Genomic DNA, 56,598 nt, shown 5'->3' on the forward strand with positions numbered 1-56,598 from the left:
GGAATTCACCTCCTTCCGCGGGCGGGTACGAGGGCCGGCCGCCCGCCTAGGCCGCGAGAGGGACCCGGTGGCCTCGTACGGCGGTGATGGTGGCGTCGACGAGGCCTTCCAGCTCCGCCACCACCGAGGGTTCGGTGATGGTCCCGTCGCGTCCGACCAGGCGTTCGGCGTTGCCGATGGCCACCCGCGGATGGTCGATCAGCACGGCGCCGCACCGTTCGAGCACCCTGCGGGTGTCGGACTGCGCATCGACGCCGCCGTACGTCCCGGGGGAAGCGGTGAGGAGCGCGACGGGCTTGCCGGAGAGGGAACTCGCCTTCCACGGCCGGGAGAGCCAGTCGAGGGCGTTCTTCAACGTCCCCGTCATCGCACCGTTGTAGGACGGTGTGCTGATGACCGCGGCGTCGGACGCGATGAGCAGTTCGCGTGCGGCGCTCACCGCTGCCGGCCCGGGACCCACGTCCAGGTCCTCGTTGTAGTGAGGCAGGTCGGCGACCCTTATCTCGGAGGTGTGGAATTCATCGGCACGCCGGTCGAGAATGCTGCGGATGGTGGCGAGAGCAGCACTGTTCACCGAGTGCCGACGCAAACTCCCCGACACCAGAACGATCCTGGCCATACCCCACTCCCTACCGATCGGCGACCCTCCGTCTCCTTGGCGGTTGGCCTTCCTCGTGGGAATGAGATTGCCTCCTGGAGTTCAATATCGAGAACTTCGATTTCAGGCTGAATCAGGTCGGTGCCGAATCAGACAACGGAATCCCGCATTCCCGTCGCGGGCGGCCCGGGCGGGGAACTCCCCCGGGCCGCCCGCGCCACACCCGGCGCGTGGGCACGCGGGTGGCGGCGACCTCACCCGAGTGGACCGCGTCGCAGGCCAGGCGGGTCGTCGAGAGCGGTCCCCCACGGGGAGCCCCGCACGCCGGCGGCTCCGCCCGCGCCGGCCGTCCGGTACCGAGCCCGCGGCGCAGGGGCGTCGGGGGGTGGGCAACCGAGCGAACCGGTCATGATCGGCGGCGGCGAACGGCCGGAAACCACGCACGACCGGCCAGAAGGATCCACCATTCCGCGAGGCGCTGATGTAATAATCCATGGAGCAGTTCACCCGTTACCTGCAAGGGGGAGACTTGCCTTTCGCGCATACGACCGAGGCCGTCCGGGCATGGGTCCACGGCTGGTCCGCCTCGCGCGGCGCAGCCGAACCCGTGCCCTACGGTTGGGGTTTCACGATCGACGTCGGCCTGCACGGACACGTCATGCGCCACGTCCTGCACTCCGCCGACGAGGCGATCGTCCGCGAGCTCACCCGGCGGGCCACCGCACCGGGCGTCTGGTTGAAGGCCTTCGTGGCACCGGAGACGCTCGAACCCTGGCTCGCCCCCGGCTGGCACCTCGCCGGCGGTCCCGGCTTCCTGATGTCCGCCGCTCTGCCCGCCACCCCCGCCCGGGGCCCGGGCCGCGTCCCCGAGGGCTACGAGATGACCACCTGGACACGTGGCGGCGTCACCCGCGCCCTGGTGCGGCGCAGCGCCGACGGAGCCTTCGCCGCGCGCGGCCAGATCGCCGTCACCGGCCACACCGCAGTCGTCGACCAGGTGGAGACCGACGCGGCCCACCAGCGTCGCGGCCTGGGGCGCCTGGTGATGCACGAGCTCATGGAGGCCGGCAGGGAGCAGGGAGCCGCGGCATGCGTGTTGGGCGCGACCCCGGAGGGCCGCGCCCTGTACGAAGCGACGGGATGGCGCGTCCTGGCACCGCTCACCAGCGCGCTGCGGGGCCCGGACCCGGCCGGCGGCTGAAGCGCGGTCAGACGCGCGGCCGTCCGGGCGCGGGTCAGCCGGTGGCCTCGCCGAGGTAGGCGGCGCGGATGCGGGGGTCGTCCAGAAGCTCGTGGGCCGGGGCGTGCAGGGTGATCCGGCCCGTTTCCAGGACGTAGCCGCGGTCGGCGATCCTCAGGGCCTGGGCGGCGTTCTGTTCGACCAGCAGCACCGTGGTGCCCTGGGTGTTGATCTCCTTGATGATCTCGAAGATCTGCGCCACGATCAGCGGCGCCAGGCCCATCGACGGCTCGTCGAGGAGCAGGAGTTCGGGGCGGCCCATCAGGGCGCGTCCCATGGCGAGCATCTGCTGCTCGCCGCCGGAGAGGGTGCCGGCCTGCTGGGTGCGCCGCTCCGCGAGGCGGGGGAAGAGGGCGAAGACCCGGTCCAGGTCCTCCTGCCGCAGCCGCTTGAAGCGGTAGGCGCCCATGTGGAGGTTCTCCAGGACGGTCATGTCGGCGAAGACCCTGCGGCCCTCCGGCGAATGGCCGATGCCGAGGCCCACGACCGCGTGGGAGGCAATGCCGTCGACGCGCTCCCCGCAGAACCGCACCTGTCCCGAAGTGGGCTGGTGCAGGCCCGAGATGGTGCGCAGGGTGGTCGTCTTGCCCGCGCCGTTGGCGCCGAGCAGGGCGACCACCTCGCCCTCGCGGACGACCATGTCGACGCCCCGCAGCGCGCTGATCGCGCCGTACGACACGTGGAGATCGGCGAGTTCCAGGATCGTCGGCGCCGGGGGCCGGGGCGTGGCGGCGGTCCTGTGCGGGAGGTGCGTCGGCGTGGTCATCGGGGCTCTCCTTGCCGGGAGTCGGTCTCGGAGGTTCCGAGGTAGGCCTCCACGACCGCCGGGTCGCGCTGTACCTCGGAGGGAGGACCGGAGGCGATGACCCTGCCGAAGTTGAGCACGGTCACCCGGTCGGCCACCGAGGTCACCAGCGGCATGTCGTGTTCGATCAGCAGCACGCTGATGTCGAGTTCACGGTTGATACGGCGGATCAGCGCGGCCAGTTCCCGCTTCTCGGTCGGGTTGGTGCCCGCCGCAGGCTCGTCCAGGAGGAGCAGCCGGGGGCCGGTGGCCAGTGCCCTGGCGATCTCCAGCCGCCGCTGGTCCCCGTACGAGAGGGAGTCGGCCCGCTCCTCGGACCGCCCGTCGAGGCCCACCAGCGCGAGCAGTTCCTGGGCCCTGGCCTCGGCGGCGCGTTCCTCCGCCTTCGCCCGCGGCAGGCCCAGCACGATGCCCAGCGGTCCGGAGCGGGTGGCGCTCTCCGCGGCGACCTTGACGTTCTCCAGCGCGGTCAGGGCGGCGAAGAGGCGGATGTTCTGGAAGGTGCGGGCCACGCCGAGCCGGTTGATGTGGTGGGGCTTGCGGCCGAGCAGGCTGTGCTCCGTACCGCCGTCGGTGCGCAGGAGTACGCGGCCCTCCTGCGGTGCGTACGCGCCGGTGAGGGAGTTGAACAACGAGGTCTTGCCGGCGCCGTTGGGGCCGATCACGGCGTGGATCTCGCCCCGGCACACCGTGAGGTCCACGTCGCAGAGGGAGACCAGGCCGCCGAAGCGCAGGGTCACTCCCGACACCTGGAGGACGGGGGCCGGGGCGGAGCGGGCCGGGGCGGGTGCCGGGCCCGGGCGCGCCGCGAGTGTGGTGGTCGTCATGATTCCTCCCGCGTACGGACGGTGCGCCTGCGGCGCCTGGCGGGCAGGAGTCCCTGCGGGCGGTAGATCATCATGACCACCAGGAGGGCGCCCAGGTACATGAACCGGTCCTTCTGGTCCACCACGTCCTTGAGGCCGTGCGGCAGATAGGCCAGCAGTGCGGCTCCCAGCAGGACGCCGGGGATGGAGCCCATCCCGCCGAAGATCACGTAGGCGAGGACCAGCACCGAGTACAGCAGCGGGAAGTTCTCGGGGTTGATGAACCCGACCTTGCTGGCGTAGACGGCGCCGGCGACCCCGGAGGTGGAGGCGCCGATGGCGAAGGCCATCAGCTTGTACTTCACCGTGTCCACGCCGTGCGCGGCCGCGGCGACCTCGTCCTCGCGGATTGCCTCCCAGGTGCGTCCGATCTTGGAGCGCACCAGCTTGCGGAAGACCAGCACCAGGCCCGTGATCAGGCCGATGAGCAGCCACAGGTAGTCCAGCGGGTCCAGGCCCCAGCGGTAGTGCACGGGGCCGATGTCCACGGAGAAGTGCGGGATGCCGAAGACTCCGAGCGAGCCGCCCGTCACCGATTCGGCGTTCTTGGCGAAGAGGTAGATGATCTCGTGGAAGCCGAGGGTGACGATGGCGAGGTAGTCGCCGCGCAGGCGCAGGGTGGGGGCGCCGAGCAGGATGCCCGCGAGCAGGCACGTGAGCATCGCGACCGGGATGGACAGGAACGGGTTCAGCTCGAACGGCGGCTTGACGGGCAGTTGTCCGCTCCAGAAGGCGGTGCTGTAGCTGCCGATCGCGAAGAAGGCAACGAAGCCGAGGTCGAGCAGACCGGCCCAGCCGATGACGACGTTGAGTCCGAGGGCGAGCAGGATGTAGATGCCGACCCAGTCGACCAGTACCTGGTTGGTCGACCGGTCGAACAGCAGCGGCAGGAACACGGCCGCGGCGAGCCCGGCCACCACCAACGCCACGCGCAGCCGGGGACGGCCGTCGAGCGCCGGGCGGATCCTGGTCAGCGGAGCGGCGACGGCCCTGGCGCCGCAGGCCACGGCGCGGCGCGGGGCGGCGCCGAACTCGGCTACCGCCCACAGGGCCGCGGCCGCGCCGGTCCAGGCCCACAGCGCGGGTCCGGTGAAGGTCGTACGCAGCGAGAACAGCAGGTCGGCTCCGGATCCCTGCTCCCCCGTCATCACGGCCAGCAGGACGCCGACGGCGGTGAGGGCGCACAGCCTGCGCCAGCGCGGACGCCGGTACCAGGGGGCCCGGCGCAGGGCGGCCAAGGCCTCGGCCGAGGGGCGGGTGGGGCGGAAGGACGCGGTGGACGCGCTGTACGCGGTGGGCTCCGTGGACGCGGTGGGTGCGGCGGGTGCCGTGGACCCGGTGGGTGCCGCCGTCCTGGTATCGCTCAGCATGCTCATGCCGTCCTCCCCAGCTTCGCGCCGAGGATGCCGGTCGGGCGGAACATCAGCACGACGACGAGGACCGCGAAGGCGGCGACGTAGCGCCATTCCTCGCCGAACAGCGGAACGTTGTAGGTCTCGACCAGGCCGAGGAGCATTCCGCCCAGCATGGCACCGCGGATGTTGCCGATGCCGCCGAGAACGGCCGCGGCGAAGGCGGTGATGCCGGGGATGAAGCCCATGGTGAACGAGACCTGGCTGTTGAGTCCGAAGAGGAAGCCGGCGATTCCGCCGAGGACCCCGCCGATCACGAACGTACGGGAGACGATCCGGTCGATGTCGACGCCCATCAGGCCGGCGGCCTCGGGGTCCTGGGCGACGGCCCGGATGGCGGAGCCCAGCTTGGTACGGCGCACCAGCAGGTCGAGGCCGACGATCATCGCCAGCGCGGCGACGATCAGCAGCAGCTTGACGATGTCGACGGGTGCTCCGAGGACATGGAAGAGCACGCCGTTGTCGAAGAGCGCGGGCATGGCCTTGGGATCGCGCCCGAAGAGCTTGCCCGTGAGGTTGTAGAGGAAGAACGAGGCGCCGATGGCGCTGATCAGGAAGATCAGCGCAGGCGCGTTGCGCTTGCGCAGCGGCCGGTAGGCGACCTTCTCCAGGCCGAAGGCGGTGCCCGCCCCGACCAGGCCGGAGACCGCCAGGCCGAGGAGGACGAGCAGGACGGAGACCAGCCCGGAGGGGTGGCCGGGGGCGACCTCGGTGAGCACGATCAGCGCTCCGAAGCCGCCCAGCATGAACACCTCGCTGTGTGCGAAGTTGATCAGCTTGAGCACGCCGTAGACCAGGGTGTAGCCGATGGCGATCACGGAGTACAGCGCGCCGAGCGCGAGGCCCGGGACCAGGTAGTCGCGGAATTCCAGGAGTGTCATCGCCGGTCAGCCCGCGCTCACCAGTGTGTCGACGTCTCCCTTGAGGGTGATCCGGCCGCCCTTGACCTCGCTGAGGTAGATGCCGTTGCCGGCGAACTCGCCGTTCTCCTTGAACGAGAACTGCCGGGTGAGGCCCTTGTAATCGGCCTTCTTCACCTTCTCCAGGACGGCCTCGCGCCGCACGTCGCCGCCATCGCCGCCGCCGAGCGCCTTGATCTGCTCGATGATGAGGTTGGTGGCGTCGTAGGACTCGGCGGCGTAGAGGCCGGGCGCGGCCTTGTACTCCGTCTTGTAGTCCTCGGCGAACTGCTTGGTGCCCGGGTCGACGTTGGCGTCCAGGCACTGGCAGGTCAGCAGCCAGCCCTCGGCCGCGTCGCCGGCCAGCTCGGTGAACTTCTTGTCGTACGTCCCGTCGCTGGCGATCTTCGGCTTGTCGAAGCCGACGTCCTTGAGCTTCTTGGCGAACGGAGCGGCGTCCGAGTAGAGCCCGTTGTAGATCAGCGCGTCGGCGCCGGAGTGCTTCACGGCGGTGGCGGCCGCGGTGTAGTCGGGGGTCTTCGACGGGACGCTGGCCTTGACGACCTCGACGCCGGCTTCCTTGAGCTGCTTCTCGGCGACCTTGGAAAGACCGACGCCGTACTCGCTCTTGTCGTCGACCACGTAGACCTTCTTGGTCTGGAGCCGCTTGGTGAAGTACGTGACCATGGCGCCGCCCTGGGCGTTGTCGTTCGGCACGGAACGCACGAAGGAGCGGAAGCCGAGCTCGGGAAGGCTCGGGTTGCTGGCGTGGGACACGGAGACCAGCCCGGCCTCCGAGTACAGCCGGCCCGAGGCCTTGGCCGCGCCGGAGAAGGCGGGGCCCACGAGACCGAGGACGCTCTCGTCGTCGATGAGCTTCTGCGCCGCGGCCGGGGACTGGTCAGGGGAGCCGGCGTCGTCGGACGCGGCGTACTCGACGTGGAAGGGCAGATCGCCGCGGGCGTTGGCCTGCTTGACGGCCAGTTTGACGCCGTTCTCCATGTTCACGCCGATCGCGGAGCTCTCGCCGGTGAGCGGACCCTGGAAACCGATCTTGTAGACCGCCTTTCCGTCGCTGCCGACGACGGCGGCACCGCCGCCCTTGTTGCAGCCGGTCAGCGCGGTCGCGCCCGTGACGACGAGTGCGGCGAACATGGACAACTTCCTGCGGTTCACGTCTGCTCCCTGTGACTGTCCGTGGACGGGATGGATCGACAGGGGTGGCTTGCTCGACCCCCCGAAACCGCACGTGGATGGCGTGCGACTCGGGCACAGTAGTCAGCGGTGGGCCGGCCGTCCGGGTGCGCCCGCAGACCTGGTCAAGTCCCGGAGAACCGTGTCAGGTCCGGGTCGTGCGAGCGCTGCCGGCAGCGTGAAGCGTGGTGCGTCAGGACGAGGGCCGGTGGAGCCAGGGTGCGCTCGTCGCCCAGAACATCACGTCCGCGCCCAGGCGCCGGCCGCCGAAGTCGACGAACTCCTCCTTGGTGTAGGGCTTGCCGGTCGAGGGGTTGGTGTACGCGAAGTCCGGTTCCTGCACCGCCATCGCGACCATCGGCAGCTGCCCGCGGTACCGCTCGAAGAACGGGTAGGAGTTCTCCATCTGCGCCTGCCGGTTCGGCAGGACGTCGGGGCCTCCGAGGCCCACTCCGTGGGCCTTGGCGAACTCGAAGGTCCGCTCCATGTAGCCGTGGTCGTTGTTCCACTCGCCGGGCCAGAAGTTCACGTACTGGATGAACCGCGTGCGCTTGAACACCCGGGCACCGAAGGCCATGTTGTCGAGTTCGGCCCGGAAGTACGCCTCGTCGGTGTAGCCGGTGCGGTCCTTGCCCTGATCGACCTGGGTGGCGGTCTCCGGAAGGTTCACGCCCGCCAGCCGTCCGTCGAACCGGTCGGCCAGTGCCTTGAGCAGGCTCTGGAAGCGCCGGCGCACCTCGGGTACCCACTGGGCGGCGACGGCCCCGGGTTCGCCGGGGCCCAGGCCGCTCTCGTTCGTGGTCGCCGCGGCGCCACCGGCGTACGCCGGGTCCGTGAGCAGGTAGTTCGGGAGCCGTGTGGGAGCGCTGAAGAAGCGGTCCTGTACCTGGACGAACAGGTTCTTGTGGCGTGCCCGCACGGCGGTGAGGGCCTCCTCGATCGCGGAGAAGTCGTACCGGCCCTTCTGCGGTTCCATCGCCTTCCAGGGCACGACCACTTGCGCCCCGGCGATGTCGGGCCGGTCGAGCAGGGGCTTGACCTCGGTGTCGAAGTCCCCGATCGATGAGTAGAGGTACTGGGCCGGGGCCGGGGCCGCGTGCCCCGGGCCGGCGGGAGCCGCCGCGGCCGCCGGCGCGAGCGTGGTGTGTGCGAGGGCCGTGGCCAGGAGTACGCCGAGCACGGCGGACAGTCGTCGGGTTGTCATGGGCGGGGACTGTACGAAGCACCCCTAAGAAGATCATAAGAGCCCTGGATCCCGGTCCGGGCAGGGCGATGGCCCACTTCGGCCCTTTGCCGATCCTGCGGGCTTCCTTAAGGGAAGTTGAAGAACCCCTCCGGATCGCCCTTTTCGCTGATCACCGGCCTAGGCTCGGACGGACTCCCCTCCTTCCCTGCCTGATGAGGTGTTACCGGCATGAGCCGCAGCCGTACTCCCGGACGTCCGTCCCGCGCCGAAGCACGACGGAGCAGGACGGTGCGCACGCGCATCGTCCTGTCCGTCACGGCAGCCGCCGCGGCGGTGGCGGTCGGCGTCGCGGTGGCCGACTCCGACGGCGCCGCCCGCGGGGGCGGGCACACCGACGGCGCTGCCGGACCCGCGTCCGGGTCGGCGAGCGCCGATGCCGCAGCGGCGGCTCCCGCCCCTGTCTCCCCCACCGGCGAGGCCCCGGCCACGACGAGCCCGAGCCCGTCCGGTACGCCCGGGGCCGACGCCTCCGCTTCCGCCGCTCCCGCGCAGCCCTCGGCGGCGGAGAGCAGCGTCGCGGCCAAGTCGGCGTCCGGCCAGTCCGACAAGCCCGCGCGCAAGCCCACGACCACGGGCAGCGGATCCGGCGGGTCGGGTGGTTCCGGTGGATCGGGCGGGTCGGGCGGCTCCGGCACCGTCGACGCGAACAGCGAGTCCGCCGTCCTCGCCCTGGTCAACAAGGAGCGGGCCGCCGCCGGATGCGGCCCCCTGACCTCGAACGGCAAGCTGAGCGCGGCCGCCCGGGCCTACAGCGACACCATGGCCCGCAGCGGTGTCATGTCGCACACCGGACCCGACGGGTCCACCATGACCAGCCGGGTGGAGGCCGCCGGGTACTCGTGGTCCCGCCTGGGCGAGAACATAGCCCGCGGCCAGGCCGACGCCGACGCGGTGATGGACGCGTGGATGAACAGCTCCGGCCACCGGGCCAACATCCTCAACTGCGCCTTCAAGGAGATCGGCATAGGCGTGCACAAGGGCGACGGCGGCCCGTGGTGGACGCAGGACTTCGGCGCCTCCAAGTAGCCGGCCCGCACAGCCCCGGCCCGGCGCCGGCGCCGCGCCCCCACGTCCTCCGCACCCGCCCCCATGTCCTCCGCACCCGTCCACGGGTCCGGAGGACGTCGGCGTTCGCCGGCCCGGGCCTCCGTACCGGTCCCTGCGGAACCCCCGCTTCCGTGGAAGGGGGGAGCCGGTGACGGGCCGCTCGGCGCGTCCGTCACTATGGGGCCGTGCCCCGACTCCCCCGGTACCTGCTCATATGGCTGTCGTGCACGGCCGCCAGCGTGACCGCCGTGCTCGCCACGGTCCAGTTCGTGGTCGGCTCGACCCGGCACACGCCCCCGGTCGCACGCTCCGCCCCGACGGTCATCGAGACGCCGCCCGCATGGCAGGCGGGCACTCCGGCGCCGAGTACGGCCTCCCCGAGCGCGTCCGCGAGCCCCTCCCCCTCGCCCTCGCAGCGGCCGTCCCCCTCGGCCGCGTCCCCCACCCCCGCCAAGGCCTCGGCGGGAGCCCCCCGCACCAACACCTCGAAGAGTGCCCTGGACTGCGCGGAGGGCGGGGCCGGCCTGTACACGGTCCCCTCCCAGGGCGGCAAGGTCACCGTGCGGTACGGGAGCCGCGGCGTGTGCCTGATCTCCGCGGTCCCGGACCGCGGCTTCAAGACCAGCACGTCGCAGACCGCGGACGACACCCTCACGGTCACGTTCACCAGCGCCGACCACCGGTCGGTCGTGACGGCCACGATCGAGCCCTCGGCGAGGGCCAGTGTCCGCGAATCCTCGCTCTGAGCCCTGACTCCCCGCCTGCGCAACGCACTCCGGCGAAGCGGAAGCTGAGCTGTTCCTTAGGGCATCCTCAAGATCCGGCCGAGCCGGTTCCGGTGGCCCCGAGCGGTCCTATGCTCGCCTCAGCCGAGCGGCCTTCGGCACCGGGGAACCACCCCGGTCATCCGTCGGGCCGCCGGTTTCACCGAACCGGGGGGCGTCCGCCCTTCCCGCATTCCGATCCGTGTCCTGGGGTGTCTTCGCCATGAGTTCTCGCATGCTCCGACCCGTCCGCGCCGACCGCCGTACGCAGCCCCCCGGCGCCGGCGCCCCCCGCGGGATACGGCTGCCGCTGGTCGCCGCGGCCGTGGTCGCGGCGGGGCTGACCGCCGCCTGCGGCCCTTCCACCGAGCCCGTCGGTTCCGCCGCGCCCTCCTCGGCCTCCGCGGCCTCCGCGTCCCCGGAGCCCTCCGCCACCGGGTCCGCCACCGCTTCACCCGAGGCATCCCCGACCGTGACCGCGTCCGCCTCGGCCTCCGCGTCCACCACCCCCCGGTCCGCCTCGTCCCCCGCCGGCGCCGGGTCCGGCGCCGCCGGTACGCCGGCCAAGTCCTCCCGTACGCCTGCCGCTGCCCAGCCGGCCGCCGTACCGGGGCCCGGGTACGACAGTTCGGCCGACGCGCAGAAGCTCGTCGACGCGGCGCTGCGCACGGCCAAGTCCGAGGGCCGGATGGTGCTGCTCGACTTCGGGGCGAACTGGTGCGGCAACTGCAAGGCGGCCGACAAGGTGTTCGGCCAGCCCCAGACGGCCGCCCTCCTCGGGAAGTCCTACCAGCTCGTCAAGATCGACATCGGCGGCAACAGCTCCGCCAACTCCGCGCTCCTGCGCAAGTACAGCCCGTCCGGCGGCACCTACACGATGCCCGTGCTGGTCGTCGTCACCCCGTCGGGCACCGTGCGCACCGACACCCACGTCACCGGCAACCCGTCCCTGACCGCGGAGGGCATCAACTCCTTCCTGCGCCAGTGGGCGTCATGAGACGAAGGGTCCGCAGGTACGCCCTCGTCCCGGCCGGGGCCGGGCTCGCGGTGGCGGCCGCCCTCGTCCTCGCGGGCATCGCCACCCACAGCGGCGGATCCGGGACACCGGACGGGCGGGCGGGCGCCGCCGTGGGAACCGCTGCCGGGGCCGCGGCCGGAACCTCGGTCATGGACCCGGCCTCCCGGCCCGACGCGCCCGTACTGGCCGGTGAGGACCTGGACGGCAACGCGGTCAGCCTCGCCGGGCTCCGGGGCCAGGTCGTCGTCCTCAACGTCTGGGGTTCCTGGTGCGGGCCGTGCCGTGCGGAAGCCGACGACCTGGAGCGGCTCAGCCGCCGCACCCGGAGCGAGGGGGTCCGGTTCCTCGGGATCAACACGCGCGACCGGGACCCGGCCGCCGCCCGGTCCTTCGTACGCGCCCACGCCCTGAGCTTCCCCAGCCTCCCCGACCCCACCGGCGCACTGCTGCTCCGCTTCCCGCCCGCGCTGCTCAACCCGCAGGCGGTCCCCGCGACCCTGGTGATCGACCGCCGCGGACGCATCGCCGCGAGCATCGGGGGCGCCGTCACCGAGGAGCAGCTGCGGCCCGTACTCGCGCACGTGGCGCGGGAGGAGTCATGACGCTCGCGGCCGCGGCGGACGCCACCTCCCTCGTCAACGGAACGCTCCTGATCGCGGCCCCGGTGGCGCTCGTCGCGGGACTCGTCTCCTTCCTCTCTCCGTGCGTGCTGCCGCTCGTTCCGGGCTACCTCAGCTACGTCACCAGCCTGTCGGTCTCCGACCTGGCGGACGCGCGGGAAGGGCACCGCGGTCGCACGGCGACGGGAGCCCTGCTGTTCGTCCTGGGCTTCACGGCGGTCCTGGTGTCCGGAGGCGCCCTGTTCGGCCACTTCGGCCGCGTCCTGCTGGCCCATCAGGAAGTGATCACCCAGGGGATCGGCGGGTTCACCGTACTGATGGGGTTGTCGTTCATGGGGTTCCTGCCGGGCTTCGCGCAGCGGGAGTTCCGCAGCCACCGGCGGCCCGCGCTGGGGCTCGCCGGGGCCCCGGTGCTGGGAGCGGTCTTCGCGGTGGGCTGGACCCCCTGCATCGGCCCGACGCTGGCCGCCGTCCAGGCGCTGGCCTGGACCGAGGCGAGCGCGGGCCGCGGCGCCCTGCTCATGGCCGCCTACTGCCTCGGGCTGGGCCTGCCGTTCGTCGTCGCCGCGCTGGCCTTCCGCCGCGCCCTGGACGCCTTCGGCCTGGTCAAACGCCACTACCCGTGGGTACTGCGGACCGGTGGAGGTCTGCTCGTCCTCGTCGGCGTACTGCTGGCCACCGGGGTGTGGAACGACCTCGTGTACACGCTCCAGTTGTGGAGCGCGGGATCCACCGCGGCCCTCTAGAGCCCGTCCGGCCCGCTCCCCCCTGAAGACGGACAGAAACAAGGAGATACAGGAACACACATGAACGCATCGCAGCACATACGGCGTTCCCGGACGGTCCGGGTCTCGGCCGCCCTCCTGTCCGCCGCCGCCCTCGCCGCGTGCGGCGGTCAGCAGGCCGGGGGCACCCAGCACCCCGCACCCACGACGAGTTTCACCGAGCAGGGGGTCACGGTCACCCTCACGGTGTCCGACTGGCACGCATCGGCGGGCACGCTCTCCGCGGTCTTCACACCCGAGCGCAAGGGTTTCCACCTCTACAGCACCGATCTGCCGCCCGGTGGCGTCGAGGGGGTGGGCCGACCGACGGCCATGGCGGTCAGCGGGGCCGTCAAGGCGGACGGCAGGCTGACCGCCACCGCGGAGGTACGGTCGATCACCGTGCCCGGCGTCGAAACCCCGCTGCCCGTCTACCCGGACGGCCCGGTCACCACCACGCTGCCCGTACGCGCCGACGGGGACGGGGACGCGACGGCCCTGATCGGTTACGCGAGCTGCAGCATGCAGGACGGCTGTACCATTCCGGTCTCCGACCACCCGGTGCACCTGCACGTCACCGGCGCCCGCGTGACGTTCGGCCCCCACTAGGGGGTGTCCCCAGCACCCGACCCTAAGGTGTCCCCCATGCCCAGCGTCCTGGTCGTGGAAGACGACCCCAGCATCCGCCAGTCACTGATCGAGGTCCTGACGGAACACGGGTATGCCGTGCGCAGCTCGGCCGACGGGTTCGGAGCCCTGCGGGAGGTCACCCAGACTCCCCTCGACGCGGTGGTCCTCGACCTGGGCCTGCCCGACCTGGACGGAGGAGACGCGCTGCGCATGATCCGGGGCATCTCCTCCGTACCCGTGCTGGTGGCCACCGCCCGCGACGACGAGCGGGAAATCATCAGCCTCCTCAACGCGGGCGCCGACGACTACCTGGTCAAACCGTTCTCCGGCGGTCAGCTCGTCGCGCGCCTCTCCGCCGTCCTGCGGCGCACCACCCACGTGCCCGCCACCGGACCCGCTCCGGGAACGCGCGGAGCGCCGGCGGCACGCGCCGCCCCGACGGCCGACGCACTGCACCCCACCACCGTGGGTGAACTCGCGGTGGACCCGGGCGCGCGCACCGCGTACCTGGCCGGCGTGGAGCTGCGCCTCACCCGGCGGGAGTTCGACCTGCTCGCCTTCCTCGCCCGCCACCCCGGCCAGGTCGTCTCCAAACGCCGTCTGCTGACCGAGGTCTGGCGCGAGCCGTACGTCGACGACCAGACCGTTGACGTCCACCTGTCGTCCCTGCGCCGCAAGCTGGGCGAGCGGGCGGCGGCCCCGCGCTACCTGCTGACCGTGCGCGGGGTCGGCATCAAACTGGTGGCACCCCGTTGAGGCGTTCGCTGGCCGGGGTCGCGCTGGCCGTGACCTCCATGGTCGCCCTCTCCTTCCTCATACCGCTGGGCGCACTGGTGATGTCGCTGGTCAAGGCACAGGCCGTCACCGCGGCCGAACAGCGCGCCGCCGCCCTGGCCCCCATCCTCACCCTGACCACGGACCCCTCCGCCCTGCGCGAGTCCGCCGCGAGTCTGGACCCGGCCCAGCAGCTGGTGATCCACCTGCCGGCGGACGCCGCCCCGCTCGGCAGCTCCAAGGCCCCCGCCGAGCTGCTCGAACGGGCCCAGCAGGGGCGGGAGTCCATCTCCCAGGAGATACCGGGCGGCTGGATCTGCCTGCAGCCGGTGGTGCTCCCCGGCGACCGCGTCGCCGTCATCGAGAACTTCGTTCCCGAGGAGGAACTGACCCACGGGGTCAAGGAGTCGTGGGCGGTCATGGCCTTCCTCGCGGTGGCGCTGATCGGCGGTTCCGTCCTGGTGGCCGACCGGCTGGGCTCGAAGGTCGTCAGGTCTTCGAAGAAGCTCGCCCAGGCCTCGCGCGCACTCGGCCAGGGCGATCTGGACACCCGGGTGGACCCCGTGGGCCCCAGGGAACTGCGGGACGCGGGCGTCGCCTTCAACGCGATGGCGCACCGGATGACCGAGCTGCTCGCCGTCGAGCGCGAGCTCGTCGCCGACCTCTCGCACCGGCTGCGGACGCCGCTCACCGCACTGCACCTGGCGTCCGAGCGCATGGCGGGCACCCCCGAATCGGCCAGGGTCGAGGCGGCCGTCGGTGAACTGGAGGCGGAACTGCGGGCCATCATCGCCGCGGCCCGCACCCCGCTCGCCGTGGGTCCGATGGGCCTGGGCATGCTGGGTACGGAACCCTCCACGGGCCACGACTCCGCCGGGGCGGCCGGAGCCGGCGCTGCGGCCGGCCCGCGCTGCGAGGCGGCCGACGTGGTCCGTCGGCGCACCGCCTTCTGGTCGGTCCTGGCCGAGCAGCAGAACCGGTGCTGCACCGTGGACGTGACCCAGGAACCCACGGCCGTGGCGCTCTCGGACGACGACGTCGCCGCCGTGGTGGACGCGCTCATCGGCAACATCTTCCGCCACACCGCTCCCGGGACGCCGTTCGGCGTCCAGGTGGTGCGGACGGCCCAGGCCGTGGAGCTGGTCGTGGAGGACGGCGGGCCGGGGATCCCGGAACCGGAGCTGGCCCTCTCCCGCGGGAGCAGCACCGGTTCCACCGGGCTGGGCCTCGACATCGCGGGACGGGCCGCGTCCGCGACGGGCGGCTCGGTGCACATCGGCCGCGGCCCCCTGGGCGGGGCACGCATCACGGTGTCGTTCACTCTGGCCCCGCCGGCTCCGGCCGAACGCGGACGTCGCCTCTCGCGCCGCAGGCCGACGTGGCCGGCATGGCCTGCGTCTGCGAGGTGGCCGAGGCGGCCGAGGCGGCTGCGCGGACGATAGGGCGGTCCTGTTTGTGGCCGACCGCCCACTGTTTGCCCGATCGGAACTGCCGTACATGTTGAAGCCGCGGTTCGACCGATCACTTTGGGGGGCATCATGCGCAGACCCTTACGTGCCTGGATCCTGGTGGGCGCGAGCCTGCTCGCGGCGGGCGCCGGTCCGGCGTACGCGGCTGACACGCCGCCGGCCGGGTCGGCGGCGGGGGCAGGGGCGGCGCCCGCCGTGCGGTACACCGTGCACGACCTCGGCACCCTGGGCGGTACCCGCAGCAAAGCGACCGCGATCGAGGGCGACACGGTCGTCGGGAGCTCGTGGACGAGCGGCGACGCCGCCGAGCACGCCTTCGCCTACGACCTGCGCGGGCGCACCATGACCGATCTCGGCACCCTGGGGGGCTCCAGCGAGGCCACCGATACGGAGGGGGACTACGTCGTCGGGCAGTCTGAGCTCTCCGCCGGGGGCCCGACCCACGGATTCGCCTACGATCTCCGGACCCGACGCCTCGTGGACATCGGCACGCTCGGCGGCAGCGGCAGCCACGTCACCGGTCTCAGCGGCGACACCGTCGTGGGTACGTCCTCACTGCCCGGCGACGCGGTCACCCACGCGTTCGCGTACAGCCTGCGCACCCGGACGATGACCGATCTCGGCAGCCTCGCCGGCCCGTCGGGCGTCAGCGCCGCCGCGGCCGTCAGCGGTGCGACCGTCGTGGGCAGCTCCTCCCTGCCGGGCTCGCCCGCCACCCTCACGCACGGGTTCGCGTACAGCCTGCGCACCGGGAGGATGACCGACCTCGGAACCCTCGGCGGGAACTCCAGCACGGCCAACGCGGTCAGCGGTTCCACCGTGGTCGGTCAGTCCCGGACCACCGGGAACGGCCTCGCCGGATATGCCTACGACCTGCGCACCGGCGTCCGCACGGACCTGGGGTCCCGCTTCCTGACCCGGCAACTGATCAGCGGGAGCACCGTGGTCGGCGGTGACGGCCTGCTCGCCAGCTCGTTCGACCTCACGACGCACACGAGTGCCGTGATCGGCTCCGGGCGCGGTGTCACGGAGGTCAGGCAGATCTCCGGGAACCTCATGGTCGGCGACAATTTCGCTCCCAACTCCTTCGCGTTCGTCGCCCGCGCCGACAACGGCGCGTTCGCCTACCTGCCGTCCCTCGGTGGCCTCAACTCACACGCGGCGCAGGTCAACGGCCGCGGCGTCGTCGCAGGCAGCGCGGCGCCGGCGGCCTCCGACCCGTCCAGCGCCAACGGCCCGTTCCACGCCACGGTGTGGGTGCCGCACCCCGTGGCGTAGGAGCCGTGCGCTAGCGCCCGCGCGCGCCGAAGGCTCCGGGCAGGGGTCCGTCCGCCCCCAGCCCGGAACCCTCCCGGGTGCGCGGGCGGTAGCGGGATACGGCCACCCCGGTCAGGCACAGCAGGCCGCCCAGCAGGGTCAGCCAGGCCGGGACCTCGCCCAGGAGGATCCAGCTCAGCAGGACGACGATGGCGGGCACGGCGTACGTCGTCGCGCCGAGCTTCCCCGCCGGCATCCGTGCCAGGGCGTAGGTCCAGGTGGTGAAGGCGAGGGCGGTCGGGACCACGCCCAGGTAGACCATGTTCAGGGTCGCGGAGAGCGGGGCCTTCGGGACCTCGGCCACCAGCTGACCGGCGAACGGCAGGCAGGCCACGGTCCCCGCGAAACAGCTGTACGCGGTGATCTGCAGCGGCGTCCCGAAGGCGAGCGCGGGCTTCTGCGCGACGACGCCCGTCGCGTACGCCACCGCCGCGAGCAGGCACAGCACCACGCCGAGCACCGAGGTCGAGCCGTCACCGCCGGAGGACATCGACAGGCCGACGACCACGGCGCCGGCGAAGGAGACGGCCATGCCCGTCAGCAGCCTCGGCGGCAGGGCCTCGCCGAGCAGGCGGGCCGCGAGGAGCGCCATCAGGATCGGACCGGTGTTCACCAGCAGGGACGCGGTGCCCGCGTCGACGAGACGTTCGCCCCAGTTCAGCGCGACCGTGTAGCCGCCGAACCAGACGAGACCGGACAGCAGGATGCCGCGGCGGGCGCCCCGCGGGGGCAGTCCTTCGCGGCGCACGAGGAGGATCACCCCCAGCACCAGCGAGGCGGCGAGCAGCCTGCCGAGGGCGAGGGCCCCCGGCGAGTAGGCGGCTCCGGCGCTGCGGATCGAGACGAAGGCCGATGCCCAGGCGAACACCGTGCAGCAGACGGCGGCGCCGATGAGGAGGCCGGGCGGAAGGGCACGCGAGTGGGTCTTCATGGCTCCGACTCTACCCCTAATCCTTCGGTGTCCGCCGAAGTATTTCTGCTGCAACTTTCCGGAAGGGGCCCCGAGCCCTGGAAAGCCCTTCAGCTCCACGCCCGCGGGTCGAGGCCGAGCAGGTCCCCGAAGGCCCGCTCGCCCGCAGCCGTCACCAGCAGGCCCCGTCCGCCGCCCTCGGGGCGCACCACCCACCCCTCGTCCAGGGCCCGCGCGCACAGCCGCGCCCCGACCAGACCGCCCAGATGGCGCCGGCGTTCGGTCCAGTCCAGGCATGAGCTGGCCGGCGGCCTGCGACCCGCGCCCGTCACATCGACCTCCGCCCGGCGGCACCAGTCGAGCCCGCTCTCGGTCAGCGTGAAGACGGCCTCCGTGCGCAGCAGGCCCAGGCGTTCCATCGCGTCGGTCACCGCCATGCCGAGCCGCCCCGCGAAATGGTCGTAGCAGGTGCGGGCCCGCGCCAGCGGATCGGGCGCGGAGACCACCGGCACGGCGTGCGCCGCGTCCCGGCCCGGGACGGCGTACGAGGCCAGCTCGTCCACCAGCCGGGCGGTGGCGGCGTCGGCGATGCGCACGTAGCTGTGCCGCCCCTGCCGCTCCGTCACGCAGATCCCCGCGTCCAGGAGCCGGGTGAGGTGCCCGCTGACGGTGGAGGGGGCGACCCCGGTGGTCCGGGCCAGTTCCCCCGCGGTCCAGGCCCGCCCCTCCAGCAGGGTCATGCAGATGGCGGCCCGGGTCTCGTCCGCCAGTGCGGCGGCGAGGGCGGCGAGCCGCGCGGCGGGGGCCGGCGCGTCGGCGGGCCCGGAAGCAGGTACGTGATCCATGTTTCCAGGGTGCCTCATCGTTTCGGCATATGGCGAATGATGGAGCGGGTTCCCTCAAGAGCTGCGCTCCGTGCATCGGCCGAACCACCCGGGGCCTTCCGCTCCGACCGTGTGTGACCATCCCATGATCCTTTCGTTGTCCGCATCGTGGGACAACGTCAGAGACCCGGAACCGGGCTGCGCCAGGCTGAAGCGGTCATCGTCGAGCGCTACCCCCAACTCCTGCGGCTGGCATATCTCGTGCTGCCGTCCGACCTCGACCGGCACACGCGGCTGCTGCGCGCCCACCGCGCCGTCCAGCACTCCCTGCGCGCCGCGGGCCGTCGGGCGGACCGGGGCGGGGATCCGCTGGCGGCCGTACGGGCCGAGGTGGTGCGGCACGCGGCCGGACGGCCGCGCGGACCGCTGCCGCCGTGGGTGTGGGGGCTGCGCATGTGGCCCAGCGCCGAGGGGCTCGACGAGGAGGCCCGCAGGCTCACGGGGCTGACCCCGTACGCCCGCGCCGCTTTCGTGCTGGGCCGCTTCGACGGGCTCGACGAGGAGGCCGCGGCGGCGGTGCTGGCGCGGGCCGGGGCCGGTGATCCGGCGGGCGAGGTGCGGGCGGCGGGCGCGGCCGGAGCCGGAGCCCCGGCCGGGGCCGGAGCCGCCCCTGCGGCGCCGGGAACCTCGGGCGCGGGGCCGGATCCGGGGCCCGACAGGGAATCGGTCCTGCACCCGGCGGACGTCCACACCCGTCCCACCGATCTGTTGCTGCGGCGCACCCGGGTCCGCGCCGCCTGGGGCCTCGCCGCCGTCCTGCTGCTGGCCGCCGGGCTGACCCGGGCCGGCGTCGCCGGGACGGACGCCGGGCTCCCCGCCCCCTACGCCGGAGCGCCCGTCGCCCGCGCCGCCCTCGATCCCGCGCGCCTGGTCCGAGTGCCCGCCCAGGCCTGGTCCGACACCGGCCGGGTGGACTTCACCGCCTGGCCCGCCCGCGGTCCGCGCACCGGGGACCGGGCGCTGCTCGCCCGGGCGCTGGGCGCCTGGGCCGCGCCGACCTCCGCCACGGCCGTCACCACCGCCCCCTCGACCTCGGCGGAGCCACCGGAGCACCCGCCGCAGCTGCTGTTCGCGGGGGATCCCCGGCCGGGGACGGCCGTCGTCGTGTTCCTCGACGCCGACCGGATCGTCCGCTACACCGAGCAGGGCGGCCGCCGGAGCCTCGACATCGCCCGGACCGACGACGCCGACGTCACCACGGCCGCCGCCGTCACCCTGAACCGCGAGGGGAACACCGCCCACTGGCTCCTCGCGCCGTGGATCGCCACCGCGGGGGTCCGGGACCTCACCGCACCCGCCACCGCCGTCCGGCCCCTGGCGATCGGCCCCGACGGGACGGTCACCACGGAACTCCCGCCCGGGACCGGGCGCGAGGCCGACTCCGCCGCGGGCCCGTCCCGGGAGCGCTGCGGGCCGCGCCCGGTCCTGGAGGTCGCCTCCTCGCCCCGGATCGTGGAGAAGCACTCCTTCCTCCTCGCCGACCTCGGCGGGCTGCTTCCCGTCCACCTCACCTACACCCCGCCCGTGGAGGGCGCCGACGTACCACCGGCCCGCCAGCCGCGCGAGGCGACGGGGCCCGCCGCCCTGGCCCGCTGGGCCCAGGAGGCCTGCGCGCTGGCTGCGACGGACGGGCGGGCGGTCCGGTCGCTCAACCTGTGGGACTTCGCCGTCACGGAGCTCCCGGAGACCCCGGGGCGGGCCGTCTGGTCCTGTACGCGGGCCACCTGGTGGACCGGCCGGGGCGACGTCCGGATCCGGCTGCGGCCCCCTGCGGGAGACGCGTTGACCGTGGCCCAGGTCGGGTCCACCGCGGCCTGCGGCCGGTTCGGCCAGCACGTCCTCGCGGCGACGGTCTGGCGGGCGCCGTCCGGCCGGAGCTACCAACTGGCCGCGGGCAGCCGTGAGGTCGTGGAGATCAAAGCCACCGGGTCGCTCAACAGCCGTACGCCCGGCCGGAGCCTCGCGGTCGCGGCCCCCGCGGCACCCGCTCCCCCGGCCACCTTGACGGCGACCCTGCACAGCGGCGCGGTGATCACCGCTCTCGACGCCCGGGGCGGCGGCCGGGACTGACGGCCGTGCCGCCGTTCCCCGCTGCCGCCGCGGGCCCCGCAGGTCCTGGGCCCCGCCACCGGCTCGGTCGGCTCACGCGGTCATGACGCGCCGGCGTCGGCGGGCCAGGACGTAGCGCGGGCAGGGGTGTTGCCGGGCTGTACGTACAGGATCTGGTCCAAGTGGCCGGGCCCCGAGGCCGGGACGACCTCGGGTGCGGTGCGGTAGCGCAGCGTGTCCCTCTGCCAGGCGTGGTAGCCGGACATCCACGCGGTCATGATCCCGACGTACGTGCCCACCGCGGCCCGTTCCGGGCGGCGCAGGCCCAGCTGCGCGCAGAGCGCGGGTACGTGCGCCGCGAGCTCCCGGAACCGCCCGACGAGCCGGTTCACGCGGTGGACGGCCGCCGTGACGGCTTCGTCGCGGTCGAGGTGGCGGGTGTGTTCGAGGACGAGGACCAGGTTGTCGACGTCGCCGCGGGCCTCCTCCTTCTCCAGCGAGTACACGTCGTTGCACATGAGGGTCACGTCGATGGCCGCCTGGCGCATGATGCGCAGCTGGGGTGCGTGGAAGGCGGCCGCCGGGACGGTGATGCCTGCGGCGCGTTCGCCGAGGGAGAGGGGCAGATCGGTGGCGGCGATGCCGCGGCGGACCTGGAGGTAGGTCGTCATGTCGGCGGGGGTTCCGCGCAGGCGCCCTATCGCTTCGTGCGCGTGCGCGGCGAAGTAGTACTCCCATTCGTGTGCGGTCCGGGCGGTCCAGGCGGGGTGGGCACCGCGCGTGCCGCGGGCCCGCAGGTCGGCGAACGCCTCCGTGCACGGGTCGCTCCCGGCGGGCGGGGCGGCGCCGTGCGCGACGTCGATCAACTGCTGGCAGACGCGGGCGGTCCGGGCCGGGTCCAGGCCGAGGGGCCCGTCGAACTGGTCGTCGAAGACGAAGAAGAAGCCCATCGCGTCGGCACACAGGTCCAGGGCCGGGCCGCGGGCGTGGGGGAAGCCGAGGGCGGCCAGGCGCGGCATGTCCCAGGAGGCGTACCAGGCGACGGCACGGTCGTCCGACACCAGGCCGTGCCCGCGAACCCACTCCAGGTTGTGCCGGCGGGCCTCGTCCAGCCCCGGGCCGACCGGCGCGGCGGCGGGGAGGTCGAAGTCGATGTCCTGTGGCACGGGTCCTCCCGTGGTCGTGGGGAGCGGCACGGTCCGGCTGGTTCCGCGCCATTCGAAGGGAAAGGATTCTGCAGATGACCGCTCACGGCCTCAGACCCCGGCGGCGGCCGATGGCTCCTCGTTCCCGGGGGCCGGGGCGGCTGCCGGGGTCGTGAGGTCCAGCGCGAGTGGCCGCGTGCCGCCGATGCCCAGCCGGGCGAGGGAGAACGCCATGGACGCGCCGACGCTGTCCGGCGTGTGGAACGCGTCGGTACTGCGGACCGCGGCCAGGTGGTCGCGGACCGATTCGGGGGTGTGGTCCTCCTTCCACAGCACGCCTTCGGTGGCGCCCAGGAAGATCCGCCCGACGCGGCGGCCCGCCGCGTGCAGGAGCTGGCCCGTGCACGGCACGGACTCGTGCGCCAGCAGCGCCACCACGGAGGCCGCGTGCCGTGCGGGGAAGGCATCGGTGAGCAGGGCGGTCATCGGAGCATCGCCCTGGAGGGCCTCCAGGGACATGCGGGTGGCGGCGATCGGCACGACCGCGTTGACCCTGATCCCGTGCGGGGCCCCCTCGGCGGCGAGCGACGTGGTCAGCCCCAGGACGGCGCCCTTGCCCGCGGCGTAGACGCTGAGGCCGGTGGAGCCGAACAGGGCGTCGGAGCAGGTGTTGACGATCCGTCCGTACCCGGACGCGACCATGTGCGGCCATGCGGCGCGCAGCATGTTGAGGGTCCCGCCCACGTGGGTGTCCAATACGCGCCGGCACTCCTCGTCGGTGAGTTCCCCGAGCGGGCGCAGGATCGATATGCCGGCGTTGTTGACCAGGACGTCCAACCGACCTGCGGCACCCAGCGCCGCCGCGGTCAGGGCCCGGGCGCCGTCCGCGGTCGTGACGTCGTGGACGTCCGCGACCGCCTCCCCGCCGAGCGAGCGGATCTCCTCGGCCACCGCCCGGGCGGGCGAGGACGAGGCCCCGCGCCCGTCGATCCCCGTCCCGACGTCGTTGACGACCACCGTCGCGCCCCGGGCCGCGAGGAAGAGTGCGTACTCCCGGCCCAGCCCGCGGCCGCCGCCGGTCACCACCGCCACGCGCCCCTCGAAACGGATCTCGTCCATCCCGTCCACCACCCCATCCGAAGACGTGCGATTCCCGCACACCCTGCCCGCGCGGCAGGGATCCGGACAGGGAGCGCGACGGGCGGTCCGACGCATTCGCACACGCCTCGGCCACCGCCGAACGCTTCAGTTCGTGGCGGCCGGGGAGGAGGCCCCGGCAATCCGGAGCCGGGGTTCGCCCGTGCCGTCCGCCGGGACCGACCAGATGTCGCCGGCGCGTCCTTCGCGTCCCGGGAGGGCGTAGGCCACGGTGTCGTCGTCCAGCCAGGCCGCCTGGTCGTCGACGCTGCGCGTCTCCGCCAGCGGGTGTTCGCGCAGGTCGGCCAGGTCCAGGACGTACAGCCGCCAGGGTGCGGAGGGGTCCTCGGAGACCTTCTTCTTGAACGCGATGCGGGTGTTGTCCGGTGACAGGGAGGGGCATTCGACGTTCTCGCGCAGGGCCTTGGCCGACCAGTCGTGCAGGTCCCCCTCGACGAGGTGGGTCCGGCCCTTCGTCGACACCGTGGCGTAGAAGCGGTTGTCGTCGCGGGCGAAGGTCACTCCCCAGTAGTTGACGTCGGGGGCGTGGTAGCGGGTCCCGTCGATGGTCAGCGGGATCTCCTCCATCGATTTGATCAGGTAGCCGGTGCGCAGGTCGAGGAGGGAGGTGCGGGTGGAGAAGCCGGTCGTGGCGTACGAGTCGCCGATCGCGAAGGCCGTCCAGGACAGGACGTTCCCCGAGGCCGAGACGCGGGCCCGGTTGGGGATGCCGGGCACGGTCACGCGCTTGACCTCGCGCAGGTGGCGGTCCAGTACGAGGGCCTGGGTGCGGGCCGGGATGCCGGGGAGCCCGCGCAGGCACAGGGCGTGCTCTCCCGCGGCGTAGAAGCGCTCGCAGGCGGGGCCTCCCGTGGCGGGCGGCCCGCCGGTGGCGCTGTGGCGGGCGACCCGGCCGGTGGCGGAGTCCCGGTAGTAGAGCCCTGGTTCGTCCAGGGTGAACGATCCGTCCGCGGCGCCGGCCGGCCGATCACGGTGCCTGGCGTGCAGTACGTAGCCCAGGGAGCCGCCCCCGAGCAGCAGGACGGCGAGCACGACGAGGGCGAGCCGGCGCAGCTGTGGCGCTCGGGGGTTCACGGGGCCTCCGGGGTGGTGTCGAGGTCGGGTGCGTGGGCGGGGGCGGCGGCGGTAACGGTGACGGCGGGGGTGGCGAGGGTGGGCAGGATGCGCCAGGCCGCGGCGAGCGCCGCCGCCAGCGCGAGGGCCGCCGCCCACAGGGCGGGCCCTTGGCCCCAGAAGGTCCAGGCCGCTCCGAAACCGGCGGCGCCGAGCAGCCGGGCGAGTGCCTGGCCGGTCTGGAGCACCGCGAGCCCGCCGGCCCGGCGGTGCGCGGGAAGTACGGGCCCGGCCAGAGCCATCAGCACCCCGTCGGTGGAGGCGTAGAAGACGGCGAGCAGGCCCAGCACCACGGCCACGGTCGGCCGGGTCACGGGAAGCAGCAAGGCGGCGTACGCGCCGAGCAGCGCGGCGTGCCCGGCGAGGAACGGCAGCCTGCGCCCGAAACGGTCGGCGACGCGGCCGGCCGGGACGGCGAGCAGCAGGTACCCGGCGGCGGCGCCGAGCGGCAGCAGCGGGAACAGGGCGGCCGGCAGGTCGAGGGCGCGCTGGATGAGCAGGTAGAGGAAGGAGTCGCCGATGGTGGCGGCTCCGAGCAGGCAGGCGGCGTACAGGATGCGGCGGAAGGCGGGGTCGCGAAGTGCCGTGTGCTGGAGGGGTGTTGGCCGGACCGGCGGCGTTCGGGCCCCGGAGGGGACGTACAGGACGAGCAGGAGCACGCCGAGCAGGCCCGTGCAGAAGCTGACGGCGAACACCGCGTCGTAGGCGTCGGCGGTCGCCCACAGTACGGCGAAGGCCGCGAGCGGGCCGAGCAGTGCGCCGGTGGTGTCCATGGCCCGGTGCACGCCGAACGCCCGGCCCAGGGTCTCCGGCGGGCCGCTGAGCGAGATCAGCGCGTCGCGCGGGGCGGTGCGCACGCCCTTGCCGAGACGGTCGGCGGCGAGCGAGCCGGCGATCCCCGCCGTGGCGCCGTCGGCGAGGAGCAGCCCGAGCCGGGAGAGGGCGGAGAGCAGGTAGCCGGCGCCGGCGACCCTCTTGTGGCGGCCCCCGCGGTCGGCGAGCCGGCCGCCGAGGAGCCGCACGAGGGCGGTGGCTCCGTTGAACATGCCGTCGAGGAAACCGAACTGGAGGGGCGAGAGCCCAAGGCCCAGGACGAGGTAGAGCGGCAGGACGGCCGTGACCATCTCGGAGGAGACGTCGGTGACGAGGCTGACCGCGCCGAGCGCGATGACGGTGGCGGGGACGCGCCGCCGGATCCCGAGGGGGCGGGGCGGCGCGTCCGGGCGGCCGGTGTGGGCCAGGTACATCAGTGGCAGCTGTACTTCGGGCCGGTGTCCTTGACCCCGTCGGTGGCGACGTAGGTCCAGCTGTAGCCCGAGTCCGTGAAGTCGAGCTTCAGGACCCCGTACTGGCCGCTGATCCGCTTCTGGCTGTTGGGCTGCACCTGCTCGATCGGGTAGGGCTCGGCGCCGCCCATGCCGCCGACGATCTCCACGATCCCGTCGGCGGCCGCCTTGCCGTCGGGGTTCTGCGGGGCGAACCGCTCGTAGTGGTGGTCGTGTCCGTTCAGGACCAGGTCGGCCTTGGCGGCGTAGAGGATCTTCCAGACGGGTTTGGAGACGGGGTCGTTGCCGTGTCCGCCCGAGGAGTACAGCGGGTGGTGCCAGTAGGCGGCGATGCACTGCTTGGCGTTGGCGGCGAGGTCGGCCTTGAGCCAGTCGATCTGGGCTGCCTGGTCGAAGGCGTTGGAATCGAGCGCGATGAAGTGCCAGTTGCCCTCGTCGAAGCTGTAGTAGCTCTTGCCCTGCGGGTAGGCCACGCTCCCGAAGTACGCCTTGTATCCGGCGAGGGAGCCGGCCGGGTCGTAGGTCTCGTGGTTGCCGGGTACGGGACGGGTCTTGGCCTTGAAGGCGCCCCAGCTCTTGTCGTAGTAGGCGCGGAAGTCGGCGATCCGGGCGTCGTCGTACTGGTTGTCGCCCATCGTCAGGTAGAACTTGGGGTCGATCTGCCGGGCCAGCGCGGCCGTCTTCGGGTGCGCGCAGCCGCTGTCCGAGGCCGTGCACTGCGCGGCGATGTCACCGGCCGCGACCACCGTGAAGGCTCCGCCGCCGGGGGGCGGGCCGCCGTCCACGGTGCCGTACACCTCGGCCTCGAAGAGGGAGTAGCCGTACGCCGTGCCGCGCGCGGTGCCGTACACGCGCAGGTACCTGCCCTTGCCGGAAAGGCCGGTGAACTCGTCGGTGCCGCCGTTGCCGGCCTTCTCCTCGGCGATCTTCGTCCAGGTCGTTCCGTCGGCGGAGACCTCGATGCGGTAGGCCTTGGCGTACGCGGACTCCCAGGTCAGCTTGGTCCGGGAGATGGTGGCGGCGGCTCCGAGGTCGACGCGGATCCACTGCGGGTCCTGGCCCTCGGCGCTGGCCCAGCGGGTCGAGGCCGAGCCGTCGAAGGCGTTGGCCGCGCCGAGGGAGGAGCTCTCCGCGGAGGAGGCGGTGGCGGGCTTGCCCCGTGAGATGAGCGGGTCCGCGGCGGCTCCGGCCCGGCCGGGCCAGGCGAGGAGGAGCCCGGCGACGAGCGCGAGCACGGCGGCCAGGGTCGCGAGGAGGAGCGCGGGCCGAAGTCGGCCGCTTGCTGCGGGGGGTGGGGTGGAGGCGTACAGGTGCATGCCTGGACTCCTATGCCTGGGAACGGCGAGAGCTGGACACCGGTGCGGAGAGCGCCGTCCCCGGGCCGTGGGAGCGAGCAGGGGGCAGCGTCACGGCGGCCGGGTCAGAGCTCTCGCTGAGCGCGTCATGCCCATGACACTGGACACCGCGCCGAGCCGCCGTCGGGGAGCGTAGCGGATAGGAAAGTTTCCTACCAGTGGCTCGACGCGACGGCCCCGCGACGGTCCACAGCGGCGGTCCGCCCGTGGGGGGCCGTCAGGCCAGCCCGGCTCCGATGGCGAGGCGTACGGCATCGGCCCGGCTGCGGAGGTCCGCTTTGGCGAACAGGTTGTTGATGTGGGTCTTGACGGTGGCCTCGCTGACGAAGAGCCGTTCGGCGATGGCCCTGTTCGGAAGGCCCTCGCCGATGAGGGCGAGGACCTCCCGTTCGCGGACCGTCAGGTCCCGCGGAAGCGGCACCGCCTCGGGCCGGTGCATGTGGACGGCGGCGAGGAGGCGGGCCTGGACCTCGCGGTCGAGCACCGACTGCCCGGCGGCCGCGGCCCGGATCGCCCGGGCGATGTCCTCGCGGCCCGCGTTCTTCGTCAGGTAGCCGCGGGCTCCCGCGCCCAGGGCTCCCAGGATCGAATCGTCGTCGGCGAAGGTGGTCAGGACGACCACCGCCACGCCCGGATGCTCCGCCGACAGGCGCCGGGTCGCCTCGGTTCCGTCCATGCCGGGCATCCGCAGGTCCATGAGCACGACGTCCACCGGGCCCGCGGCGACCGCCGCCAGGACCTCGTACCCGTCCGTCGCGGTGGCGACGACGTCGATGTCCGGGAGCAGAGAGAGCACGGTGGCGAGCGGTTCCCGCACCGCGGCCTGGTCGTCGGCGACGACCACCCGGACGGGCCGGACGGCGTCCGTGGCTCCGTTCATCGCGGGATCACCGCTTCCACCTGCCAGCCTCCCGAGTCCGGCCCCGTGGTGACGGGCCCGGTGGTGAGGGCGCCGCCGATCAGGGCGATGCGTTCGCGCATACCGATCAGCCCCATCCCGCTTCCGGCCGCCGCGGTCACCGGTGACGTCGCCGACCGGTTGCGGACGTTCAGTACGGTCGCCTCCTCGGTGAAGGTCACTGTGATGGCGACTTCGCCGCCGGGGGCGTGCCGGGTGGCATTGGTCAGCGCCTCCTGGGCGATCCGCAGCAGGCACCGGGTCGACTGCGCCGAGAGCTCGCGGACGTCTCCGACCACGGTGAGGGCGCCGTGGTGGCCCGAGGATTCGAGCATCGCCGTCAGGCTCTCGCGCAGCGGCAGATGGTCTTCGCGCAGCGCGTGTACGGTCCACTGCGCCTGCCGCAGGCTCTCCTTGACCAGGCTGTGCGCGCGGCCGTTGGCCTCGCGGATCCTGTCCAGGTCGCCGGTGTCGATCAGCGCGTCGACCAGTTCCAGCTGCATGTTGAGCCCGGCGAGCGAGTGGGCGAGCACGTCATGGACGTCCCGGGCGATCCGGGTGCGCTCCGCCAGTACGGCCGTCCGGGCTTCGGCCCTCGCGGCCTTCTCCGCGGATTCGGCCGCCGCGATCGCGGCCCGCGTGGCCTGCGCCCGGCTTCGCCCGGCCATGCCGCCCAGCACGGCGGCTCCGGTCGCGAGGCCCAGGACGGTGGTCGCGTACCGGCCGGGCTCGGCCTGGACGTACAGCACGCCGCCGCACAGGAGGCTGCACGAAACGGCGAGGGCCAGGGCCGCTCTGGTGTCCAGGCGGGACCCGGCGAAGGCGGTGAGCAGGAACGCGAAGACGTACACGGTCCCCGAGCGGCCGGCGCCGATCAGTCCCGCCGCCGCCAGTACGCCGAAGGCCAGCCAGACGGTGAGGAGGCGATCGGAGAGGGCGGACTCGGGCACGAGCCGCAGCGCCAGCACCGCGCAGTTGACCACGAAGAGGAGCACGACGGCCAGGCCCCGGCCGCCGAGCCCCATCGGCCGGATCGTCACGATCCCCGCGGCGGCGACGGCCACGACCAGCAGGAGCTGGGAGCGGGCGCTGCGCCCCCCGCGGTCGAGCGAAGTCCAGCGGGCCGGGCCGACGGGCCGGTCCGTCTCTCGTGCTGGCATTCCGTGACCATAACCCACGGTCAGGCCCGGCGACCGGCAGCGACGGTGGGCTCCGGGTCGGCCGCGGGCCGCCGGTCACGCGTCAGCGGCCGGCTCCGGAGGAAGATCGTCGCCAGCCGGGTGACCACCTCGGTCAGGGCCATCAGCACCAGCGCCGCCACCCACGCCTGCGCGCCGGTGATCCGGTGGTCCGTGCTGAACCGCGCGACGTCGGCGGCGCCGCCGTGGTCCACCCAGACCTGGAACCCCAGCCGGGCTCCCATGCCGATCACCCACAGGACCGCCGAGACCGCACCGGCCCTGATCAGGACCTGCGCGTCCACGCGCCGTATCCGGGTGAAGACACCGCCGGCGATGCCGAGGGCCGCGCCGACCGCCATGAGGGCGCCGATCAGGACGAGGTCGTTGCCGCCCGTCGGGACGGTGTCGAGGTAGCTGAAGCCCACGAAGGCCACGATCCCGAGCGGGAGCAGGTAGGACCTCGGGGTCAGCGGACCTTCCCTAAGCTGCCGGAAGACGATCAGGACGAGGGCGATGTCGGTGATCCATGTGGTCGCGTTCATGCCCTCAAGCCTGCGGTGAGCGGGTACGCGGCGCCTGGACCCACGGGTGGAGATGGGGGTGGAGATGGGGTTGGAGATCCGCGTCCCGGTCCGGTCGGGCGCTCAGGGGCGGTCCAGGCCCCACGTCTGCAGGCTGTAGGGCCGGCCCTTCTCCTCCCCTTCGATCAGCGGGACGTCGAGCAGGCGGAAGCCCGCCTTCACGGCGACCGCGACGCTGGCGGCGTTCTCCGCCTCCAGTTCGAGGATCACCCGGTCCACGCCCAGCTGCTCGAAGGCGTACGCGGCCATCACGCGCACGGCCCGAGCGGCCAGTCCCCGGCCGCGGTGTGCCGGTCCGACCGCGTAGCCGAGCTCCGTGCCTTCGGGAGCGCGCCGCAGCATCACCTCGCCGAGGGGTTCGTGGCCGTCGACGGTGATGGCGAGCAGCACGACCGTGCCCTCGGCCCGCATCCGCCGGTCCCGTTCCAGCCGGGCGCGGCCGGCCGCCTCGTCGAAGGGGGAGACGATCGGCGTCCAGTACGCGACGTCGGGGTCGTCGAAGAGTGCGGGCATGGCGGCCAGGTCGGCCTCCCTCCAGTCGCGCAGGACGAGGCCCTCCCCGGTCAGTTCCATGTGCTCGGGAAAGGACGACGTGGTGCTGCTCATGGTGGGGTGGCCTCCCTGGTCGGTTGTCAGCTGAGCAGGATATCCGCGCAGTGATCTGCTCCGCCCACTCGCCCGCCCGGCCGGGCCCGGAGCGATCGTGAGAGCACGGCGAGCCGGTCACCAGCAGCCGCACCCTGCGCCCGGTGTCCCCCGGTGGCAGCCGCACCGAGGCGCTCCAGCAGGGCGGCGAAGGCGTCGAACGCCGGGCCGCCGTCGAGCTGGAACACGGCGTCGTGGACCGCCGGGTTGCGTTCGGCGAAGTCGAGGTCGGCGCGGGCGAGGGCGGTGACCCGGGCGCGCGGATGCTCTTCCACGGCGGAGGCCGCCCTCGGAACCGCGGCCATCTCGGTGGCACCCTCCAGCGCGACGGCGCCGATGATCTCGCGCTTGCCGCGGAAGTGGCTGTGGAGAACGGGCTGGCTGTACTCGGTGCGCTCGGCGAGCCGGCGGGTGGTGACCGCGTCCGCACCCACGGGGCCCGGCTGCTCGGCGCCGTGATGCCGTTCCGGTACATCGGCTCGCTCGGGCTCGCCGCGGTCTGGGCCCTCGCCGGACGGCACCACGACGGCGCCGGGCTCGTCATCGTCGCCGCACTGCTGATCTCAGCGTGGTCAGGTCGGCCCTGCTGCTCGTCCCGATCAACAACCGGTCACGAGTCAAGAGGTGGACCGCCGAGGGCCTGCCGGCCGGCTGGAAGCAGCAGATGGACCGCTGGGACCGCTTCCACTACGTCCGCGTCGCCGCGATCGTCGCGGCCTTCACCCTGCTGGTCACCGCCCCCGTCTGAGGGCCTGCGCCGGCCGGTCAGGCGCCGCTGCGGTCGAGCGCCCTTCGACGGAGCAGCTTCTTGTCCGGCTTTCCCGCGTCGGTCAGGGGCAGCGCGTCGGTGAAGGTGATGCCCGCGGGCTCGTACATGGCGCCCTTCCTCTCCCGGACCACGGCGCGCAGTTCCTCCTCGCCGACGACGCCGCCCGGCGCGCGGACGACGACCGCGTGGACCCGCTCCGTGCGGTTGGCGTCGAGGACTCCGAACACCGCGCTCTGCAGGACCTGCGGATGGGAGTTCAGCACGTCCTCCAGCTCCGTCGTGTACACGTGGCCCCCCACCACCACGATCATGTCCTTCAGCCGGTCGACGATCGTGAGGTAGCCCTGCGCGTCGATGAACCCGATGTCACCCGTGTGCAGCCACCCGTCCCGCAGCACCTCCGCCGTGAGCTCGGGCTGCTTCCAGTACCCCTTCATCACCTGCGGCGAACGTACGCAGATCTCCCCGCGCTCGCCGGCGGGCAGGCTCCGCCCCTCGGCGTCGCGCACGACGACCTCGACGCCTTCCATGATCTTCCCGGCGGTCCGCAGCAGCTCCGGGCGGCGCGGGTCGTGGTCCTCGGGCGGGAGCACGCTGATCCCGCCCGCTTCGTTCTGCCCGTAGAACTGGTTCAGTACGGGGCCGAAGCGCCGGACCGCCGCCGCGAGCCGGGTCGGGGAGGAGGCGCAGCCCCCGTACGTGAGCACGCGCAGGCTGGAGGTGTCGGTGCGGTCGATCTCGGGGTGGTCCATCAACTGGTAGAGGAGCGGCGGCAGGAGGAACATGTGGGTGATCCGCTCGCGCTCGACGGCGGCGAGGACGGCGCCCGCTTCGAACCCGTCCAGCAGGACGACGGTTCCGCCGTGGCGCAGCGTGGCGTCCGCCATGAAACCCGCCGCGTGCGCGAGGGTGGTGCACACCAGGGCCCTGACCCGGTCCTCCTCGGGCCGGCCGGATCCGAGCGACGCCCACTGCTCGAAGCTCGTACAGATGGCCTTGGGATGACCGGTGGTCCCACCGGTGTGGCGAATGGTGCAGATGTCCTGCGGGCGCGCCGAACCCGGCAGCACCTCGGCGGACTCCTCGGCGGCGAGCCGCACCAGGTCCGGGCCCGGGCCCGCGCCGCCTTCGCCGAGGACCAGCACCCGTTCCAGCGGTACCCGCCGGGCCAGGTCCGCGGCGCGCTCGCGGTGGGCGGGGTCGACGATCAGCGCCCGGGTCTCGACGTCCCGGAGGATGTCGGCGTGCACATCGGCCGAAAGGCCGGCGTAGAGGTGGTTCACGGCGCAGCCGAGCAGCCCGGCGGCGTAGCGGGCCGCGATCGTCTCCGGAAGGTTGCCGGCGAGCAGGGTGACCGTCTGGCCGCGCCCCACCCCCTGGGAGCGCAGCGCGCGGGCCATGCCGTAGACGAGACCGCGCAGTTCACCGGCGCTCACGCGCCGCTCCCCGTACACCAGGGCCTCGCGGTCCGCCTCCTTCCCCAGGGCGTCGAGAATCTCCTCCACGTGGCTGTGGAAGTGTTCGGTGGTCTCGTCCATACCGGTCCCCACTGGTTGACTTGAGCAACTAGCTGGAGGCTAACGGCCGATGATCCACAAGCCCAACCCGGACGCCGATATCCGGCCATAGGGGCCATTCGACTCAGGTCGTGGCCGTGGACCGGGCCCTCTCCCCCTCGAACCACGCCCGCTCGGCGGGACGTTGGCGCTGCGCCCAGCGGACGACGAAGGGGGCGGCCAGGCCGGTGAGGGCGAACAGGACCCCCATGACGTACCAGCCGGGCCGGCCCCACGTGATGCACAGGAAGATGACCAGGGCCGGCCCGGCCGCCTCGGCCAGGCCGGCTCCGAGCCCGAAGACGCCGAGGTACTGGCCGGTGGCCCGCTCGGGCGCGAGGGCGAAGGAGACCTCGAACCCCGCTGCCGCGTGCCAGAGTTCGCCGATGGTGTGTACGGCGACCCCGGCCAGCAGGAGGGTCGCCGCGGCCCAGCCGGGGATGTCCTGGGTCAGCGAGACCAGTACGCAGGCCAGGAGGAAGGCGAAGCCGGAGCGGCGGTAGGCGAGGGCCCCGGCCGCGGGTGAGTCGATGCTGCGACTGGCCCTCATCTGACACGTGACCACGACGACGGTGTTCAGCAGCATGGCCCCCGAGATCAGCCAGTGAGGAGCCTCGGTGGCCGCGATGAGCCAGAGCGGGACGGCGACCGTGAGCACCTTGAACTGGATGGCCATGACACCGTCCAGAGCGGTGAGCGCGAGGTAGGGCCGGTCCCGCAGGGCGATCCAGCGCGGGCCGCCCGCGGCCGGCTCGGGCACGACCGGCGGCAGGCGGAGCACGATGAGGGCGGAGGCCGCGAAGGCGAGCGCGTTGCCGACGACCATCAACTGGTAGGCACCGTGGGTACCGACCTGTACGACCCAGCCCGCCAGCACGGCGCCGATCGAGATGCCGATGTTGGTCACCGCGCGCAGGTAGGCGCGGAACTCCTGCGGCCGTTCCCCGCCGTGGTGGCGGATGAGCGGGCTGCGCGCCGCCAGGCCCGCCCCCTTCGCCCCGGTGGCCGCGCACACCGCGACGACGAACGGCCAGAAGCCGTCGGCCAGCATGAACCCGGCCGTCGCGAGGGCCTGTACGGCGAGGGTGGCGGCGTAGACCCCGCGCGCCCCGCGCCTGTCCGCCAGGTGGCCGACCGCGATCCCCACCGCCAGCGAGAGCAGGCCGGCGATCCCGAGCCCGAGACCCACATGGGGCGCCGGAAGGTGGACGGCCTGGGTGAAGTAGAGGACTCCGGCGGTCAGATAGAGACCGCTGCCGACGGTGTAGACGAAGTTCGAGGCGGCGATGGTGCGCTGCGGTCCGGGCGCCGGCAGCAGGTGGGGCATGGCGTGCTCCGCATCCTGGAGGAGGCGATCAGGGTAGGGCTTATTGCGAACTACTTGCAATAAGCGGGAGCGGTGTTCGCGGCGGCGGCGTGTCGGCCGTCCGGCGCGCGTATCGGTGGCGCGTCGGCGATGTGTCGGTGGCCGCTGGGACCGTGGTGTCGAGTGCCCAAAGGGGCGGCTGCGGCCGCCTGCGACCACGAGGGAGCCCCATCACCATGTCCTCCACCCCGCCCTGGAACGTCCGACGACTGCCGGCCGCCGATGGCCGCGTCTTCCTGGTCACCGGCGGCAACGCCGGCATCGGGTACTTCGTCGCGGAGCAGCTGTCGGCGACCGGAGCCACCGTCGTACTCGGCAGCCGCAGCCCCGCCAAGGCCGAGGCCGCCACGGTTTCGATCCGCGCGCGCGTGCCCGGCGCACGGGTACGGGCCGTACGGATGGACCTCGCCGACCTCCCGTCGCTCGAAACGGCGGTGGAGTCCATGGGGGTGGATCGCCTCGACGCGGTGGTCCACAACGCCGGTGTCGCGCTCGACGACCCGCCGCGCAGGGAGACCGCGGACGGGCACGAGCTCATGTTCGGCACGAACCACCTCGGGCACTTCGCGCTGACCCGGTGGCTGATGCCCCTGCTGTCGGCCGCGCCGGCGGCCCGCGTCGTGACCATGGGCAGCTTCGCCGCGAAGTCCGAGCGGCTCGACCTGGACGACCCGCAATCCCGGAGGGACTACGAGCCCAAGCGCACCTACGGTCGCTCGAAGCTGGCACAGATGTACTTCGGCATCGAACTCGATCGGCGCCTGCGCGCAGCCGGCAGTCCGGTCGTGAGCGTGGTCGCCCATCCCGGCGGCGCGCTGGACTCGCTGACCCCGTCGCGCCCACCGCTGCACGTGCGGACCACCGGCGCACGGCTGGGCGCGGCGCCCGCGGCCCTCCTCGTCCAGGGCAAGCACGCCGGAGCGTGGCCCGCGGTCCGGGCGGTCCTCGATCCGGCCGTACGCGGAGGCGAGCTGTGGGGACCGCGCGTCTTCGGCCTGCGCGGAGAGCCCCGACGCGAACCGGTGTGGAACCACCTGAGCGACCCCCGCGTCGCCGCGCGGCTGTGGGAGGCGAGCTGCGACCTGACCGGAGTCGATTTCCGGACCGTCCTCCACGTCTGACGGACGGGCGCACGCCCCCTGCGCGCAACTGCTCCTCCCCCGCCCGCACTTGTCGGACGCTCCGGGCGGGAGGACAGTGAGGGCGGCGCGAACGGGGGCGGCACCGCCGGCTCCCGCGCGTCACGGACGGCGCACCGGATCCGAGGAACAGGAGCCCAGGGGCATGCCCATCCAGCAGACGATCGACCACCCCACCAACTGGATCATCGAGGTGGACATCAAGGACGTGAGCGCGCTCGCCCTGCACGGCGCACCCGCCGGCGAGCGGCTCGTGGTCTTCGTGGCGGAGACCCACCACAACACTCGGTACGACAGCGACCGGCGCGACGCGCTCATCCGGCAGCTGTCCTCGCACCCCAAGGTCACCCTCGTGGTCGAGCGGGACCTCAGCCCCATTCAGGCGGCGCCCAACATGGTGGTGGAGAGCACCCCGGACCTCTCCTCCGGCGACCCCGAGCGCGACGACACCGTGATCGCACAGCTCGTCGACCACCTGAACCGGCTGCCTCCCGGGCAGAAGGGCCGGTCGATCGTGTTCCTCTTCGGGGACGACCACTTCGCCAAGCTCCGCAGCCGGCTCGACGCCGCCCTCCCGGAACCGGTGACGCTGCGTCATTTCCCCTCCATCCGGGACCAGATGGACGCCCTGAGCCTGGCCGCCCCGGCGCCCGGCCCGGGCGACCGGCCGATCGGCTGGGTGCGTACCGGTCAGTTCGCGGCGAACGAAGGGCAGGAGGCCCTCAACTGCGACCTCCTGCGCCGCGGCCTCGTCCCGGTCCCCTATCAGGTCCACGTCCACGCGCCGGAGGTCTTCGCCTGGGGGAAACTGGGTTTCCTCCTCCACTCCTCGAACCAGTCGATCATCGACCGCGGCGCCGAGCTCGCCAACGAGGGCACGCTTCCCCTGATGATTCGCGACCCGCAGGAGATCAGGGGCCGCGAAGGCCGTGTCGGCTAGGACACGCCCTCGGTCGCGGTCCCGGCCGCCGGCGCGGCCGGGACCGTGGCGCGTCGGCGCCTCTCCCGAAGAGTTCTCCGCCTCGGTCTCGGCCGTCGACGAGGACCTCAAGGGGCAGGTCGGGGAGTTGCAACGGCGCCGTGGCCGCATCGCCGAACTGGCCGTGGGGGAAGCCCTGTTCCTGGCGCCGGACGTCGTGACCCTGCCGGAGCGGCTCCGCGAGATCGGACACGGCTCCTGACCGGTCGGGCATCGAGGCCGCGTCTCATTTCGCCATCCGAATGGTGAACAGGACTCGCCGCTGGGCGATCCGGCGCCCTAGGGTGGCCGGTGCAGCTGGTTCGCCCCGTCAGCCAGGCGGGATGCGTCGCAAGAGGGAACCCGGTGGGAATCCGGGACTGCCCCGCAGCGGTGAGCGGGAACGACCGCCGTCATACGCACTGGGACCGGACGACGGTCCTGGGAAGCGACGGCCACTAGGTGCCCGCCGGGAAACCGGCAGGCGTGCCCGCGAGTCCGAAGACCTGCCCGTTGCCCGCGCGCGGACGATTCCCCGTGCGGCCATTCCGGTGACCTCGTGGGCGGGTCGGCGCACATATCGAGCGGCACGCGCGGCGGTGTTCTCCCGCCCCGGCGGCGCGCCCGGTCTGTCGTTCCCTTCGCGTCCGCGTCCCGTCCCCGGGATGTTCCTGGACACATCTCGCGAAGGAGAGATCCGTGACAGCCAAGCCCGCAGCCGCGGCAGCCCGAGCCACCGTCCACGGCTACCCCCGCCAAGGACAGCACCGCGAACTGAAGAAGGCCGTCGAGGGCTACTGGAAGGGCCGCGTCACCGCCGACGCCCTGCGGCGGACCGCGGCAGATCTGCGCCGGTCCCACTGGCAGCAGCTGGCCGACGCCGGCATCACCGAGGTGCCGACCGGTGACTTCTCGTACTACGACCACGTCCTGGACACCAGCGTCATGGTCGGCGCCGTCCCCGAGCGCCACCGCGCGGCCGTCGCGGCCGACCGCCTGGACGGCTACTTCGCGATGGCCCGCGGCACCCAGGACGTGGCCCCGCTGGAGATGACCAAGTGGTTCGACACGAACTACCACTACCTGGTCCCCGAGCTCGGTCCGGACACGGTCTTCACCGCCGACCCCGGCAAGCAGGTCGCCGAGCTGGAGGAGGCCCTCGCGCTCGGGCACACCGCCCGCCCGGTCCTCGTCGGCCCCCTCACCTACCTGCTGCTGGCCAAGCCCGCGCCCGGCGTGGCCGCCGACTTCCAGCCGATCACGCTGCTCGACCGGCTCCTGCCCGTGTACGCCCGGGTCCTGGCCGAGCTGCGCGCCGCGGGCGCCGAGTGGGTCCAGCTGGACGAGCCCGCGCTGGTCCAGGACCGCACCCCGGCCGACCTGAACGCCGCCGCCCGCGCCTACCGCGAGCTCGGTGCGCTGACCGAGCGGCCCAAGCTGCTCGTCGCCTCCTACTTCGGCCGGCTCGGCGAGGCCCTCCAGGTGCTGGCCGCGGCCCCGGTCGAAGGCCTGGCCCTCGATTTCACGGCGGGCGGCGCCGCGAACCTCGCCGACCTCGCCGCCGTCGGCGGGCTCCCCGGCAAGCGCCTGGTCGCCGGTGTGGTCGACGGCCGCAACGTCTGGATCAACGACTACCAGAAGTCCCTGACCACCCTCGGTACCCTCCTGGGCCTCGCCGGCCAGGTGGACGTGGCCGCGTCCTGCTCCCTCCTGCACGTGCCGCTCGACGCGAGCGCCGAGCGGGACATCGATCCGCAGATCCGGCGCTGGCTCGCCTTCGCCCGCCAGAAGACCACCGAGATCGCCACGCTCGCCCGCGGCCTCGCCCGGGGCACGGACTCCATCGCGGCCCAACTGGCCGCCAACCGCGCCGACCTGGCGTCCCGGGCATCCTCCTCGATCACCCGTGACCCCGCCGTCCGCGCCCGTACCGCCGCGATCACCGATGCCGACGGGCGGCGCTCGCAGCCCTACGCGCAGCGCACCGCGGCCCAGCGCGCCCTCCTCGGGCTGCCGTTGCTGCCCACCACGACCATCGGCTCCTTCCCCCAGACGAACGAGCTGCGCACCGCGCGCGCCGACCTGCGGGCCGGCCGCATCGGCACCGCCGGCTACGAGGAGCGGATCAAGGACGAGATCCGCGAGGTGCTCTCCTTCCAGGAGAAGGCCGGTCTGGACGTCCTGGTGCACGGCGAGCCCGAACGCAACGACATGGTGCAGTACTTCGCCGAGCAGCTCACCGGCTACCTCGCCACGCAGCACGGCTGGGTGCAGTCGTACGGCACCCGCTACGTCCGGCCGCCGGTCCTGGCCGGGGACATCTCCCGCCCGGAGCCGATGACCGTCCGCTGGACCACGTACGCCCAGTCCCAGACGTCCAGGCCGGTCAAGGCCATGCTGACCGGCCCGGTCACGATGCTCGCCTGGTCCTTCGTACGCGACGACCAGCCGCTCGGCGAGACCGCGCGGCAGGTCGCCCTCGCCCTGCGCGACGAGGTCGACGACCTCGAAGCCGCCGGGACCTCGGTGATCCAGGTCGACGAACCCGCCCTGCGGGAGACCCTGCCGCTGCGCGCGGCCGACCACGCCGAGTACCTCGCGTGGGCCACCGAGTCCTTCCGCCTCACCACCGGCGGCGTCCGGCCGGACACCCAGATCCACACGCACATGTGCTACGCGGAGTTCGGCGATATCGTCCAGGCCATCGACGACCTCGACGCCGACGTGATCAGCCTGGAGGCCGCCCGCTCCCACATGCAGGTCGCCGGCGAACTGGCCGCGCACGGCTACCCCCGCGAGGCCGGCCCCGGTGTCTGGGACATCCACTCCCCGCGCGTTCCGAGCACCGAGGAGGCGGCCGCGCTGCTGCGGAGGGGGCTCCGGGCCATCCCCGCCGAACGGCTCTGGGTCAACCCGGACTGCGGCCTCAAGACCCGCGGCTGGACCGAGACCCGCGCCTCCCTGGAACATCTCGTCGCGGCCGCGCATGAGGTCCGCGCGGAACTCACGGCCGGCGACTGACCCCCTGACGCGCGGGCGGTGCGTGCCGAAGTACGCTTCCACGCACTGCTCTTCGGCCCGTACGATGCGTTCTGCTCCGGCCCACCGCGGCCGGAGCACACAACCGAATGCATGCACAACTGGGGGAAGCCGGTGGGAATCCGGCGCTGACCTGCAACCGTGAACGGCGCCCGGTGCGCCGTGAGTCGGAGAACCCGGGGTGGGATGTGCACCGCTTCCCACTGTCACGGTCTGCAGTCCGAAGCCCCAGCCTGACCCGGCACCCGGGTGCGCTCCCCTCCAGGGCGTGCGCACGGGGTGTGCGCGGGTGGGGGTCGAAGGGTTCGCGCCGGCAGACCCGAAGATCCCACCAGGAAGGCTCTCCATGCGCCAGATCCTCGTCCGCCGCTCCGTGATCACCACGGCCGCCCTCGGTCTCGCCCTCGCCACCGCTCCGGCCGCGGCCGAGGCGAAGTCCAAGCCGGACACGAACGCGGCGGTCAAGGTGGACGTGACCGTCCAGGGCCCCGACGGGCTGCTGTTCAAGGGCAAGGTCAAGACCAAGGGCCACGACGTCACCACCGTGACCGGCGGCACCCACCAGTGCGACGGCACCAACGGCGGCGCCCACCCGTCCAAGGTCCCCACCCCGACCGCGGCCCTCGACGACGCCGCCCACAAGAAGGGCTTCACCTGGGACGGCACCTGGTACGCGTCCTTCGACGACTACTCCGTCGACACCATAAAGAACGTCAGCGGCGGCGGCTCCGCCTACTGGAGCATCGCCGTCAACGGCACCCCCACCCCGGTCGGCGGCTGCCAGTTCAAGCTGAGCGCCGGCGATCAGGTGTCCTTCACCTGGACGTCCTTCTAGAGCCTGTCGTCAAAGTGATCTTGGGTTGTGGATCATGGAGTGATGATATGCCGCCATGAACTGTCCGATGCCGAGTGGGAGCTCATACGTCCCTTGCTGCCCCGGCCTGCGCTGGGGCGGCCCCGGCAGGACGACCGGATGGTCCTCAACGGGATCGTATGGAAGTTCCGCACCGGTGTCCCCTGGCGGGACGTGCCCGAGCGGTACGGCCCGTGGGCCAGCCTCCACACCCGCTTCCGGCGCTGGGCGGCGGACGGCACGTTCGACCGGATGCTGCGGGCCGCGCAGGCGAACGCGGACGCGGCGGGTGACATCGACTGGCTGGTGTCGGTCGATTCCACCATCGTCCGCGCCCACCAGCACGCCGCCGGGGCCCGAAAAGGGGGCACCAAAACCCGGCCCTCGGCCGGTCCCGGGGCGGCCTGACCAGCAAGGTCCACCTCGCCTGCGACGCGACCGGCCGCCCGCTCGCATTCGTCCTGACGGGCGGGAACACCAACGACTGCACCCGGTTCACCGCGGTGATGGACGCCATCCAGGTGCCCCGCCTCGGACCGGGCCGGCCCCGGAGCAGACCCGATCGCGTCATCGGCGACAGGGGCTATAGCTCCAAGGCGATCCGCACCTGGCTGCGGCGCCGCGGCATCAGGCACACCATCCCTGAGCGTGCCGACCAGGTGCGCAACCGGGCCCGGAAAGGAAGCCTCGGCGGCCCACCTCCGGCCTTCGACAAGGAGGTCTACAAGCACCGCAAGGTCGTGGAACGGTGCTTCAACCGCTTGAAGCAATGGCGCGGGATAGCCACCCGATACGACAAGACCGCCGAGTCCCACCAAGCAGCCGTCTCCCTCGCCTCGCTCCTGATGTGGGCGTGACACGTTGAAGTCACTTCTTACAGGGGCTCTCCGGCGCGACGGTCAGTCCGAGAAAGGACTCCGGTAACGGACGCTGAGAACGGCTCTCGTTCGGTGCGCGGCAGCGGCACTTCGACCAGTTTGCCGTCATAGATCATCCATAGGCCGAAGCAGTCGTCCTCCTCGTCACGAACGAGGACTTGAACGGAGTGCGGATCCGGCCATGCCAGAGACTCCAGGTGGCTCAGCAACCCACGCCAGTTGTGGCGGATGAACTGAACAACCCACGCGTAACACTCTTCGGACGGCGTGCGCAGCCCGGCGAACATATGGTCATCCACCGGTGTGAAGCACTGGTGCCAATCCCGGCTGTCGCTGGGGCGAGTGAGGGGTTCCATGACCTCTTCGGCCCGTCGCGCCAGGACGATGACCTCTGTGTATCGACTCATCAGCCCATCATGACCGTGCCCCGTCAGAATGGGACCGAGAGGCGATCACACTTTGACGACAGGTCCTAGTCCGGTACTCGGGGGCCGCGGACCCGAAGGTCCGCGGCCCCCGAGGGTGTTGGGTGATCAGGCGCCCCATCGCAGGGCGATGGTGTCGCCCACGTTGACGACCTGGCCCCGGGCGGCGGCGGCGAAGGCCGAGCCGTCGATGCTCACCTTCCAGGTGCCGGAGCCGCTGTTGGCCTTGCCGTTGATGTCGGTGACGGTGCCGGACCCCGAGGCGGGGGTGACGCTCGTGACGCAGCCGGACGGGGTGGCCGCCGTGGTCGCCGCGTTCAGGACGTCGCCGAGGGTGGTGGTCGTACCGGTCGGGGTGAAGGCCACGGAGCAGACCTTGAGGTTGCCCGCGCCGTCGTCGACGGTGAGGGCCAGCTTGGTCGCGGTACCGGCGGTGAAGGCCGTCTGGGCGACCCACTGCGGGGCGCCGGGGGTGACAGGGACCGGCGGGGCCGCGGTGAATCCGCCGCCCGCGACGGCGCGCAGGGCGTCGATGGAGGCGTACGCGGACGGGGTGGTGTCGGTCGGCTTGTACTTGAAGCCGCCGGCCGGGTTGTACTGGTTGGCTATCAGGAAGTCGATCGGGGTCTTGCCCGCGACGGTGAGGAAGTCTCCGGTCTGTGGGTTGAAGCCACAGGCGTTGAGGCCCGCGACGCCCCAGCCGTTGGAGCTGGTGTTGACCCCGTACAGGGAGTTGAAGGCACCGGTCGCGGTGACGAGCTTGCTCTTCAGGAAGTTCTTCGCCTGGACGACGTCCGTGTCCGTGTTGGGGACGCCGGAGACGCAGAGGGCCGCCATGGCCGCGCCGGTCATGTCCACATCGCCCGCCGAGTTGAGGACGGTCGGGTTGCCCTCGGCCTTGTTGTAGGTCCAGCCGCCGTCGACGTGCTGGTTGGCGCGGATCCGGGTGACCATCGAGTCCGTGAGCGCCTGCGGAACGCGCGCGCCGCCGGCCTGGGTCTTGGCGCCGCCCAGCGAAAGCGCGGCGAATACGGTGCCGTTGAAGTTCCCGGAGGGGCCGAAGTAGCCCGCCTCCGCCGTCTGCCAGTACGCGTAGATGTTCGCGACCAGGTTGCGGGAGGCCGAGACGCGGGCCGGGTCGATGCCGGCGGCGTACGCGTTCAGCGCGCCGCGCTCGTAGTCGGTGACGACCGGGGAGGCCGACGGCCAGCCGGACGTGGAGAGCAGGTTGCGGTAGACGGACCGGGCGTTCTTCGTGGTGTCGCCACCGGGGTAGACGTCGACGACGGCCGTACCGGCGGCGGCGAAGGCGCTGAACGCCCACTCGTTGGACAGCCCGGAGCCGGCGTACGAACCGTCCGCCGCCTGCAGCGACTTGAGGTAGGCGACCCCATTGGTCTTGGACGCGGCGATCTGCGCGGGCGAGGAGGTCGCGAAGGCGGGCAGCGCGGTGAGGGCCAAGGCGCCGAGCGCGGCGGGCACCGCGAGCGCGAGGCGGCGGGAGGTACGGGGACGGGACATGGCCTGCTCCTGGAATCGGCGGACGCCGACCGCGTCCGGCACGCGCTCCGCCACCGCGCGGGGCGCACGGCGGGGCAAGCCGGAGGGCCGCCGTCCGGAACGCGTGGTACGGCTTCCTGTACTGCATCGCCGTATGGGCATTCGGGCTCGGAGACGGCCCCCGCCGTCCCACACCGCTGCGCGTCAGCTCCGGCTTCTCACCGGATTCCCCCATCTGGCAGCCCAGGACGCTACCTGAGTGATCAAGGCTCCGCCAGCCGCCGCGAGCCGCGCTGCCGGAGGGACGCTGGAGCGTTCGCCGGTGAGACGCATCCCACCTTGACGCTGTCTTTATCGGCGTGTTCCACTCCGACTGATAAGCACTCAGTTCCAGGGGAAGCCGGTCGGAATCCGGCGCTGACCCGCAACCGTAGGCCCGGCACCGCCGGGCGAGCCGGACTGCCTGGAGCCAGGTTTTGCAGCGAGAAACGCCGTCGCGGACTACGGCGTGGTTCGAACGGCTTCCCTTGCGCTCCTCGTGCGACCGAAGCCCTTTGCCACGCACACGTCCGCCCGGCCGACACGAGGGGCCGTGGTGGGGACCGCAGAGCTGGCAGAGCGACGCACGGGGAAAAAGAGGCTGGTGTCGCTGATATCGGCGGTACTGCTGGCCTTCGGCGCGAGCGTCTCCTTGGTCACCGGGAGCCCGTCCGCCGCGGCCGACCCCATCGAGGGCTGCACGGCCACGACCGGCGCGATCGTCGCCGTCGACTTCGGCCCGTTCGGGGGCAAGGTCGAGCGGGGCTGTGACACCACGCCCACCACGGGCTACGACCTGCTCCACGAGGCCGGTTTCACCACCGAGGGCACCGTCCACGACGGCCCGGCCTTCATCTGCCGCATCGGCAAGGGGTCCTTCAACTCCGGTACGCAATACCCCACCGCGGAGAAGGAACCCTGTGTCCTGACCCCGCAGGCCACCGCCTACTGGTCGTACTGGACCGCCTCGCCCGGCCAGCAGAACTGGACCTACAGCCCGCTCGGTGCGATGGCCCGCACCCCGGGGCCCGGCGACGTCGACGCCTGGGTGTTCGGCGGTACGGACGTCGGCGGCACCTCGGGCAAGCCCGCCTTCTCGCCCGCCGACGTCCGCGCGGGGGGCGGCGGCCCCGGCCCGGACCCGTCCGGCCCGACGACCCCGCCCACCGTGGCGCCGGGCACCGTCGACCTGCCCGCCGCCGCCCGCTGGCTCACCGGGAAGCTGACGGACGGCGAGCGCGTCGTCGACGAGGGGGCCACCTCTCCGAACCACCTCCTCACCGCCGAAGCCGTCTACGCCCTCGCGGCCGCCGACCCGAAGAGCCCGGCGGCCCGCAAGGCCGCCGACTTCCTGGCCAGGCCCGCCGAGACGGACGCCTACGCCTACCCGGCCGGAAAGGACGGCATCCCCGACGCGACCGCCGCCGCGCGTCTCGCGCTCGTCGCCGAGTCCACCGGAAAGGATCCCCGCGCGTTCGGCGGACACGACCTGCTCGGGGACCTGGTCAGGTACGTCTGTCCGCGCGACATCGGCGACGGCGACACGATCGACGGCTGCCTCACCAAGGGCGACTTCCGCACCACCGGCCAGTCCGACGCCCAGGCCATGGCCGTCATCGCCCTGCTCAACGGCGGGGTGACGCCCCCGGCCGACGCCGTGAACCGGCTGACCGCCCTCCAGTGCGAGGACGGAGGTTTCACCGGCATCCTCATCCGCCCCGGCGGATGGTGCGACAGCGACGCGAGCTCCACGGCACTGATCGCGCTCGCCCTCAAGCGGGCGGGCGGCCACGACGCCGTCGTCGAGAAGGCCCGCGCGAGCCTGCGGAAGTCGCAGTTGCCGAGTGGCGCGTGGCCCGCCGCCGCGGGCATGACCACCGGCAGCCCGAGCGCCACCGGCTGGGCGGCCCAGGCCCTGCGCGCCCTCGGCGACACCCCGTACGCCGACGCGGGTCTGTTCTGGCTCTCCAAGCAGCAACTCCCCGGAGGCGGCTTCGCCTTCGAGGAAGGGCTCACCGACCCGCAGGTGTTCCCCACCGCGCCGGCCGTCCTCGCGGCCGCCCACAGCGACCTGGTGGCGCTGACCGCCAAGAAGACGGAACCGAGCCCCGAGCCGAGCGACCCCGGGCCGTCGCCCTCCCCGAGCGGCTCCCGTCCGCCGCTCCCGCCCGGTGACGGACCCGACCTCAAGAAGGCCACGGCGTACCTGACCCACCCCGGCCGACTGGTCCAGGGCCGCTACTACGAGAGCTCCCCGGGCTTCGCCACGTACGGCCTGACCATCGACGGCGCCTACGCGCTCGCCGCCGCCGGCACCGACGACGCCACCCTGCGCAACATCGTCGACTTCCTCGACAAGGGCGGCAAGGACGGCCAGGGGCGGACGGTCCACGCCTGGACCCTGATCGGTACGAAGTACGCCGTCGGCGGCGCCATCGGCAAGACCGCGCTCCTCGCCGAAGCGGTCGGCCGAAACCCCCGCGCCTTCGGCGGACAGGACCTGATCGGGGCCCTCGCGAAGGACACCTGCCGGGCCAGGAACCTCGACGCCGTTCCCTTCTGCGGCGGAAAGGGCGCCTACGGGAACGCCAAGTCCGTCTTCGACCAGTCCCTCGGCGTCATCGCGCAGGTCCGCGCGGGCGAGAACGCGGCCGCCGCCGAACCCATCGCCTATCTCAAGAGCCTCCAGCGGCCCAACGGGTCCTTCGGAAGCATCCTCGTCGACAAGAGCGACGACGAGGTGGACTCCACGGCCATGGCCGCCATGGCCCTGGACCTGCTGCCCGACGCGGACGCGCAGGCGGCCGTGGACAAGGCCGTCGCATGGCTGGCGGCCCGGCAGATGGACGACGGCGGTTTCCCCGGCGCCTCGGGCGACTCAGTCAACTCCACCGCCCTCGCCGTCCAGGGCATGTCCCTGGACGCGCGGAAGTACGGTGCGCAGATCGCCAAGGCCCGCACGTTCCTGGCGACGCAGCAGAACGGCGACGGCGGGTTCAACATCGCCAGGGACGCGCAGCCCGGATCCGACGTCCGCGCCTCCACCCAGGCCCTCGGCGGCGCCACCGGCATCTCCTTCGCCACCCTCAACCGCAGCCTCGACGGCACCACCCCGCAGCCCGTCCCCACCGCCACGAGCGGCGCTCCCGTCATCGTGACCCCGGGCGGGGAGACGGCCGGCGGCGGTTCGGGGGCGGGTGGCGCTCTCGCCTCCACCGGCGCCCAGGTCGGCGCACTGGCCGCCGCCGCGGTGGCCCTGGTCCTCGGCGGCTGGGGCGCGGTCCGCGTCGCCCGCCGCCGGCGCGGGTCGACGGGAGGCCGGGCGTGACGCACCACCGCGCGCGGCGGGCCCTGGCCCGTACGGCGGCCGCCCTGGGGCTGACGGTGGCGGCGCTCGCCGCCACCGCGGCCCCGGCGGGCGCCGCCCCGCAGCCCATCGGCCAGTGCACCACCTCCTCCGGAGCCGTCCTCGCCGTGGACTTCGGCCACTGGGGCGGGCCCGTCTACCGCTCCTGCGGGACGACACCCACCACCGGCTACGAACTCCTCAACGAGGGCGGCTGGGCCACCACCGGAACGGGCCACGACGGTCCGGCGTTCATCTGCCGCATCGGCTACAGCGGGCACCAGGGCGGCAAGCAGTACCCGACCCCGGAGCAGGACGACTGCGTCCTGACCCCGCCCGCCTCCGCCTACTGGTCGTACTGGCACGCGAACCCCGGCCGGAACACCTGGGAGTACAGCCGGCTCGGCGCCATGCTCTACAAGCCGGAGCCGGGCAGCGTCGACCTGTGGACCTTCGGCGCCACGGACATCGAGGGCACCCAGGGCCGGCCCCGGGTCACCCCGGACCAGCTGCGCGCCCACAACGACCGGCCCACGGGCGCACCCCAGCCCCAGGACACCCGGACGGCGGCTCCCCTGCCGCCCGGCGTCAACACCGGGCCCAGGCCGGAGAATCCGCCGCCGGCCGATCCCGGACCGTCGGCGCCGGCAAGTCCCTCGCCCTCCCCCTCCGCCTCGGAGAGCGCCTCGCCCACCCCTTCGGCACCGCCCTCCCCCGGCGCACCGGCCGCGGCCGCGCCGGCCCCCGGCCCCCAAGTCGTCGAGGCGGCTCCGGCAGCCGACGCCGAGCACGACGCGGGCTCGTACCTGCCCGCCGTCGCCACCGGAGCGCTGGTGCTGCTCATCGGCGCCGCCGCCGTCTACGCGGCCAAGCGTCGCCGTCGTACGGAGTAGCGGCGTGTCCCGTACCACCACGGTCGCGGCCGAGCCGCCCGTGTCCGGCCTCGCGCCGGGCGCGGGCGGCCGCCGGCTGCCCCGCACTCTGCACCCCGTCGCCTGGTGGATCTGGGCCCTGGCCCTCGCCACCGCCGTCAGCCGCACCAACAATCCGCTGCTGCTCTTCCTCGTCCTCGCGGTCCTCGGTTACGTCATCACCATGCGCCGCACCGAGGCCCCCTGGGCCCGCGGCTTCCCGTACTACCTCTACCTGGCACTCACGGTCGTCGCGATCCGGGTCACTTTCCGGGCGGTCTTCGCCACCGGCGTCACACCCCGCGACCACTTCCTGTTCTCCCTCCCCCACATCCCCACGCCCGACTGGTACGCGGGCATCCGGCTCGGCGGTCCGGTCTCCCTCGAAGCGCTGCTGTCGGCCGCGACCGACGGGCTGCGCCTGGCCTGCATGCTGTGCTGCATCGGCGCGGCCAACACCCTGGCCAACCCCAAGCGCGCACTGCGGGTGCTCCCGGGCGCCCTGTACGAACTCGGCGTCGCCGTCACCGTGTCCATCAGCGTCGCGCCCCAACTGGTCGCGAGCGTCCAGCGGGTGCGCCGCGCCCGCAGGCTCCGGGCCGGGCGTACGAGGGGTCTGCGCGCGCTGCGCGGCATCGTCGTCCCCGTCCTCGAAGACGCCCTGGAGCGCTCCCTGCGCCTCGCGGCCGCGATGGACTCCCGCGGCTACGGCCGCGCCGGCACCGCGACCCGCCGCTCCCGCCGCCTGACCGGCGCCCTCATGCTGCTCGGCATGTGCGGCCTGTGCGCCGGGGCGTACGGGCTCCTCGACGCGACCGCGCCCAAGCTGCTCGGCCTGCCCGCACTGGGGGCCGGCGGAGCGCTGTGCGTGGCCGGGCTGCGGCTCGGCGGGCGCCGGATCACCCGGACCACGTACCGTCCCGACCCGTGGCGGGCGGCCGAATGGGCCGTGGCCGGGTGCGGGGTGCTGTCCGCGGTGCTGCTGTTCGGCAACGCGGGGTTCAACGCCGCGGAGCTGAACCCCTCCATCTACCCGCTCAGCTGGCCGACCCTGCCGCTGGTGCCGGCCGCCGCGATCCTGCTCGCCGGGACGGCCGGGTTCCTGGCTCCGCCCCCGACGGCCCCCGCCCGGCCGGCCGTCCCCGTACAGCGCACCGAGGAACCCAAGTGATCCACTTCGACCAGGTCACCGTCCGGTACGAGGACACGGCAGAACCGGTACTGCGGGAGGTGAACCTCACCGTCGAGGAGGGCGAACTCTGCCTCGTCGTCGGTCACACGGGCGTCGGCAAGTCCACCCTCCTGGGGGCCGTCAACGGACTCGTCCCGCACTTCACCGGCGGCACCCTCTTCGGCCGGGTCACGGTCGACGGCCGGGACACCGCCGAGCACCCGCCCCGCGAACTCGCCGATGTCGTGGGCGTGGTGGGCCAGGATCCGCTCGACGGGTTCGTCACCGACACCGTCGAGGAGGAACTCGCCTACGCCATGGAGCAGCTGGCGGTCGCGCCCGCCACCATGCGCAAGCGCGTCGAGGAGACCCTGGACCTGCTGGGTCTCGCCGACCTGCGCCATCGCGCCCTCCACGAGCTCTCCGGCGGCCAGCAGCAACGGGTCGCGATCGGCTCCGTGCTCACCGCGCACCCCCGGGTCCTGGTCCTGGACGAGCCCACCTCCGCCCTGGACCCGACGGCCGCGGAGGAGGTCCTGGCGGCCGTCACCCGGCTCGTCCACGACCTCGGCGTCACCGTGCTCCTCGCCGAACACCGCCTGGAGCGCGTGGTCCAGTGCGCCGACCGCGTCATCCACCTCCCCGGCGACGGCCGCGTGGTGTCCGGGCCGCCCGCCGAGATCTTCCGTACGTCGTCCATAGCCCCGCCCATCGTGGAACTCGGGCGCGCCGCCGGCTGGTCCCCGCTCCCCCTGTCCATCCGCGACGCCCGCCGCGCGGCCGCGCCCCTGCGCACACGGCTGGCCGGTACGACTCCCCCGCCGGTGCGGCCGGCACCCGCCCCGGACCCCGCCCTTCTCCTGAAGGCCCGCGGGGTGACGGTGGCCTATCACGGCGTCCCGGCCGTCCGGGAAGTCGACCTCGATCTGCGCGGCGGCGAGATCACCGCGCTGATGGGCCGCAACGGCTCGGGCAAGTCCTCCCTGCTCTGGGCGCTCCAGGGCTCAGGGCCCCGCAAGGCCGGCACAGTGCTCGTCCCCGCCACCGACGGGGGCGAGGACGGCGACCCGCGGAAGCTGTCCGCGGCCGCAGCCCGCCGACTCGTCGGCCTGGTCCCCCAGACCCCCACGGACCTGCTGTACCTGGAGAGCGTCGAGCAGGAACTCGACCAGGCCGACGCGGAATCGGCGGTCGGCTCCGAGGCACCGGCCGCACGCGAGATCCTCGACCGCCTCGCACCCGGCATCGACGACGCCACCCACCCCCGCGACCTGTCCGAGGGCCAGAAGCTCGCCCTCGCCCTCGCCATCCAGCTGTCGGCGGCTCCCCGGGTGGTGCTCCTCGACGAGCCGACCCGCGGCCTCGACTACCGGGCCAAGGAACAGCTGATCGCCATCGTCGACGACCTCGCGGCTCAAGGGCGCGCGATCGTCATCTCCACGCACGACGTCGAGTTCGTGGCCCGTGCGGCCGACCGGGTCGTCGTCATGGCCGAGGGAGACGTCGTCGCGGACGGCCCCACCACGGAGGTCATCGTCGCCTCTCCCGTGTTCGCACCCCAGGCGGCCAAGATCCTCTCGCCCCTCCCCTACCTCACGGTCGCCCAGGCGGCCTCCGCCTTCCCCCGCGACGAGACGGACCCGGCCCGATGACCGCTGCCGCGCGCACCCCAGCCATCCGCATCAACGCGCGGGCGGGCGTCGTCATCGCCATGGCCGCGTTCCTCGGGATCGTCGCGTTCTTCTGGCCGTTCCTCGTCGCACCGGGCAAGTTCGGCTCCCACTACGCCCCACCGCTCATCTTCGGCGTCCTGCTGGTCGTCGTCCTGTGCGTGGTGATCTCGGAGATCGCCGAGGGCGGCATCAACTCCAAGGCCCTGGCCATGCTGGGCGTCCTGTCCGCCGTCAACGCCGCGATCCGCCCGCTGGGCGCGGGCACGGCCGGCATCGAGACGGTCTTCTTCGTCCTCGTCCTGGCCGGCCGGGTCTACGGCCCGGGCTTCGGGTTCACCCTCGGCTGCACCTCGCTGTTCGCCTCCGCCCTCATCACCGGCGGGGTCGGTCCCTGGATGCCGTACCAGATGTTCGGCTGCGCCTTCGTCGGCATGCTCGCGGGCTTCCTCCCCCAGGCGTCCGGCCGCCGGGAGATCGTGATGCTCGCGTTCTACGGCTCAGCCTCCGGCTACCTGTTCGGCTTCCTCCTCAACCTCTCCTTCTGGCCGTTCTCACTCGACCCCAACAGCTCGATCGCCTACCTGCCCGGCCTCCCGTTCACCGAGCAGTTCCACCGCTACCTCGCCTTCGACCTCGCCACCTCCCTGGGCTGGGACACCGGTCGCGCCGTCACCAACTTCCTCTGCGTCTGCCTCGCGGGTCCCGCGGTGCTGACCACCTTCCGCCGCGCGGCCCGCAAGGCCCGCTTCCAGGCGCCCGTCCGCTTCGGTCCGCCGCGCGAACCGGTCTGACGCCATCGCACGCCCAGGCCAGATTCCGTTCACCATGCACGTACCGCGTGCCGGCAGGGTGAACGGGCGTGCTCAATCGCCCGTATCGCACCTGGACATGACGGAGCCTCACTTTGACCATCCCTCCCAGGCGGCCCGCCGGCCCCCGGTCACTCGTGGCCGTGATCGCGGCATCGACCGCATGCTCTCCCACGCCGCCGCGGGCCGCCGGGTGTCGCTGGTCTGGCTGGACATCAAGGACCCGAACCACTGCGGGGAGCAGGAGACAAACGCCAATGCCGTCGGCCTCGTCCGTGACTGGCTGAACCGCCACGACGGCACCCACCGCATGGCCGCCCGCGGCGACCGTCTGTTCAGGTAGGGCCGCGTTCAGCGCCCGGCGCCGAGCCAGTCCTTGTAGGAGGTGGCCGCCAGGCGCGCGCCGGGGCCCCCGGCCAGGACGTCGCCCTCGACCACCGCGAACATGCCCGCCTGCTCGTCGGTGACGACCGTACGCGGGTCCTGGCGGGCCGCCAGCGTGAGGCGGCCCAGCTCGTCGAGGGCGAAGACGTCGGGGCCCGCGACGTCGACCGTGCCGTTCAGCGGTGCGCCGGTGGCGACCTCGGCCAGGGCGGCGACCACGTCGGCGGCGGCCATCGGCTGGACGGGGGTGGAGGGGAGCCGGACGGTGCGGTCGTCGGCGGTCCAGGACAGCACCGTGTCCATGAACTCGAAGAACTGGGTGGCGCGGACGATCGAGTAGGGGGTGGGGCCCTGCTTGAGGACGTCCTCCTGGAGGGTCTTCGCGCGGTAGTAGTCCAGCTGCGGGACCTGGTCGACGCCGACGATGGACAGGATCACCTGGTGGACGACGCCCGCCCGCTCCCCTGCGGCGAGCAGGTTGTCCATCGTGGTGCGGAAGAACTCCGGGGACGCCTCGTCGAAGGTGGGCGAGTTCGACACGTTGACGACCGTGTCCGCTCCGGCGAGCGCCTCGTCCAGCCCCGAGCCGGTGAGCAGGTCCACGCCGCTCGACAGGGACGCGGACACCACCTCGTGGCCGGCCGCGCGGAGCGTGGAGACGAGCTGGGAACCGATGAGTCCGGTACCGCCGATGACCGTGATCTTCATGGTGTGCCCTTCCTGGGGTGCCGCCGAGTGCGGCCTCCGCCGCCTCAAACTCGGACAACTCTTGTCCGAGATGATACTCGGATAAGCTGTATCCGAGTCAAATGGAGGGCGCATGAAACTGTCCGGGGGCGTGGAATGGGCGCTGCACTGCTGTGTGGTCCTGACCGCGGCGAGTCAGCCGGTGCCCGCCGCCCGGTTGGCGCTGCTCCACGAGGTCTCGCCCAGCTACCTGGCCAAGCAGATGCAGGCGCTGTCCCGGGCGGGCCTGGTGGCCTCCGTCCAGGGCAAGACCGGCGGATACGTGCTGACCAGGCCCGCTTCCGAGATCACCGTCCTGGACGTGGTGCAGGCCGTCGACGGACCGGACCCGGCGTTCGTCTGCACGGAGATCCGCCGGCGCGGCCCGTTCGGCGCCCCGCCCGAGGCCTGCACGAAGGCCTGCGGGATCGCCCGCGTCATGCGCGCCGCCGAAGCCGCCTGGCGGGCGTCGCTGCGCGCTGTCACCATCGCCGACCTGGTCGACTCGGTGGAACGCGACGACGGACCGGAGGCACTGCCGGCCATCGGCGCGTGGCTGAACCCGTCGTCCGGCCCGGCGTAGCGGGCCGCCCGGCTCCGGCGGAACGACGGACCGGCGGGCCACCGTCGGTGTACGGTGGCCCGCCGGTCCCTCCCGTGCCCTCGGGGCGGGTCAGCTGATGCTGAGCGCCGTGTCGTCGATGACGAACGAGGTCTGCAGGCTGGGGTCCTCGCTACCGCTGAACTTGACCGTGACCGTCTGTCCCGCGAAGGAGGACAGGTCGAAGGTCTTCTGTACGTAACCGGTGTTCTTGTCGAGGTTGGAGTAGCCGGCCAGGGTGGTGGAGTTGGCCGTCACCGTCAGCTTGTCGTAGGCCGTGGTGGCGGTCGTCTCCGCGGTGTCGATGTGCAGGTAGAAGCTGAGGGTGGCGTGGCAGCGGACCGGAATGGTCACCGCCTGCGCGAGCGAGTCGGCGTGCGTGGCGCCGTAGCCGTTCAGCCAGGCCTTCCGGGAGCCCGAGTGCGCCGCCTCGCCGCTGCTGCCGTCGATCACGCCGGCGCTGGCGGTCCAGGGGACGGTGCCGGATTCGAAGCCCGGGTTGCCGAGGAGCTGGGTCACGGTGCAGCCGCCGTCGACCGTGGCGACGGTCCAGGTGAACGAGGCAGCGCCGCTCGCGTTGGTGGTGTCCTTGGCCGTGACCGTGACGGCGTAGCTGCCCGCGGTGGTCGGCGTACCGCTGATCAGGCCGGTGGACGCGTTGACCGACAGGCCGGGCGGGAGCCCGGTGGCACCGTAGGTGAGGGTCTGCCCGCCGGCCGAGTCGGTGGCCTGGATCTGCAGCGAGGTGGCCGTGTCGACGATGCTCGTGCGGCTGCCGGGGTTCGCGACGGTGACGGTGTTGCCGCCGGTGGAGCCGCCCGTGAAGGCGGCGGTGCCCTTGGGCGTGCCGAGTCCGGTCGGCCCGTCGTAGCCCGCCTTGGCGGTGCAGAGGTAACTGCCGGAGCAGGAGCCGTTGGCGCCGCCGGTCACGTCGTTGAGCGAGGCGGTGCGGGCGTACGGGTAGGCGGACGGGAACGAGCCGGCGGCCGGGGTGCCCGCCAGGGCGTAGACGGAGGCGATGATCGGCGCCGAGGCGCTGGTGCCGCCGTAGACGTTCCAGCCGCCGGCCTGGTAGCTGTCGTACACCGCGAGGCCGGTGGCCGGGTCGGCGACGGCCGAGACGTCGGCGACCGTGCGCCTGGCGCAGCCTCCGTCGGTCTGCCAGGACGGCTTGGCGGTGAACCCGGAGCAGCCCGAACCGGCGCCCTCGCTGCCCGCGCTGCTGCCCCAGACGCTCTCGGACCAGCCGCGGGGGGTGCCGCTCGCGCGGCTGAGCGAGGTGCCGCCGACCGAGGTGACGTACTGGGAGGCGGCCGGGTACTCGACGCCGTAGCCGCTGTCGCCGGAGCTGACGGTGATGGCCACGCCGGGGTGGTTGAAGTACGAGGCGTCCGAGGCCGCGTCGGTGGAGTCCTCGCCGCCGCCGTAGCTGTTGGAGACGTACGCGGCGCCCAGGGTCACGGCGCGGTTCACGGCGGCGCCGAGGTCCTCCATGGAGGGCTGGGCCGCCTCGACGAGCAGGATGTGGCACTGCGGGCAGACGGCGCTGACCATGTCCACGTCGAGGGAGATCTCCCCGGCCCAGCCGGCGTCGGCGGTCGGGTAGTCGGTCCCGCCGTTCTGGTCGACCTTGCGGAAGCAGCCGTTGGCCGTGGTGCAGGCCGGCAGCCCGTACTGGGAGCGGTAGGCCGCCAGGTCGGACTCGGCCTTCGGGTCGTCGTAGGCGTCGATGATGGCGACCGTCGCGCCGGCCCCGGCGGACGCCGGCAGGGCGTACGCGCTCTGCAGATCGGCGGGGCCGTAGCCGGACGGCAGCAGTCCGGGAGAGAGGCCGAGGCGCTGCTGTACGTCCGTACGGGCCAGCGCGTGGCAGGCCATCCAGCCGGCCCGGGCGGGCTCCGAGCAGAGCCGCTCGGTGTGCACCGCGGCGGGGGACGCGCTCGCCGCACCAGGGCCGCCCGAGGCGGCGGACGGTGCGGCGAGTACGAGCGTCCCGCCGGACGCAAGGGCGACGGCCGAGAGTAAGGCGGTCGCGCCGCGGCGGGCGAGCCGGGCGGCGCGGTGGGACAGGGCGTTGCGCAATGAACTGCCCTCCATGGGGGGTTGGCGTACCACGTCGGGGGACCCGTCCGGAGCCGTGCATCATGTCGTGGGCATGACATCCACGCACGTCAGGGCGTGCGGGACCGGAAGGTCGACGTGGGTTGCGGGTGGCACGCGTTCAGCGGTGCGAAGTGTCACCACGAGCAGTGGTGGCCCATGCCGAAGGTAGGGAACGCCGGGCCCAAGGGACTACCCGGCGAATGCAAAGGCTTGCTTTCGGTCGGTGATGTCCGCGTATACCGTGTCCTGCCATGGAGTTGGACGACGGCGCCGTCAACGACCTGGTGTCCCTGGGGCTCTCCCGGTACGAGGCCCGGGTCTATCTGGCGCTGGTACGACGGGAGTCGTACACCGCCGCCGAGGCGGCCCGCGCCGCGGACGTCCCGCGCCAGCGCGTCTACGACGTACTCGACGCCCTCGTGCGGCGGCGCCTGGCCGTCCTGCGCCCCGGGCGGGTCGCGGCCTTCTCCGCGGTGGCCCCGGAACTGGCGCTCGCCCGGCTGATGGCCGTTCAGCGGGAGTCCCTGGAACGGCTGAGCGCGGCGTCGACCGCCCTCGCGACGGCGCTGCTCCCGGTCTGGAGCGACGGGCGGACGCACACCGATCCGCTCGACTACATCGAGGTGCTGCGCGATCCCCGGGCGATCGCGGAGCGGTTCGACAGCATCCAGGAGCAGGCCGCACGGGAGCTCCTCAGCTTCTGCAAGCCGCCGTTCGTCGCTCCCCCGGCCAACGACGAGGGGATCAGGACGGTCCGCCGGCTGCGCCGGGCCGGGGGGACCGCCCGCGCGGTGTACACCCACGACGCGCTCGGGGACGCGGAAGTACTGGAGAACGTACGGCGGTTCGCGGCGGCGGGCGAGGAGTCGCGGTTCGCTCCGAGCCTGCCGCTCAAGCTGATCGTGGCGGATGCCTCGCTGGTGCTGTGCGACATGCCCGACCCGGTGGCCGGCACTCACGCCACCACAGCCCTCTACATCGAACACCCGGCGCTGGCGGGCTGCTTGAGGCTGGCCTTCCTGTCGGTGTGGGAGCAGGCCCGGACCGCCCCCACACCGGGCGACGACCGGGCCGACGGCCGGCCGAACACCCGCCCGTAGCCCTCGATGCGCCGCCGGACGTGGGGCCTACGGGCGGCGGGCCAGCAGGTGGGCGTCGAGGAAGCCCCGCTCGGAGGCCGGGTCGTGGAGCAGACGGGCGAACGGCGTGAGCCCGGCGGCGATCAGCAGCTCGGCGAACCGGTCCGCCGGCCAGCTGTAGGCAGGGGTCACCTTGTGGTCGAAGCGGACCGGTTCCGGCCCTTCGGTGCCGAAGAACGACACCAGGAACAGTCCCCCCGGCGCCAGGACCCGCACCTGTTCGGCCAGGACCGCGGGCAGTTCCCCCGGCGGGGTGTGGATCATCGAGTAGTGGGCCATGACGCCGCCGAGCGCGCCGTCCCCGACCGGCATGGCTTCCATCCGCGCCTCGTCGAAGCGCAGCGACGGATGGGCCCGCCGGGCGTGGTCGACCATGGCCGGGGAGAGGTCGAGCCCGAAGGCGTCGAGGCCCAGGCCGTGCAGCATGGCCGTGAGGTGTCCGGGACCGCATCCGACGTCGGCGGTCCGCAGGTTCCCCGTCCCGCGCACCAGCTCGGCGAAGGTCGCGACCATGGCCCGCGCGAACGGCCGTGTCTCCAGCCGGTCGGCGAACAACGACGCGTAGAGGTCGACGACCCCGTCGTAGGCGGTCCTCGTCTCGTCCTGGTGTTCCCTCACGCAAGAGAAGCTAACACCGCACCGGGGGCGCAGCCGGTGCCGGGGTCAGGCGGCGAAGGACCGTTCCAGCCTGGGGATCAGGTCCCGGAGGTCCTGTTCCCAGCAGCCCGCGTTGTGGCCCCCGTCGCACTGGGTGCCCCAGGCCGAGCCGTCGCCGTAGTCGACGTAGGAGTAGGACATGCCCAGGGCGTCCATGGCGTCCTTGACGTGCCGGGACGCGGATTCGAGCCAGAACTCCAGGTCGGTGACCGAGCCCCGCCCGTTGCCCACGTAGATCGAGACGCCGACTCCGCCCGCCTTCAGCTTGTCCATGTGCTGTGACGGGTCGACCTCGTTCCACCGCCGGTCGACGTTGAACACGGGATAGGGCGAGCCGAACAGGGCGTCGCTGTCCACACCGGGCTTGTACGGTGATTCGGCGCCGCCACAGACACCGGAGAACGAGCCGCAGATGGCGCCCTGCGCGTCGATGAGCGAGGCGACGACGGCGAGCCGCAGGTCCATGGAGCGGGCCGACAGGTCGATGTCCCCCGACAGGGACGCGGTCTGGCTGAACAGGTCGGGCCGGACCTGGGCGTAGTGCAGCGCCCCGAACCCGCCCATGGAGACGCCCGCGACGGCGCGGGCCTTCCTCGTGGCGATGGTCCGCAGGTTCGCGTCGATGAAAGGGATCACCTGCTTGAGGTGGAAGTTCTCCCAGTTCTGGGCGCCGGCCTGGGTCTTCTGG

The 56,598-nt window shown here is 72.8% G+C and carries 51 protein-coding genes, 1 pseudogene and 3 riboswitches (1 of these 55 cut by a window edge); of the genes and pseudogenes, 25 read left to right on the forward strand and 27 right to left on the reverse strand.

Translation table 11 applies throughout. The annotated features are described in order from the left end of the window. Window positions 1–46 precede the first annotated feature (46 nt). A complete protein-coding gene (locus CP980_RS01310; RefSeq protein WP_150492335.1) occupies window positions 47–619 on the reverse strand; it encodes an NADPH-dependent FMN reductase in 573 nt (190 codons plus the stop codon). Window positions 620–1,127: 508 nt separating this feature from the next. Between CP980_RS01310 and CP980_RS01315 the strand changes: the two genes are divergently transcribed. Beyond that, window positions 1,128–1,799, forward strand: a complete 672-nt coding sequence (locus CP980_RS01315; RefSeq protein WP_132753201.1) for a GNAT family N-acetyltransferase — start codon at window positions 1,128–1,130, stop codon at window positions 1,797–1,799. Window positions 1,800–1,833: 34 nt separating this feature from the next. On the opposite strand, the gene CP980_RS01320 is transcribed toward CP980_RS01315, so the two are convergent. The 6 genes from CP980_RS01320 to CP980_RS01345 all read right to left on the reverse strand — a co-directional run bounded on the left by CP980_RS01320 (window position 1,834) and on the right by CP980_RS01345 (window position 8,218). Further along, on the reverse strand, window positions 1,834–2,604 hold the full coding sequence (locus CP980_RS01320) for an ABC transporter ATP-binding protein (protein ID WP_150492336.1): 771 nt from the start codon (window positions 2,602–2,604) through the stop codon (window positions 1,834–1,836). Then, window positions 2,601–3,470 carry an ABC transporter ATP-binding protein gene (locus CP980_RS01325; RefSeq protein WP_132753205.1) on the reverse strand — a complete coding sequence of 290 codons (870 nt, stop codon included), beginning with the start codon at window positions 3,468–3,470 and terminating at the stop codon, window positions 2,601–2,603. The genes CP980_RS01320 and CP980_RS01325 overlap by 4 nt, the downstream gene beginning before the upstream one ends. Then, on the reverse strand, window positions 3,467–4,885 hold the full coding sequence (locus CP980_RS01330; protein WP_229907286.1) for a branched-chain amino acid ABC transporter permease: 1,419 nt from the start codon (window positions 4,883–4,885) through the stop codon (window positions 3,467–3,469). Before CP980_RS01330 ends, CP980_RS01325 begins: the two co-directional genes overlap by 4 nt. After that, entirely contained in the window at window positions 4,882–5,802 is a 921-nt protein-coding gene (locus CP980_RS01335) for a branched-chain amino acid ABC transporter permease (RefSeq protein WP_132753207.1), read from the reverse strand. The genes CP980_RS01330 and CP980_RS01335 overlap by 4 nt, the downstream gene beginning before the upstream one ends. Window positions 5,803–5,808: 6 nt before the next feature. Then, entirely contained in the window at window positions 5,809–6,996 is a 1,188-nt protein-coding gene (locus CP980_RS01340; protein WP_229907287.1) for a branched-chain amino acid ABC transporter substrate-binding protein, read from the reverse strand. Between the two features lie 211 nt (window positions 6,997–7,207). Beyond that, window positions 7,208–8,218 (reverse strand): hypothetical protein, encoded by a 1,011-nt coding sequence (locus tag CP980_RS01345; protein ID WP_229907288.1) that lies wholly within the window; start codon window positions 8,216–8,218, stop codon window positions 7,208–7,210. A 270-nt stretch (window positions 8,219–8,488) separates the two neighbouring features. Between CP980_RS01345 and CP980_RS01350 the strand changes: the two genes are divergently transcribed. From CP980_RS01350 to CP980_RS01395, 9 genes are all read left to right on the forward strand, one after another. Continuing rightward, window positions 8,489–9,286, forward strand: coding sequence for a CAP domain-containing protein (locus tag CP980_RS01350; RefSeq protein WP_308439404.1), 798 nt, complete (start codon window positions 8,489–8,491; stop codon window positions 9,284–9,286). Window positions 9,287–9,492: 206 nt separating this feature from the next. Beyond that, complete coding sequence (locus CP980_RS35715; RefSeq protein ID WP_229907289.1) at window positions 9,493–10,053, forward strand: hypothetical protein; 561 nt, start codon at window positions 9,493–9,495, stop codon at window positions 10,051–10,053. Window positions 10,054–10,306: 253 nt separating this feature from the next. Beyond that, window positions 10,307–11,068: a thioredoxin family protein gene (locus CP980_RS01365; protein WP_165937183.1), complete on the forward strand. Its 762-nt coding sequence runs from the start codon at window positions 10,307–10,309 to the stop codon at window positions 11,066–11,068. Continuing rightward, window positions 11,065–11,691 (forward strand): TlpA disulfide reductase family protein, encoded by a 627-nt coding sequence (locus tag CP980_RS01370; RefSeq protein ID WP_132753213.1) that lies wholly within the window; start codon window positions 11,065–11,067, stop codon window positions 11,689–11,691. Before CP980_RS01365 ends, CP980_RS01370 begins: the two co-directional genes overlap by 4 nt. Continuing rightward, window positions 11,688–12,455 carry a cytochrome c biogenesis CcdA family protein gene (locus CP980_RS01375; protein ID WP_150492338.1) on the forward strand — a complete coding sequence of 256 codons (768 nt, stop codon included), beginning with the start codon at window positions 11,688–11,690 and terminating at the stop codon, window positions 12,453–12,455. Before CP980_RS01370 ends, CP980_RS01375 begins: the two co-directional genes overlap by 4 nt. A 60-nt stretch (window positions 12,456–12,515) precedes the next feature. Beyond that, entirely contained in the window at window positions 12,516–13,082 is a 567-nt protein-coding gene (locus CP980_RS01380) for a hypothetical protein (protein WP_150492339.1), read from the forward strand. A 36-nt stretch (window positions 13,083–13,118) separates the two neighbouring features. Beyond that, window positions 13,119–13,859: a response regulator transcription factor gene (locus CP980_RS01385; protein ID WP_150492340.1), complete on the forward strand. Its 741-nt coding sequence runs from the start codon at window positions 13,119–13,121 to the stop codon at window positions 13,857–13,859. Further along, window positions 13,856–15,319 carry a HAMP domain-containing sensor histidine kinase gene (locus tag CP980_RS01390; protein WP_150492341.1) on the forward strand — a complete coding sequence of 488 codons (1,464 nt, stop codon included), beginning with the start codon at window positions 13,856–13,858 and terminating at the stop codon, window positions 15,317–15,319. Before CP980_RS01385 ends, CP980_RS01390 begins: the two co-directional genes overlap by 4 nt. 96 nt (window positions 15,320–15,415) lie before the next feature. Continuing rightward, window positions 15,416–16,624, forward strand: coding sequence for a hypothetical protein (locus CP980_RS01395; protein ID WP_150492342.1), 1,209 nt, complete (start codon window positions 15,416–15,418; stop codon window positions 16,622–16,624). A 10-nt stretch (window positions 16,625–16,634) separates the two neighbouring features. Here CP980_RS01395 and CP980_RS01400 read toward each other — a convergent pair whose 3' ends face one another. Beyond that, the gene (locus CP980_RS01400; RefSeq protein ID WP_150492343.1) at window positions 16,635–17,594 is read right to left on the reverse strand and encodes a DMT family transporter; all 960 of its coding nucleotides are present in this window, start codon (window positions 17,592–17,594) and stop codon (window positions 16,635–16,637) included. A gap of 89 nt (window positions 17,595–17,683) precedes the next feature. Continuing rightward, window positions 17,684–18,418, reverse strand: coding sequence for an ArsR/SmtB family transcription factor (locus CP980_RS01405; RefSeq protein ID WP_132753225.1), 735 nt, complete (start codon window positions 18,416–18,418; stop codon window positions 17,684–17,686). Window positions 18,419–18,565: 147 nt separating this feature from the next. On the opposite strand from CP980_RS01405, the gene CP980_RS36305 reads away from it, so the two are divergent. Then, complete coding sequence (locus tag CP980_RS36305) at window positions 18,566–20,527, forward strand: hypothetical protein (protein WP_268257452.1); 1,962 nt, start codon at window positions 18,566–18,568, stop codon at window positions 20,525–20,527. 80 nt (window positions 20,528–20,607) lie between these two features. Here CP980_RS36305 and CP980_RS01415 read toward each other — a convergent pair whose 3' ends face one another. The 10 genes from CP980_RS01415 to CP980_RS36655 all read right to left on the reverse strand — a co-directional run bounded on the left by CP980_RS01415 (window position 20,608) and on the right by CP980_RS36655 (window position 30,392). Further along, the gene (locus CP980_RS01415; RefSeq protein WP_150492345.1) at window positions 20,608–21,672 is read right to left on the reverse strand and encodes a terpene synthase family protein; all 1,065 of its coding nucleotides are present in this window, start codon (window positions 21,670–21,672) and stop codon (window positions 20,608–20,610) included. Window positions 21,673–21,762: 90 nt separating this feature from the next. Beyond that, entirely contained in the window at window positions 21,763–22,770 is a 1,008-nt protein-coding gene (locus CP980_RS01420) for an SDR family NAD(P)-dependent oxidoreductase (RefSeq protein ID WP_229907290.1), read from the reverse strand. A gap of 126 nt (window positions 22,771–22,896) precedes the next feature. Further along, a complete protein-coding gene (locus tag CP980_RS01425) occupies window positions 22,897–23,883 on the reverse strand; it encodes a TolB family protein (RefSeq protein ID WP_132753233.1) in 987 nt (328 codons plus the stop codon). Then, the gene (locus CP980_RS01430) at window positions 23,880–25,169 is read right to left on the reverse strand and encodes an MFS transporter (protein ID WP_150492347.1); all 1,290 of its coding nucleotides are present in this window, start codon (window positions 25,167–25,169) and stop codon (window positions 23,880–23,882) included. The genes CP980_RS01425 and CP980_RS01430 overlap by 4 nt, the downstream gene beginning before the upstream one ends. Next, a complete protein-coding gene (locus CP980_RS01435) occupies window positions 25,169–26,524 on the reverse strand; it encodes a discoidin domain-containing protein (protein ID WP_150492348.1) in 1,356 nt (451 codons plus the stop codon). Before CP980_RS01435 ends, CP980_RS01430 begins: the two co-directional genes overlap by 1 nt. Before the next feature lie 256 nt (window positions 26,525–26,780). Continuing rightward, entirely contained in the window at window positions 26,781–27,443 is a 663-nt protein-coding gene (locus tag CP980_RS01440) for a response regulator transcription factor (protein WP_150492349.1), read from the reverse strand. Then, on the reverse strand, window positions 27,440–28,621 hold the full coding sequence (locus CP980_RS01445) for a sensor histidine kinase (RefSeq protein WP_150492350.1): 1,182 nt from the start codon (window positions 28,619–28,621) through the stop codon (window positions 27,440–27,442). The genes CP980_RS01440 and CP980_RS01445 overlap by 4 nt, the downstream gene beginning before the upstream one ends. Before the next feature lie 20 nt (window positions 28,622–28,641). Beyond that, window positions 28,642–29,184, reverse strand: a complete 543-nt coding sequence (locus tag CP980_RS01450) for a hypothetical protein (protein ID WP_150492351.1) — start codon at window positions 29,182–29,184, stop codon at window positions 28,642–28,644. A 102-nt stretch (window positions 29,185–29,286) separates the two neighbouring features. Further along, window positions 29,287–29,829 (reverse strand): GNAT family N-acetyltransferase, encoded by a 543-nt coding sequence (locus tag CP980_RS01455; RefSeq protein WP_132753245.1) that lies wholly within the window; start codon window positions 29,827–29,829, stop codon window positions 29,287–29,289. A gap of 26 nt (window positions 29,830–29,855) precedes the next feature. Continuing rightward, window positions 29,856–30,392, reverse strand: coding sequence for a TetR/AcrR family transcriptional regulator (locus CP980_RS36655; RefSeq protein WP_373312956.1), 537 nt, complete (start codon window positions 30,390–30,392; stop codon window positions 29,856–29,858). On the opposite strand from CP980_RS36655, the pseudogene CP980_RS01465 reads away from it, so the two are divergent. Then, window positions 30,282–30,616, forward strand: a pseudogene (locus CP980_RS01465) (anthrone oxygenase family protein); the annotation flags it as partial. The gene CP980_RS36655 and the pseudogene CP980_RS01465 sit on opposite strands and share 111 nt — an antisense overlap. A 17-nt stretch (window positions 30,617–30,633) precedes the next feature. On the opposite strand, the gene CP980_RS01470 reads toward CP980_RS01465, so the two are convergent. Then, complete coding sequence (locus CP980_RS01470) at window positions 30,634–32,175, reverse strand: AMP-binding protein (RefSeq protein WP_150492352.1); 1,542 nt, start codon at window positions 32,173–32,175, stop codon at window positions 30,634–30,636. Between the two features lie 103 nt (window positions 32,176–32,278). Then, the gene (locus CP980_RS01475; RefSeq protein WP_150492353.1) at window positions 32,279–33,520 is read right to left on the reverse strand and encodes an MFS transporter; all 1,242 of its coding nucleotides are present in this window, start codon (window positions 33,518–33,520) and stop codon (window positions 32,279–32,281) included. A gap of 215 nt (window positions 33,521–33,735) precedes the next feature. Between CP980_RS01475 and CP980_RS01480 the strand changes: the two genes are divergently transcribed. The 5 genes from CP980_RS01480 (at window position 33,736) to CP980_RS01500 (ending at window position 40,405) form a co-directional block, all read left to right on the forward strand. Then, window positions 33,736–34,680, forward strand: a complete 945-nt coding sequence (locus CP980_RS01480) for an SDR family NAD(P)-dependent oxidoreductase (RefSeq protein ID WP_150492354.1) — start codon at window positions 33,736–33,738, stop codon at window positions 34,678–34,680. A 163-nt stretch (window positions 34,681–34,843) separates the two neighbouring features. After that, window positions 34,844–35,638 (forward strand): hypothetical protein, encoded by a 795-nt coding sequence (locus CP980_RS01485; protein ID WP_132753253.1) that lies wholly within the window; start codon window positions 34,844–34,846, stop codon window positions 35,636–35,638. A gap of 333 nt (window positions 35,639–35,971) precedes the next feature. After that, a riboswitch (cobalamin riboswitch) is annotated at window positions 35,972–36,172 on the forward strand. Between the two features lie 183 nt (window positions 36,173–36,355). Continuing rightward, window positions 36,356–38,677 carry a 5-methyltetrahydropteroyltriglutamate--homocysteine S-methyltransferase gene (gene metE, locus CP980_RS01490; protein WP_150492355.1) on the forward strand — a complete coding sequence of 774 codons (2,322 nt, stop codon included), beginning with the start codon at window positions 36,356–36,358 and terminating at the stop codon, window positions 38,675–38,677. A 67-nt stretch (window positions 38,678–38,744) separates the two neighbouring features. Then, a riboswitch (cobalamin riboswitch) is annotated at window positions 38,745–38,893 on the forward strand. A 148-nt stretch (window positions 38,894–39,041) separates the two neighbouring features. Further along, window positions 39,042–39,530 (forward strand): DUF4430 domain-containing protein, encoded by a 489-nt coding sequence (locus tag CP980_RS01495; RefSeq protein ID WP_150492356.1) that lies wholly within the window; start codon window positions 39,042–39,044, stop codon window positions 39,528–39,530. A gap of 42 nt (window positions 39,531–39,572) precedes the next feature. Beyond that, window positions 39,573–40,405, forward strand: a protein-coding gene (locus CP980_RS01500; protein WP_425281765.1) for an IS5 family transposase whose coding sequence is annotated in 2 segments (ribosomal slippage) — window positions 39,573–39,912 and window positions 39,912–40,405 — 834 coding nt in all. Because the reading frame shifts where the segments join, the coding sequence is not laid out codon by codon here. Window positions 40,406–40,422: 17 nt separating this feature from the next. On the opposite strand, the gene CP980_RS01505 is transcribed toward CP980_RS01500, so the two are convergent. Together CP980_RS01505 and CP980_RS01510 are read right to left on the reverse strand one after the other, a co-directional pair. Further along, a complete protein-coding gene (locus CP980_RS01505) occupies window positions 40,423–40,833 on the reverse strand; it encodes a hypothetical protein (RefSeq protein WP_150492357.1) in 411 nt (136 codons plus the stop codon). 126 nt (window positions 40,834–40,959) lie between these two features. Further along, window positions 40,960–42,372 (reverse strand): prenyltransferase/squalene oxidase repeat-containing protein, encoded by a 1,413-nt coding sequence (locus tag CP980_RS01510; protein ID WP_150492358.1) that lies wholly within the window; start codon window positions 42,370–42,372, stop codon window positions 40,960–40,962. Between the two features lie 115 nt (window positions 42,373–42,487). After that, window positions 42,488–42,615, reverse strand: a riboswitch (cobalamin riboswitch). Window positions 42,616–42,946: 331 nt separating this feature from the next. Between CP980_RS01510 and CP980_RS01515 the strand changes: the two genes are divergently transcribed. The 6 genes from CP980_RS01515 (at window position 42,947) to CP980_RS01540 (ending at window position 50,643) form a co-directional block, all read left to right on the forward strand. After that, window positions 42,947–45,718: a prenyltransferase/squalene oxidase repeat-containing protein gene (locus tag CP980_RS01515; RefSeq protein WP_150492359.1), complete on the forward strand. Its 2,772-nt coding sequence runs from the start codon at window positions 42,947–42,949 to the stop codon at window positions 45,716–45,718. Beyond that, window positions 45,715–46,629, forward strand: coding sequence for a hypothetical protein (locus CP980_RS01520; RefSeq protein ID WP_150492360.1), 915 nt, complete (start codon window positions 45,715–45,717; stop codon window positions 46,627–46,629). Before CP980_RS01515 ends, CP980_RS01520 begins: the two co-directional genes overlap by 4 nt. A gap of 4 nt (window positions 46,630–46,633) precedes the next feature. Next, window positions 46,634–47,818 (forward strand): energy-coupling factor transporter transmembrane component T, encoded by a 1,185-nt coding sequence (locus CP980_RS01525; RefSeq protein WP_150492361.1) that lies wholly within the window; start codon window positions 46,634–46,636, stop codon window positions 47,816–47,818. Next, window positions 47,815–49,470, forward strand: a complete 1,656-nt coding sequence (locus CP980_RS01530) for an ABC transporter ATP-binding protein (protein ID WP_150492362.1) — start codon at window positions 47,815–47,817, stop codon at window positions 49,468–49,470. The genes CP980_RS01525 and CP980_RS01530 overlap by 4 nt, the downstream gene beginning before the upstream one ends. Then, entirely contained in the window at window positions 49,467–50,282 is an 816-nt protein-coding gene (locus tag CP980_RS01535) for an ECF transporter S component family protein (RefSeq protein ID WP_150492363.1), read from the forward strand. The genes CP980_RS01530 and CP980_RS01535 overlap by 4 nt, the downstream gene beginning before the upstream one ends. 181 nt (window positions 50,283–50,463) lie before the next feature. Beyond that, window positions 50,464–50,643 carry a hypothetical protein gene (locus CP980_RS01540; RefSeq protein ID WP_167535744.1) on the forward strand — a complete coding sequence of 60 codons (180 nt, stop codon included), beginning with the start codon at window positions 50,464–50,466 and terminating at the stop codon, window positions 50,641–50,643. A gap of 8 nt (window positions 50,644–50,651) precedes the next feature. Here the strand turns inward: CP980_RS01540 and CP980_RS01545 are convergent, their stop codons facing one another. Beyond that, on the reverse strand, window positions 50,652–51,392 hold the full coding sequence (locus CP980_RS01545) for an SDR family oxidoreductase (protein WP_150492365.1): 741 nt from the start codon (window positions 51,390–51,392) through the stop codon (window positions 50,652–50,654). A 112-nt stretch (window positions 51,393–51,504) separates the two neighbouring features. Between CP980_RS01545 and CP980_RS01550 the strand changes: the two genes are divergently transcribed. After that, window positions 51,505–51,993, forward strand: a complete 489-nt coding sequence (locus tag CP980_RS01550; protein WP_150492366.1) for an RrF2 family transcriptional regulator — start codon at window positions 51,505–51,507, stop codon at window positions 51,991–51,993. 90 nt (window positions 51,994–52,083) lie between these two features. Here CP980_RS01550 and CP980_RS01555 read toward each other — a convergent pair whose 3' ends face one another. Beyond that, window positions 52,084–54,108, reverse strand: a complete 2,025-nt coding sequence (locus CP980_RS01555; protein WP_150492367.1) for a putative Ig domain-containing protein — start codon at window positions 54,106–54,108, stop codon at window positions 52,084–52,086. A 257-nt stretch (window positions 54,109–54,365) separates the two neighbouring features. Here CP980_RS01555 and CP980_RS01560 point away from each other — a divergent pair, with 257 nt between their 5' ends. Further along, a complete protein-coding gene (locus CP980_RS01560; protein ID WP_150492368.1) occupies window positions 54,366–55,214 on the forward strand; it encodes a TrmB family transcriptional regulator in 849 nt (282 codons plus the stop codon). Window positions 55,215–55,241: 27 nt separating this feature from the next. Here CP980_RS01560 and CP980_RS01565 read toward each other — a convergent pair whose 3' ends face one another. Together CP980_RS01565 and CP980_RS01570 are read right to left on the reverse strand one after the other, a co-directional pair. After that, on the reverse strand, window positions 55,242–55,871 hold the full coding sequence (locus tag CP980_RS01565; protein ID WP_150492369.1) for a class I SAM-dependent methyltransferase: 630 nt from the start codon (window positions 55,869–55,871) through the stop codon (window positions 55,242–55,244). Window positions 55,872–55,916: 45 nt separating this feature from the next. Then, window positions 55,917–56,598 carry the 3' portion of an alpha/beta hydrolase gene (locus tag CP980_RS01570; RefSeq protein ID WP_373313020.1) on the reverse strand. The gene runs 377 nt beyond the window's last position, so only the last 682 of its 1,059 coding nucleotides appear in the window; the start codon falls outside the window, past its right edge; its stop codon occupies window positions 55,917–55,919.

This window comes from Streptomyces vinaceus (genome assembly GCF_008704935.1).
GTDB lineage: Bacteria > Actinomycetota > Actinomycetes > Streptomycetales > Streptomycetaceae > Streptomyces > Streptomyces vinaceus.

Excerpts from the sequence above, each read along its gene's own strand:
- CP980_RS01440 (WP_150492349.1), bottom strand. The coding sequence starts at position 27,443 with ATGAACGGAGCCACGGACGCCGTCCGGCCCGTCCGGGTGGTCGTCGCC.
- CP980_RS01510 (WP_150492358.1), bottom strand. The coding sequence starts at position 42,372 with ATGTCCCGTCCCCGTACCTCCCGCCGCCTCGCGCTCGCGGTGCCCGCC.
- CP980_RS01375 (WP_150492338.1), top strand. The coding sequence starts at position 11,688 with ATGACGCTCGCGGCCGCGGCGGACGCCACCTCCCTCGTCAACGGAACG.
- CP980_RS01435 (WP_150492348.1), bottom strand. The coding sequence starts at position 26,524 with ATGCACCTGTACGCCTCCACCCCACCCCCCGCAGCAAGCGGCCGACTT.
- CP980_RS01310 (WP_150492335.1), bottom strand. The coding sequence starts at position 619 with ATGGCCAGGATCGTTCTGGTGTCGGGGAGTTTGCGTCGGCACTCGGTG.
- CP980_RS01345 (WP_229907288.1), bottom strand. The coding sequence starts at position 8,218 with ATGACAACCCGACGACTGTCCGCCGTGCTCGGCGTACTCCTGGCCACG.
- CP980_RS01405 (WP_132753225.1), bottom strand. The coding sequence starts at position 18,418 with ATGGATCACGTACCTGCTTCCGGGCCCGCCGACGCGCCGGCCCCCGCC.
- CP980_RS01545 (WP_150492365.1), bottom strand. The coding sequence starts at position 51,392 with ATGAAGATCACGGTCATCGGCGGTACCGGACTCATCGGTTCCCAGCTC.
- CP980_RS01470 (WP_150492352.1), bottom strand. The coding sequence starts at position 32,175 with ATGGACGAGACCACCGAACACTTCCACAGCCACGTGGAGGAGATTCTC.
- CP980_RS01430 (WP_150492347.1), bottom strand. The coding sequence starts at position 25,169 with ATGTACCTGGCCCACACCGGCCGCCCGGACGCGCCGCCCCGCCCCCTC.
- CP980_RS01325 (WP_132753205.1), bottom strand. The coding sequence starts at position 3,470 with ATGACGACCACCACACTCGCGGCGCGCCCGGGCCCGGCACCCGCCCCG.
- CP980_RS01495 (WP_150492356.1), top strand. The coding sequence starts at position 39,042 with ATGCGCCAGATCCTCGTCCGCCGCTCCGTGATCACCACGGCCGCCCTC.
- CP980_RS01330 (WP_229907286.1), bottom strand. The coding sequence starts at position 4,885 with ATGAGCATGCTGAGCGATACCAGGACGGCGGCACCCACCGGGTCCACG.
- CP980_RS01455 (WP_132753245.1), bottom strand. The coding sequence starts at position 29,829 with ATGAGCAGCACCACGTCGTCCTTTCCCGAGCACATGGAACTGACCGGG.
- CP980_RS01535 (WP_150492363.1), top strand. The coding sequence starts at position 49,467 with ATGACCGCTGCCGCGCGCACCCCAGCCATCCGCATCAACGCGCGGGCG.
- CP980_RS01445 (WP_150492350.1), bottom strand. The coding sequence starts at position 28,621 with ATGCCAGCACGAGAGACGGACCGGCCCGTCGGCCCGGCCCGCTGGACT.
- CP980_RS01380 (WP_150492339.1), top strand. The coding sequence starts at position 12,516 with ATGAACGCATCGCAGCACATACGGCGTTCCCGGACGGTCCGGGTCTCG.
- CP980_RS01335 (WP_132753207.1), bottom strand. The coding sequence starts at position 5,802 with ATGACACTCCTGGAATTCCGCGACTACCTGGTCCCGGGCCTCGCGCTC.
- CP980_RS01320 (WP_150492336.1), bottom strand. The coding sequence starts at position 2,604 with ATGACCACGCCGACGCACCTCCCGCACAGGACCGCCGCCACGCCCCGG.
- CP980_RS01385 (WP_150492340.1), top strand. The coding sequence starts at position 13,119 with ATGCCCAGCGTCCTGGTCGTGGAAGACGACCCCAGCATCCGCCAGTCA.
- CP980_RS01450 (WP_150492351.1), bottom strand. The coding sequence starts at position 29,184 with ATGAACGCGACCACATGGATCACCGACATCGCCCTCGTCCTGATCGTC.
- CP980_RS01420 (WP_229907290.1), bottom strand. The coding sequence starts at position 22,770 with ATGGACGAGATCCGTTTCGAGGGGCGCGTGGCGGTGGTGACCGGCGGC.
- CP980_RS01475 (WP_150492353.1), bottom strand. The coding sequence starts at position 33,520 with ATGCCCCACCTGCTGCCGGCGCCCGGACCGCAGCGCACCATCGCCGCC.
- CP980_RS01395 (WP_150492342.1), top strand. The coding sequence starts at position 15,416 with ATGCGCAGACCCTTACGTGCCTGGATCCTGGTGGGCGCGAGCCTGCTC.
- CP980_RS01540 (WP_167535744.1), top strand. The coding sequence starts at position 50,464 with ATGCTCTCCCACGCCGCCGCGGGCCGCCGGGTGTCGCTGGTCTGGCTG.
- CP980_RS01555 (WP_150492367.1), bottom strand. The coding sequence starts at position 54,108 with ATGGAGGGCAGTTCATTGCGCAACGCCCTGTCCCACCGCGCCGCCCGG.
- CP980_RS01505 (WP_150492357.1), bottom strand. The coding sequence starts at position 40,833 with ATGAGTCGATACACAGAGGTCATCGTCCTGGCGCGACGGGCCGAAGAG.
- CP980_RS01400 (WP_150492343.1), bottom strand. The coding sequence starts at position 17,594 with ATGAAGACCCACTCGCGTGCCCTTCCGCCCGGCCTCCTCATCGGCGCC.
- CP980_RS01480 (WP_150492354.1), top strand. The coding sequence starts at position 33,736 with ATGTCCTCCACCCCGCCCTGGAACGTCCGACGACTGCCGGCCGCCGAT.
- CP980_RS01560 (WP_150492368.1), top strand. The coding sequence starts at position 54,366 with ATGGAGTTGGACGACGGCGCCGTCAACGACCTGGTGTCCCTGGGGCTC.
- CP980_RS01485 (WP_132753253.1), top strand. The coding sequence starts at position 34,844 with ATGCCCATCCAGCAGACGATCGACCACCCCACCAACTGGATCATCGAG.
- CP980_RS01550 (WP_150492366.1), top strand. The coding sequence starts at position 51,505 with ATGAAACTGTCCGGGGGCGTGGAATGGGCGCTGCACTGCTGTGTGGTC.
- CP980_RS01370 (WP_132753213.1), top strand. The coding sequence starts at position 11,065 with ATGAGACGAAGGGTCCGCAGGTACGCCCTCGTCCCGGCCGGGGCCGGG.
- CP980_RS01365 (WP_165937183.1), top strand. The coding sequence starts at position 10,307 with ATGCTCCGACCCGTCCGCGCCGACCGCCGTACGCAGCCCCCCGGCGCC.